Below are 56,763 nucleotides of genomic sequence, written 5' to 3' on the forward strand. Positions count from 1 at the left end.
CGGCAGGGCTTCGAGCAGGACCACGTTCAGCCCCATCTTCGACAGCACCGCCGCCGCCTCGAGCCCGATGTAGCCGCCGCCGATGACGACGATGTTCTTCGTCCCCGCATCGACCTCGGCCATCAGCGTGTCGCAGTCCTCGCGGGTGCGCACCGCGTGGACGCCCGCCAGATCGGCACCGCCGCACGACAGGCGCCGCGGATCGCCGCCGGTCGCCCAGACCAGCTTGCCGTAACCGAAGGTCGTGCCGTTCGAGAGCGTCAGTTCCTTCGCTTCGGCGTCCACCTTGGTGACTTCGGTGGAGAGCCTGAAGGTCACCTCCTTCTCGGCCCAGAACGTCGGCGGGCGAATGTAGAGACGATCGAAGGTCTTCTCCCGCGCGAAGTATTCCTTCGAAAGCGGCGGCCGCTCGTAAGGATGCTCCGGCTCGCGGCCGATGACGGTGATGGTTCCGGTGAACCCGTTCTGGCGCAGGGCGAGCGCACATTGTGCTCCCCCATGTCCCGCTCCCACGATGACGACGTCTGATTTTTCCATGGGATCAGTCCTGCAGGAAGGCGATCATGCCTGAGGCGAGTTCGGCGGGAGCCTCCAGCGGTGCAAGGTGTGCAGCCTCGAGCGACAGATGCGCAGCGCCGGGGATGCGGGCAAGCAAATATTCGCCATGCCCCTCGAACGGCGTCGAGGTATCGCGCGTGCCGGTTACCACCAGAGTGGGCGCGGCGATGCCGGAGATACGCTCGGCCAGATCCATGTCGCGGATCGCCGCCCCGCAGCCCGCGTAGCCTTGCGCGTTCATGCCGACCAACTGGCGGCGCACGGCCTCATTGATCGCGGGTTCGGCCGTGTCCGACAGAAAACGCCCCATCGCAAGGTCGGCGATGGCGGCCATCCCCTCACCGCGCACTTTCGCGATACGGTCGTTCCACGAAGCGCTGTCCATCGTGGCGGACGTGCAGATGGGGATGAGCTTTTCAATCCGCTCGGGCGCGGCGAGGGCCAGTTCCATCGCGATCATCCCTCCCAGCGACACGCCCGCGACACTGAAGCGTGCAAAACCTGCCGCGTCCGCAACTGCAAGCACATCGGCGGCCAGCATCGCCATCGAAAATTCACCCGGATCAGCAATTGACGCACCATGGCCGCGCGCGTCGATCCGCAGCAGCGCGAAGCGGTCGCGCAGGAACGGCAGCACCGCGTCCCACAAATCCATATCGGTGCCGATGGAGTTGAGCAGCACCAGCGCAGGCGCGTCGTCACGCCCGTCGCGCTTCCAGTAGAGGCTGGCGCCTGCAGCTTGAGTGAAAGGCATAGATCAGTCCTCAGGTGCGATGGTGACACGCAGGCCGTCGAGCGCCGGGGTCATGGCGATCAGGCAGGACAAGCGCGAGAAGTTGGTGCGATAGGCACCGATGGCGGTTTCGTCGCCCGAGCGGGTGACGGCGATCAGTCTTGGCACCTATCCATGTCCTGTGAAGCTGGCATCAGCCGATATCGCCACCAGCCACCGGCAGGACCGATCCGGTCACGTAGCTGGCCTCGTCCGAGGCGAGGAAGAGGATCGGCGCGATCTGTTCCTCCAGCGTGCCGTAGCGTTTCATGAACGCCGACGATGTGACTTGCTCCACCGCCTCGGCCATCCAGGCCTGCTCCTGCGCGTTGTCGCCCTCGGCATTGCGGGCGACGCGGCGCGCGGGCGCGCTGGTGCCGCCGGGCGCGGTCGCGACGACGCGGATGCCGGCTTCGGCATATTCCATGGCGAGCGCCTGCGTCATGCCGTTGATCCCGCCCTTCGCCGCCGAATAGGGCACCCGGCGAATACCACGCGTGGCGTTGGACGAGAGGTTGACGATCGTACCCGCGCCCTGCCCCAGCATGATGGGCAGCACCGCGTGGCAACAGTAGAGCGTCGGCATCAGCGAGCGGCGGATTTCCGCATCGATCTGCGCGGGCTCGAACTCGGCATAAGGACGCATGCGGATCGCGCCGCCGACGTTGTTGACGAGAATGTCGATGCGCCCGAACGCCGCTACGGCCGCCGCCATCGCCTCGGCTGCGCCCTCGTAGGTTTCAAGGTCGCATTGCACCGAGACGGCCTTGCCGCCGTCCGCGACGATGGCCTGCTCCACTTCGGTGACGAAGTCGGCCCGGTCGACGAGGACGACGCTTGCGCCCTCCGCCGCCGCGCGGGTGGCCACACCCGCCCCGATACCCTGTGCGGCACCTGTCACGACCATGACCTTGCCTGCGAACCGTCCTGCGAAGATCACTGCAACCTCCTCAGACGTGGTAGACGTCGATGACCTGATGAATATAGTCGTCCTTGAGGACGATCTTCTTCTTCAGGATCTTCGGGGCGTCTCCAGCCGCATCCAGCGTCAGGAAGGTGGTTCCGAAAAACTGCTGCGTCTGCTGGTAGCGGTGGCTGAGCGTGTGCCAGTTATAGCGCAGGTCGATCGCACCTTCGCGCGTCTCCAGCACCTCGACATTGGCGATGAAGTGCGAAGTGCGCGCTTCAGGCGTGCTGGCAGACGAACGCTCGGTGTTCAGGCGGTAAACCCGGTCCTCGAGCCCCTTGCGGTTGCCGTAGTAGATCAGCGAGATCTCGGTCTGCGGGTTCGTGGTCAGCGCATCGTCGTCGGTCCACGCGGGCATCCAGTACTCGGCGTCCTGCGAATAGCATTCCAGCCATTCGTCGAACTCGCGGTCGTCGAGCAGGCGCGCCTCGCGGTAGAGGAACGCGCAGATCTCGGCATAGGACAGCGCGGCGGCGGTGTTTTCCAGAACGAGGGTCATTCCGCAGCCTCCAGCATCGGTTCGGCGTCCTTCGCCATGCCGTCGAGCATGATCTGCGCCCAGAACTCGTGCTGGCGCACGAAGAGACCCTCGTCCTCGCTGCGCTCGCTGGAGAGCAGCGGGTTCATGCCCATGGCCTTCGCATTGGCATCGGGACCATGGACCCAGCGCGTGGCACCGCGGCTGAGGTCGTTCCACAGTTCGCCCGCACCTTCGTAGGCGGACTGGCAGCTGCGGAATTCCTCGAGGTCGTCGGGCGTGCCCATGCCGGTGACGTTGAAGAAATCCTCGTACTGGCGGATGCGGTGGGCACGATCTTCGGCACTCTCGCCCTTGGGCGCATAGCAGTAGATCGTGACCTCGGTGGTATGGACGTCGATCGGACGCACCACACGGATTTGGGTGGAGAACTGGTCCATCAGGAACACGTTGGGATAGAGCGCCAGATTGCGCGTCTGTTCGAGGATGAACTTCGCCTTGTCCTCGCCAAGCCGTGCGTCCAGCGCCGCCTTGTGGCTCCAGATCGGGCGGACTTCGGGGTTCAGCACCTGCGTCCAGAGCAGGATATGGCCATGCTCGAAGCCGTAGACGCCGCTTGCCGGGGCCTTGGACCAGCCATTGGCGTCGACCGCCTTGGTCCCGCCCTCCGCACGGCGGCCCATGGTGGACTGGTAGTTTTCGTGAACGGAGCTGACGTGGTAACCGTCGCAGCCGTTCTCCATCTGCATCTTCCAGTTGCCGTCGAAGGTGTAGGTGGAATTGCCGGTCAGCAGTTCCAGACCCTCGGGCGCCTGATCGACCATCTGGTCGATGATTACCCTGGCCTCGCCGAGATGCTCCGTGAGCGGCAGCACGTCATGGTTCAGCGAGGCAAAGATGAAGCCGCGATAGCTTTCGACGCGGGCGCGCGTCAGGTCGTGCGACCCTTCATGGTTGAAGCTGTCCGGATAGGCGCCGGTGCTGGCATCCTTGGCACGCATCAGCGAGCCGTCGGTCTTGAAGCTCCAGCCGTGGAAGGGGCACACGAAGAGCGGCTGGTTGCCCCGCTTGCGGCGGCACAGCTTGGCGCCGCGATGGGCGCAGGCGTTGACGACGCAGTTGAGGCCGCCATCCTTGGCACGGGTCAGGATCACCGGGGTCCGCCCGATCCAGGTCGTGAAGTAGTCGTTCTTCTTCTCGACCTGGCTCTCATGAGCGACGTAGACCCAGTTGCTCTCGAAGATGTACTTCATCTCGAGTTCGAACAGCGCCGGATCGGTGAAGACGTCGCGGCGGCAGCGGAACAGGCCGGTCTCGGGGTCGTCGACCACGGCGGTCGCAACGCGGCTCATCAGATGTTCGTGCATGATCCTGTCTCCCGTGTTCTGGTCGTCAGACGGTTTCGGCTTCCGGAAGCGCCGTCGCTTCGGCGCGGGTGCGCGCGGAGAAGCCCTCGTCGCCCGCGTCGTGGGCGCGCTGCATCTGGAAATCGAACTGGATGTAGGCGCTGTCGCCCTGACGGCTGGGCACCGGCAGCAACCCTGCGCGGGTGCCGAAGGCGAAGTCGTCCGCCGCGAAGGGATCGTCGCCGAAGTTGATCTGCGTCGTCAGCGTACGGTAGCCCGGCGCCTCGATGAAGAAGTGGACGTGTGCCGGACGGTTACCGTGGCGGCCGAGCGCCTGCATCAGCTTGTCCGTCGCGCCTCCGGGCGGCACCGAGTAACCGCTCGGCTGGTTCGAATGGAACGCATAGCGTCCGTCGTCGGCCAGCCTGATGCGGCGGCGGTTGTTGAACGGGGTCTGTTCACCAGTCGGGTCGAAGTGCGAATACCAGCCCTTCGAGTTCGCATGCCACACGTGGACGATGGCGTCTTTGACCGCCTCGCCCTCGGGTCCGGTCACGGTGCCGGTCATGTGCAGCACGGTGGTGCCCTCGTCGGGGTCGACGCTGAGGTTCACGTTGCCTTCCACCAGCGGTGCACCGGCTACATAGAGGGGACCTTCGATGGTGCGCGGAGTGCCGCCGGTCAGGCCCGCTTCGGCGTCCTTGGCGTCCATGTAGAGGTCGAGGAAGTGTTCGAGGCCGGTGCCGGGGACGATCAGGCCGATCTCGGCTGCGCTGTCCGACAGGTACTTCATCGCCAGCCAGAACTCGCTCTCCGAGACGTCATGCCTGACGATGAGTTCCATCACGCTTTCGGTAAGGTCGCGCACGATCGCCTTTAGGCGCGGGCTGCCGCCGCTCTCGTTCACGCCGGCGGCGCGGTCGAGCAACTGCTGGATCTCGGGGGTCTTTACGAAGCTGGTGTCCATTTCATTCTCTCCCGTTGTTCTTAGCCCACGATTCTGGGGCGGAGGCGATCAGCGATCGTCGTCATGGATGGAGGAAGGGTGCCGCGCGAGCGGCGTGATTTTCATTGTCATGAAGGGGTACAGCGGCAGCGCCATCAGCGTTTCGTGCAGCGCCGCGTTGCTCTCGACATCGAAGATCGAGACGTTCGAGTACAAGCCGACCTTGCGCCAGATGTGGCGCCATATTCCTGCGGTCTGGAGCTTCTGGAAGTACGCCTTTTCCTCGGCCTTGATCCGCGCCGCTTCGGCGGGGTCGAAGTCCAGGGGAATATTGACGTCCATTTCGACCATGAACAGCATCGGTGTCAGGCTCCTGCAGTGACGGCGTGGAGGGTGGGCGCGGTCCGGTCGCGCCGGAAGAAGGCGAGCTTGTCCTCGTCGAGGTTCACTCCAAGGCCCGGCCCGGGAGGGACCGCCAGCGAAAAGTCAGCGTAACGCAGCGGTTCGGAAAGGATTTCCTCGGTCTGGAGCAACGGACCGAACAGCTCTGTACCCCAGGCGAGTTCGGGAATTGTGGCGAATACGTGTGCCGACGCGGCGGTGCCGATCCCGCCTTCGAGCATGGTGCCGCCATAGAGGCCGATACCCGCAGCCGTACCGATCGCAGCGACTTCGGCCGTGGCGAACAGGCCGCCCGACTGCGCGATCTTGAGCGCGAAGACGCCCGCCGCCCCGGCCGACGCGATCCGCAGCGCGGACCGTGGGCCGTGCAGCGCCTCGTCCGCCATCAGCGGCACCGCCTGGGTCTGCGACAGGCGCGCCATCGCCGTCACGTCGTCGCCGGCGATCGGCTGCTCGACGAGGTCGCAGCCGACCTCCCGCAGCATCGCCATGCCCAGCTTGGCCTGCGCCTCGCTCCAGTTCTGGTTGACGTCAACACGCACGCTGGCGCGATCGCCGAGCGCCTTGCAGATGGCGCCAACGTGAGCGACGTCGTCACGAACGTCGCGCTTGCCGATCTTCAGCTTGAAGATGCGGTGGCGACGCGCCTCCAGCATGGCTTCGCCCTCGGCGATGTCGCGCGCAGTGTCGCCGCTGGCCAGGGTCCAGGCAACCGGCAGACTGTCACGCACCCGGCCACCACCGATCAGTTCCGAAGCAGGAATGCCGAGCCGCTTGCCCGCCATGTCGAGCAGCGCCGTTTCCACCGCGCACTTGGCGAAATGGTTGCCGCGCACGCACTTGGCAATCTTCCCCATGGTCGCGCCGACGAGGGCAAGGTCGCAAGTCTCGAGCACCGGCACGATGTAGGTGTCGATCGCGGACTTGATGCTCTCCGGGCTCTCCTCGCCGTAGCTGAGGCCGCCGATCGTGGTGCCTTCGCCGATGCCCTCGACGCCGTCCGCGTCGGTCAGGCGAACGATCACCATCGACTGGGCGTGCATGGTCGCCATGGCCAGTACGTGCGGCCGGATCGTCGGCACATCGACGATGAAGGTATCAGCTCGGCCTAACATAGCCATTGCAGCGACTCTCCCGAATGCTTAGCTTTCGAGCGAGAATTATGCCTGCCTTGCCGGGCATTCAAAGATCAATGCGGTCAAGAATTCATACCTTATAGGTATGCTATGCTCGGTGCAGCGTTTTGAGGAGGTTTCAGCTCTCATGATGGACATGCGCCTTCTGCGCTACTTCGTGGCTGTGGCAGAAGAAGGCAACTTCAACCGGGCTGCCGAACGGCTGCACATCGCACAGCCACCGTTGTCACGCGCGATCCAGCAACTGGAAGCCCACGTCGGCGCCCCGCTGCTCGACCGGTCGAGCCGCCCGCTGCGCCTGACTGCCGTGGGCCGCCTGCTGCATGCGCAGGCGCTGCAGATGCTGGCACGGATGGAAGACGTGGAAACCATGGTAAAGGCGGCTGCGACCAGTCGCCGTCGTCGCCTGATAATAGGCTTCGTTGCCTCCACCATCTATGCCCGTCTGCCCGAACTGATCCGCGAATTCCGCAAGGTCGCCCAGAATGTGGAACTGGTCATGGTCGAAGCGACGACGCTCGACCAGATCGCCGCCCTGAAGGACGGACGCATCGACGTCGGTTTCGGCCGCATCCGCTTCGAGGATCCGGCCGTCCGTCGCATCATCCTGCGCAACGAGAAGCTCATCGCCGCCTTCCCGATGGATCATCCGCTGGCGACCAGCGATGAGCCGATCTCACTGCGCGAACTCGCCGATGAACCCCAGATTCTCTATCCGCGCGCACCGCGCCCCAGCTATGCCGACCAGGTGATCTCACTCTTCCGCGATCATTCCATCGAACCGCGTGTGGTCCACGAGGCGCGCGAACTGCAGATCGCTATCGGCCTCGTCGCAGCCGAGGAAGGCATCGCGATCGTCCCGGAATCGGTCCGCCGCGCCCGCAGCCACGACGTCGCCTTCCGCGAACTCGTGGAGCCTGCGACCTCGCCCATCATCATGAGCCACCGCCCTGGCGACCACTCACCCGAACTGGCGCTCATGACGGCCGTGGTCGCCCGCAAGTATGCGGAGTGGGGCTATGACGTTCCCACAGCTTTGACCGAAGAACTCTGACGGCCCGCGAGCATGCAACCAAGTTGGCTCACAATGCATACATATGTGATGTCGGATTTTGCGGCGCGGGGTGCTAACCCACCCGCGCCCCCTGCTGCGAGACGAGAGCCATGAGCGAGACACGCGAACCCGAAAGCCGCCCCGAAGGCATCAGCGACTACACAGGACCGGCGGGCGGCTGGGGCGCGCTGCGAGCGGTAGCGCGCACAGTGCGCGAGCAGATGAAGGCCAGCCCCGACACGCGCGCGCTCCTGCAAATGAACCAGCCCGACGGGTTCGACTGCCCCGGCTGCGCCTGGCCCGATCCACGCCATACGTCATCGTTCGAGTTCTGCGAGAACGGCGCCAAGGCCGTCACTTGGGAAGCCACCGTCAAGCGCGTCGATCCCGACTTCTTCGCGCGCCACACCGCCACCGAACTGTGGTCCTGGAGCGATCACCAGTTGGAGGACGCGGGCCGCCTCACCGAACCGCTGCGCTACGATGCCGAGACCGACCACTATGTACCCATCACATGGGACGAAGCCTTCGCCCGCGCGGGTGCATCGATGCAGGCCCTCGCCCACGCCGACCAGGCCGAGTTCTACTGCTCCGGCCGCGCCTCCAACGAGGCCGCGTTCCTCTACCAGCTCTTAGCGCGCGAGTTCGGGACCAACAACTTCCCCGACTGCTCCAACATGTGCCACGAGGCGACCAGCACCGGCCTGCCCAAGTCGATCGGCATCGGCAAGGGCACGGTGACGCTGGAGGACTTCGACCTTGCCGACGCGATCTTCTGCATCGGCCACAACCCCGGCACCAACCACCCGCGCATGCTCGGCACGCTGGCCGCCGCATCGAAGCGCGGCGTGCCCATCGTCGTCGCCAACCCGATGCGCGAGCGCGGACTCGAACGCTTCAAGTCGCCGCAGCATCCCACCGAAATGCTCTCGACCCATTCCACCCCGCTCGCCTCTGCCTACCATCAGGTCCGCATCGGCGGCGACATGGCGATGCTCAAAGGCATGATGAAACTGGTGGTGGAGGCTGACGCCCTAGACCACGCTTTCATCGCCGATCACACCGAAGGGCTGGATGCGCTCAGGGCCGATCTCGATGCCACCAGTTGGAACTGGATCGAGGTCGCCTCGGGCCTGACGCGCGATGCCATCGAAAGCATGGCGCAAGTCTACATGAAGGCGGAGCGGGTGATCGTCTGCTACGGCATGGGGATCACCCAGCACAAGCACGGCACCCAGAACGTGCAGGCGATCGCCAACCTGCTCCTGCTTCGTGGGCAGTTCGGCAAGCAGGGCGCAGGCATCTGCCCCTTGCGCGGCCACAGCAACGTGCAGGGCGACCGCACCGTCGGCATTACCGAACTGCCGACCGAGGACATGCTGCAACGTCTCGACGCCGCTTTCGGCATCGCCGCGCCCCGCCATCACGGCCACAATGCAGTCGAAGCCCTTGCCGCCATGCGCTCCGGGCACTCGAAGGCGCTGATCTCGCTCGGCGGCAACCTCGCCGTCGCCATGCCCGATCCCGAGGCCTGCTTCGCTGCCGTGCGCGGGCTGGACCTTTCGGTCAATATCCTCACCAAGTTCAACCGCACTTGCCTGCTGACGGCGAAGGAGACTCTGGTGCTCCCCTGCCTCGGCCGCACCGAACTGGACGTGCAGGACGCCGGCCCGCAATGGGTGACGGTGGAGGACAGCATGTCGATGGTCCACGCCTCACGCGGCAAGCTCAAGGCGCCCGGCCCCGAGGTCCGCTCCGAGCCGGCGATCGTTGCCGGACTGGCGCAGGCGGCGATGCCGCACACCCGCATCGACTGGGCCGCGCTCGTCGCCGACTACGACCGCATCCGCGACGGCATCGAGGCCGTCTATCCCGACTTTCGCGACTTCAACATTCGCGTGCGTGAGCCGGGTGGATTCCGCCTCACCATCGGCCCTGCGACCCGCACGTGGAAGACACCGACCGGCAAGGCGCAGTTCATCGCGCACCCCCACGCCGAGGAACAGGTCGAGCGCTCGCTGCTGCTTACCACGATCCGCAGCCATGACCAGTACAACACCACCATCTACAGCCTCGACGATCGCTATCGCGGCGTCACCGGCCGCCGCGACGTGATCTTCGCCAACGAAGTGGACCTTGCCATGCTGGGTCTGGCCGAAGGCGACAAGGTGGACGTCACCACCCCGGCCGGGCGCACCTTGAAGGGCTTCACGCTGGTCCGCCATGCCATCGCGCGCGGCTCGCTGGCGGCTTACTATCCGGAGGCCAACTGCCTTGTGCCGCTGGACGACTATGACCCCGCGAGCGGCACCCCGGCCTACAAGTCGATCCCGGTCACCATCCGCGCTGCCGCCTGATCGCACGCATGAGAACGCCCCCGAGAGTGAGTGGTCTCTCCCGGGGGCGCAGGCCGCCGCGTCATCGGTGGGGGATGGAAGCGACGCAGCGGTGTTAGGCACGCCTTTCTGACGAAGGCTTATCTGCGGAACTTACTGGTCGCGGCTGGTGCTGGCACCGAGGCCGACCGAACCGTTCGCACCGCTCTTCGAAGCCGAACCGCTGCCCGAGCCGGTCACGTTGGCGCTGCGCTTGCCCGCCTGCGCGTTGGCAGAACCATTACCCGAACCCGAGGCTGAGCTGTTCGCCGCGCTGGACGCCGCATCGCGGGCCTGGCTGCCGACCGCCTGCGCCTTCTCTGCCGCGGCCGAGCGGGCTGCCTGAGCCGTCCCGGTCGCGGTGCCCGCAACCTGCGAAGTCACGCCCGAGGTATCAGGCAGGCTGCCCGAGCCGGCGAGGTTGCCCGCGCCCGAAGCCGAGCCGTTCGCGCCCGATCCCGTCAGTGAACCGGCGAGCGAACCCGTGGCCGAGCCCGTGCCGGTTGCCGAACCGCTACCCGCCGTCGAGCGGGCGGAGTCGACGAGGCCGCTGGCCTGCGAGCGGGCGCTATCGGCTGCACCGGTCACCGCCGAGGTATCCGGCGCCGAAACCGAGGGCTTGGTCACGGACTTCCTGGCGTGGCCGCTGGCATTGCCCGAGGCCCGCGACGAAACGCTGCGGCTGGCGCGCGAGGCGCTGATGTCGCCCGCACCGCCCATGGTCCCGTCGATCGAGCTGCCGACACCGCCGATGGTGCCGCCCAGCGAGCCGCCGAGGCCACCGCCGAGCGATCCGCCAAGGCCGCCACCGCCCAGCAGCTGGGCATTGGCCACGCCTGGCGCGGCGATCAGGGCAAGAGTTGCGATGGCGGTCGTGAGTGAGAGCTTGTTCATGGGATTTGCTCCTTCCTTGTTGTCGTTGGCCCCGTCCGGGGTGTCTGATGGAAGGAACGGATGGCCATTTCGCTTTCATCCATGGCCGATGAAATTATTTCAGATTTTTTTCTAAAGGCCCGATCGGCAGATGTTGCACAACACGCCGCGTCCGGTTCGGCGCTGCCCCTTGATGGCTTCGGAATCCACGGCTTTCATCGCCTCTGCGGCACTTGTGACGAGTGCCCGCCGCGCCGCGATACGCGACGCCACCAGCGGCGCAGCATAGGACGTTCCGCGCAGCGACTGACGCCCCTTGCCCGGGACAAGCGCCGACATGTCAGCTCCCGGCGCAGCATAATCGAGGTGCAAGGCACGCCCCGCCTCGATCAGCACACGTCCCGATCCGTCTACGCCGGTCACCGCGATCACGCCGGGATAGGACGCCGGAAAGGCAGGCGGAGCCGCTGCGCCATCGTTGCCGACAGCGGCCACCACCGTCATCCCCTTGCTCTGCGCCGAAGCCACCGCCCGCGCCAGCAGCGGGTTGGACGGACCGACCAGGCTGATCGACACCACCGGCACGCCCTGCACCTGCATCCACCCCAGCGCCCTGGCGATCGCCAGCGCATTGCCGCCTGCCGGGTCGGAGCCATAGACATCGGCGCCATAGATACGTGCAGTCCCCGCCCCCGTCAGGAGCGAGGCGATCGCGCTGGCATGGTCGCTGGTTTTCGGCGCCCCCGCCGCAAAGCCGCGCTGCGAGGCAAGCCGCGCCGAACCACCGATGCCGCCGTCGATGACCCCGACAGTGCCGCCGCGTGGAAGCGCTCCGGATGCCGCCTTGCCGTCGTTCGTGGGGGTGCCACCCGAAGGAAAATGCAACTGATCCGCGCTGATCTCCCGGCCGGGAAGGGCCTTGCGCAAATCCTCCACCGACTTGGCCACAGAGGCACCTGACGGCACCTGAAAGCGCGCAAAGCGGACATCGAGCCCCTCGAGCGTTCCCTGCTCGAGCACGCTGTACCCCTGCCGCCGCGCGGTATCGAGCGCCGCCTCGTCAGGGTCGAGCATCAGCACTTCGCCCCGCACGGCAGGCTGGTGCTGCTCATCCCACTCGACCCGGTCGCCGTGATCCGCGACCAGTCGCGTTAGCCGCCGTACCCGCTCGTTTGCCAGCGCACGGACGTCGCTCACGATCCGCCCGACGGGCTCTACCACCGGGCCCGCAAGATCACCGAGCGTGTCGCGCACGCGGCCCACGGTGCCGGGCACATCGATCGGCAACCCGCCGCCCAGTTGCGCCTCCGCCGGCACCGACGGCGCAGCGAGGAACAGGGCGGCGATGCCGGTCGATAGCAGCGTGCGGTGTCTCATCAGTCCATCCGATAGCAAAAATTTCATGGCTTTCAGGGATGAAACGCGGCAGTCGGTCCGTTTCATCCTGCGGACAAGACATTTCGATGAACGCATCGACGAGCCAAGACCGTTTCTGCGAAGAACTCACCGCCCTGCTGCCGCGCCTGCGGCGCTTCGCGCGGGGGCTCGCCCGTGATCCGGCCGACGCCGACGACTTGTGCCAGCAGACGGTCGAGCGCGCGCTCAAGTCCCGCCAGTCGTGGCAGGACGGCACACGCCTCGACGCTTGGGTTTACAGGATCATGCGCAACCAGTGGATCGACGAAGTACGGGCAAGGACGCGGCGCTCGCAGACTTTCACCCATGAAGAAGAAGGGGCCAACATCGGCGCCCCCGGCGATCTCGCGGCCGAGAACCTGGTCGAGTTGGGGAACGTCGGCAGGGCCTTGGCACGCCTCCCGGAAGAGCAGCGCGAGGCCGTCATACTCGTACTTGTCGAGGGCTTCGCCTACAAGGAAGCGGCGGAAATCATCGGCGTGCCCCAGGGTACGCTCACCTCGCGCCTCGGCCGAGGGCGTGAAGCACTGTTGCGCGAACTGGGAGAAATCGCATGACCGTGAGCGATGATGAATTCACTGCCTATGTCGATGGCGAACTCACCGGCGCAGAGGCGCAACGGGTGGCCGCCGCGATTGCCGGCGACCCCGCACTGGCGTCGCGGCTGGAGGCGCAGCAGCGCCTTCGCGCACTGTTGCGCGGCCACCTCGATCCCGTCGCGGTTGAGCCGGTGCCGGAAAGCCTGACACAGATGATCGCAGCCGCTGCGGCGGAGGATGCCGAGCGCGACATGACCGACACGAAGCAGCATGAACCGGCGCGCGTCCTCGATTTCGCCGCCGCACGCGCGCGTCGTGACGATCAGGTCCGCGCCGCCCGGCCTCCTCGCCTGACCCTGCCCCGCTGGTGGGGTACGGGAGCGGCCATCGCCGCCTCGCTCGTGCTCGGCCTGTTTTTCGGGATGCGCGTTGCCGACGACGGCGCCAGTGTCACCTCGGGCGGTGCTCTCGTTGCCTCGGGCATGCTGGCAAAGGGCCTCGACGAAAAGCTGGCCTCCGCCAACGAACCCGGCAAGCTACGCATCCTGACCAGCTTCCGCCGCGAGGACGGCAACTATTGCCGCGTCTACGATGCCGGGGCCAGTTCAGGTATCGCCTGCAAGGACGCCCAGGGCTGGATCCTGCAGCGCACCGTTGCGAACGGAGCGCCCGAACGCGGTGCGTACCGTCAGGCCGGATCCGCCGCAGGCGAACTCATGGCTGCGGCGCAAACCATGGCCATTGGCGAGCCGCTTGATGCCGCGCAGGAACGAGCAGCGCGCAGGGAAAAGTGGAACAAGTAACCCTCTCAAGCACACCGCCTGCGCCCCGGCTCTGGACGCAGGCCTGCTTCTTCTCCGAGAGACCACGACGGTCAGGATCACGCTATCGCCTGTCGCGCCGCTTTTCGGCGACGGCGCCTCACAAGATGGTTCCAACCGATAACGATCCCCGACAGCGACATGATGATCCCAAGTGCAGAGAGCAACCACATCAATGGCTCGCGCAGGAAACGGTTGGCGAGCAGGAATGGTAGATCGAAATCATGCAGCGCGTTGAAAAACCATCGGTAACTGCGTCCACTCGCGTTCTGCTGGCTCAACAGTGACCCTCCACGCGGGTCAATGGTCGTCCATGTCCGCTCCGCATCGCCGAAGATGACGCGAACAACCGGCAGGGTGCGTTCGTGCCGGTGGGAGTACCAGTAAAGGTCCGGCTTCTGCAGGACGACAACATTCCTGACCGGCGTACCCGGCATCAGGCGCCGGGCATTGGCGACCAGTTCGGCTTGCGTGAAACGCAATGCCCGGCCATCCGGGGTGGCGATCATCGAGTGCCCGGTCTTCACCGTCAGCGTGACCACCGGGCGGCCGCCGACCCAGGCCAGCCGCGCTTCCCGGGCCTGAGGTGCGCGGGCGGCAAGCCTGCCGCCATCCAGCACAGGAAAGTCCGCACTCGCGTGCGCCGCATAGAGGGCGGCACCCCCCGACGGCCCATTGCGCGCGAACCAGTCGAAAGGGCTGACCGAAAGCCATCCACTGAACATCCAGGTAATGGCGAAGATCCCTCCGGCCAGTCCGGTCAGATGGTGCCATTTCATCCAGCCTCGATAGAGTGTTATCGCCCCATTCCTGTAGCGCCGGCGCAGCCTGAGACGCAGGATACCGACCCACATGCCGGTAATACCGAGGACCACGGCCGGACCGGACGTCCACAGCACCACCTGTCGCCACAAAGATCCGTCGCGGCGGATGGCGGTGAGGTATAGCCAGTGCGGCACCGCGCCCACCCAGTTCCATGCCCTTTCACGGGCGTCCGTGTTCTGAACCGGCTCTCCGCTGGTGGAGGAGACGTAGATCTGGGTACCCCGAGCATCTCCCAGCGAGACCTTCCACAACGGTCTCGCCCACTTGAACCCTTGTGCGACGGTCCATTGATCGTCGTGAATACGCTCCACACGGGTGATCGGCGCGGCGCCCGCGAAGCGCCGCGCCGCCGCTATCGCAGAGGCAGCATCCGGTGCGGAAAGGCGCCGCCCGTCCAAAGCCGACAAGGCGATCCGCCGCTGCTTGTCCCGGATACGCCAAGCGGGCTCTCCCGCCGCCATATCGAGGCGAAGTTCCGCGGGAAACCCCTGCTGTCCGGCGCGGCGAAGCGCCTCGGTCGGACTGATCCTCACCCGGCTCCAGTCGATCGGAGCCAGCCCTGCAAGCCGCTCCTCCTCGGTCAGCGACGGGTAGGGCACGTACATCATGACCACGCCCGAAACGAACCACAGGAGAAACATCAGGCAGACCGCGATGCCCAGCCAGCGGTGAAGCCAGTACAGCCACCGCAGGCTGGCCTTGAGGCCCCTCTTTACCAAGGCGTGCGCCATCGCCCTTACAGGCTCATATCCAGGCGGACATCGAAGCGCCGGGGAGCACCGAGCAGCCATTGCGAAGAATTGCTGCCGATCGGGTAGATCTTGTCGAAGACATTGCTGATCCGCCCGTCGATCGCCAGCTTTTCGCTGATCGTCCAGCGCAAGCCGAGATCGACCACCTCGTAGCCCGGCACGCGCAAGGTGTTGGCGTTATCTGTCCATCGCGGCGCGACGAAGCGGGCGGAGACACGGGCCTGCAGCGGCTCCAGGAAGCGCCAGTTCGCCGAGATATTGGCAGTCTTAGTCGGTATCCCGGGCGGCGTGTTCCCGGCGCGGTCGATCACGACGCCGTTCACCACCTCGCCGAATTCCTTGAAACGGGCCTTGAGGATGGTGCCATTGGCCTCGATCCCGAAGGCGTCGGTCAATTGCACTGCCAACGTCGCCTCGACACCGCGTGAAGTCCGCTTGCCAACCTGCTGGGTAATAAGACGGTTCTCCGGGTCCGGGGTAAGAAGACGCCGCTTCTCGATGTCGAACAGCGCAATGGAGGCGGAGCCGCGCCCTTCAAGGAAGCGCTGCTTGACGCCGACTTCGAACTGGCGTGCGGGCGAAAGGCCAAAGTCCTTCTGCGCGTTCGAAGTCGTGATAAGCGCGCTGATCGGGTCGGTGCCGACTGTGAACGAGCCGTAAAGCGCAGTATCGACCGCAGGGTTCAGGACCAGCCCAAAGCGGCCCGAAGTACTGTGATACTTCCGCTTGAAGCCGTTCGCCGGCGTACGCGCGTCGATGCGCTCCAGATCGTACCAGTCCTGCCGGAAACCTCCGACCAGCGAGGCCCAGTCACGCAGTTGGAGTTGGTCTTCCATGAACACCGAATACTGCGTGGTCAGGGTGCGGAAACCGAGCGTGGTGGGCACCGGCGTGATGAAGCCGCCGGGTTCGAAGTCGAACGGATCGACCACGGAACTGCCGCCATAAGGCGAGTTGTTGATGTGGCGGAACTTGACCCGGTTGACGTCGAAGCCGACGAGCAGGCTGTTCTCCACACCCCCACCCAGCGGAGTACGCAAGGTGAGGTCGCCGCGATCGCCGATCTGGTCCTGACGGTGGACGATGTTCAGGTAGTCACTGCGCGTCACCAGCCCGGTCGTTGCGGAATAGCGATAACTTTCGGCGTTGAGCCAGTCGCGATCCGAACTAAGGTAATAAGCCACGTTGCGCAGCGAAATCGCATCCGATGCCTGCCACTCGGTCGTCAGACGTGTCCAGTTGTCCCGGAAATGATCCTCGCTGCCGGTGATGTTGAAGTTGATGAAACGGAAGCGCCTGTCGAACTTGCCGTTGTTCAGCGGACTGCCGAAATAGGGCAACATCTCGACGTCGCCGTAGTCGGAAGCCAGCGTGAAGCTCAACGTCGGGCTGGCGTCCCAGCGCAGCGCGCCGGAGATGGCGAGGTTGCGGTTGTCGCTGTTGCGGTCGGGCCAGCCATCCGAGCGTGTGAAGCTGGCTGCGACACGATAGGACAGACCTCCTCCCACGGGCCCGCCAGCATCACCCGCGATCTGCATCGCGTTGTCCGAGCCGTAGGCCACGCGGGCCTGCATGATGCTGCGGTCGGTCGACGGCTTCTTCATGATGACATTGACCGCGCCGCCGATCGCGCCCTCGCCTGATATGACCGAACTCGGGCCGCGCAGCACGTCGATGCGCTCCACCGTCCAGGGATCGACCGGGAAGGTCAGCGTCCCCGAGGCCACGAACAGGCGCGTGCCGTCCACCAGCAACTGCACCGACCCCTGCCCCGAGAAACCGCGCGCGGCCATCGCCGTATTCCCGTTGCCCGGAGAACCCTGGAAAGTCAGACCGGTAGCGCGGCTGACCGCTTCCTGGATGGAAAGGTCACCACGCGCCCGGATCGCATCACCGTCCAGCACCTCGATACTTGCCGGAGTTTCAAAAACCGTGAGGCCGAGGCGGCTGCCGCTGCTCTTCGTATCGAGGCTGGTTTCGGCCCGCAGGCCCGTTACCAGGATGGTGTCTGCCGGATCGGCCTCGTCTGCGCGCGCGGCCGAGGAAAACACGGATGAGGAAAGCGCTGCGAAAGCGGTCGCGGCGCACAGCGCATATTGGGAAATCGTCATGTGAGAAACAAACCCTGTCCGGCGTCATCGACGTCTGACGAGGGCGTCCGCGCGAACGGTCGGCCCACGCGACGACACGACGCCCCCGGCGCCGTCGCTTGGGTCGATGCGGCCCCCGCCGCACATGCGTCGCTCAGACGGATTTCACCGTGCCTCGGCCATCCCCTGGACCAAGGGCAAGAGCGACCGGACGCTGGCAGGTCTCCTGGCTTGCGGGTCATCGCACGATGCACGGCCTTCCCAGGCCTCGCAGGAGTTAGCGTCCGGCCCAGTGGCTGCGACAGGGCACTTTGGCCTGCCGCGATATGCATCGCGCTCACCGCTCACAGTTGCAGGGACAGCCTCGGATTCAGGGGCGCGAGCCCCCTCACCGCGTTCCCTTTTAAGCCCCCTTACGGGAGCACCAACGCGATCATGGCCTCCCGAACCTCGAGAGACGGGAGCCGCCCTACGCGAAGGAAGTGGCGCTGGCAAGCATCGCCGTACGACGCGTGCTTCCGCCCTTCCTTGTCCTTGCAAGGTCGCGCTACGCTCGTGCGATCTTTGGCACTCTTGCCGCAAGATCTCGTACACCGACTTGACCGATGCGGACAGGCGATGCAGCCATTGTTCAGGAGATGGACGGCGCGGCCGTAAGCTCCGATAACCGCGCCTTCCCTTGCGATGCCAAGGACCTGCTGATGCCATTGCCTGCCGATGTGGAATTTGCACGGCTCAACATCCCGCTTCTCCGGCATTTTCCGGAACTGGTCAGCTCGCTTGGCGGAAATCCCGGCGAACTGTTGCGGTTCGCCGGGATTTCCGCCCAGGATTTTCGCGACGACGCCGTTGCGCTCACATATCCCGAGGCGATCCGGCTCCTGACCGTTGCGGCGCACCGGCTGGACTGCCGCGATTTCGGAATGCGGCTGGCTCTGCGGCAACGCGGCGGAGCGATCTTCGGGCCGCTGGGCAATACGATGCGCAGTTCGAGGACGTTCGGCGATGCCCTGCGCTTTGCAAGCGAGCACATCAGCGCACACAGCCGCGCAGCGCGCGTATGGCTGCGGCCGCATGCTGCCGAGGGCACCATATTCGCCGGCCATGAACTGCTGTTCGAAAACAGTGCCGAGCGTATCCAGGCCATCGAGCAGATCCTTTTGATCGGTCATGTCGAGGCGATGGAGATGACCGGCGGCTATGCCCGCGCTCGCTGCGTGCATTTCCGACACGAGCCGCTCTCTCCGCTCGCCGACTATCGTCGCTATTTCGGCTGCGAGGTGCTTTTCGGGGAGCCGTCCGACGGGATCACGTTCTCGGACAGGGATCTCGCCAGTCCGATCCTCAGCCAGAACACCCAAGTCCATAGCGACCTGGCCGCCTACATTGAGAAGCACTTTCCCAAACGAAGTCTACCTTTTGACGCGGAAGTGCGCGGCCTTATCATTCGCAGGCTGGCGCAGGGGGACTGTGCCAGCGTTGAAGTCGCGCGTGCACTGAACATCCACCATCGTACCTTGCGCCGCCGGCTGAAGGAGGAGGGCACCAGCTTTCAGGACGTCAAGGACGGGGTGCGCCGCGATCTGACGCTCTACTACCTGCAACAGACCGACCTCGATTTCCGGGGGATCTCCGAAAAGCTCGGCTTCGCCGAACAAGCGGTGTTCTCCCGCCGCTGCCAACGATGGTTCGGCCAGTCTCCCACAAGTATGCGCAGCACACGCCGCCTCCAGGAAAAAGGCAGTATCTTGTCCTCATAGGCAAAAGCGATCCCACAGCGAACCAGCGGGCGCGGGGCGCACCCTGACCTTGGGCACCCGTCACGAGACGCTTGGCAAGCTCGCGGTCGTATGCGTCGTTCCGGATTTCACTTGAGAAATTCCCGTCAAGACATTGCCAGTGCTTCGAAACTCGTCTTCAGCGGTTTCTCGAACAGACACTCAGAAAGCCCGAACCACAGCCATCGACACGATCACCCCTTGCTTTTGGTTCCTTTCCTCGCTTCCGGTGTAGGCACCCGCACGGCTCGGTGAATAGAAGCGGCGCCACCGGGAACTATCCTGCCCGTTGATCGCCTTGGCCGTGAACGTCGTCTTGAACCCGGCCAGCACCGTGGTCTCGATATAGCCACCCCAGCGCGCATGGCTCCGCGCGCGCAGGACTTCGCCGGTGTAGAAGACGTCGGCTTCTTCGGGCGCGGTCCAGTTGACGCCCCATGACGACTTGAGGGCCGGCACGTCATGGCGGAACTCGGCAGTCACGCTTTGCCCAGCAATGTCGTCCATCGCCCGGTGCTTGCCGGTTATCGGATCGCTCAGCCGCGAACCACGCCAGGTGCCGTCAAGAGTCAGCCGCGCGCCGCGCAACACGGTGTCGAGAGGCAGTGTCCCCTGCACGCTCACACCCCATTGCCGCGCATCGCCGATGGTGCCAAGTGCCTGGTCTCCGCTATCGAGAACAAGATAGCCGAGCAATCCGGTGTGCCACTGGTGGTAGGCCTCCACCGCGATCGCCCCGCCCTTGCCCCAGCGGTGGTCGAGGCGGGCCAGGGCGCGCGTCACACGGGCGGGCCGCAGCCCCGAATTGCCGCCCAGCGGCCGCCCGTCGGCCTGGTTGACCGAAGCCGCGAAGTCGGCGAAATCGAGCTGGTCGACGGTCCTGCGCACCCCGAGCCGCAGCTGCGTGCTCCCCGACGGCGACCACACCAGTGCCGCCGAAGGCTTGAGGTAGGACAGGCTCTGCTCCTGCGCCGCCTCGCCCGAAACGCGGATGCGCGAGAATTCCACCGCCATGCCCGCCTCCAGCGCAAGCCTGGGGGCGAACTTCACGGTGATGTTGGCGAACGCCTCGCCACGCAGTTCCGAAACCCGGGTATCGGCATTGGCGAGCGCCACGGGCATAAGGCCGGAGCCGGTATCCTCGGCGTAGTCGAGCAGGCTCGACAGACGATTGTAGGCCACCTCGCCGCCGAACTCCGGCCGCACCGAATGGTCGCCTTCGCGCGTCACCGTCACGCGGGCGACGAACTCGCTCGGCGTCTCCCGCTGGGAGGAAAGGCCGCGATAATCGGCCTCGACATAGTCTTCGTCAGTGACGTAGCGCTCTACCCGGCCGAGACCGACCAACTTCGCGGTCCAGCCAGATCCCAGCCGCCGCGTCCAGTCGAGACCAAGCTCACCGCTGCGCCCGTTCTCGTCATAGGCGATGTCGCGGCGGCCATCCGGCGAGCCGTTCGCAGCACCCTTGAAGATGTCGATGCCCCGGTCAGACGAATAGCCGTCCTTGTTGAGCCGCAGGTTCACAGTCAACGTTCCGCCCGCGACCGCCCCCGAAGTGCTGAGCGCCAGACCGTACTCGGGGGCCTTGGCGCGGATGTGTTCACGCCGGGTGGAGGTCAGCGTCCCGGTCGCGTCGCGGTCGAGATACACGCCGTCGGTGGGATAGCGAGTGACCTCGCCTGACAATTCGATGCTGGTCTGCCAACCCGCGACGCGCCGCGCGAAGCTGACCCGGCCGGCGGGCGAGACAACACCATCAGCGGTGTGGGTCATCGTCAGCGCGGCGTTGCCCGATCCGCCCGCGTCGGTACGCAGGATCACGTTGGCGACCAACGTCTGGCCCTGCGCCTCGGCAGCGTCGGACCCACGCAGCAGTACCACCCGCTCGACACGCGATGCGGCGATGCGACGCAGAACTTCGGTGATGCCGCCTCCCTTCACGGTCGGCCTCTGGCCGTCGATGAGCACATTGCCTGCCGCATTGCCGAACCCGCGCACCGAAGTGCCCTCGCTCAGCAGGAAGCCGGGAGTGCGCTCCAGCATGTCGAGCGCGGTCTGTGGCTGGAACGGCTTGTAGAAGTCGGCCGGGTAGACCGGGTCGGGTCCGGCGGGGACGATGGCGGGCGGCTTTTCCTGTCCCTGCCGCCCGGTCGGGACCGATTCCTCGGTCGGAGAACTGGCGGCCGCGACTCCGGCAAGCATGAGCGAAAAGGCGTTCATCATGCCGGTGCCATCACCCATCCCAGAAGCGCGAGCGGCACGGACGCTCCGGCCAGCCACAAGCACGCACGCAGCACGCTGTGGGCATGGAACACGGCCATGGAGATGACCGCGAAGACCGCGAAGCTCGCAAGCGTCGCCGCAGTCACTGCCTCCACCCGCGTCATGCCGAGGCGAGACAGCAACAATGACGCGGCCACGGTGATTTGCGCCGTGAGGCCATAGGCGCCCAGGGTGCCGGCCAGAGTACGGACAGGTGTGCGAAAAGGCAGGCGCGCAAGCGCGCGCGTCGCCGCGGCAAGCCGCTGGCGACGCGCGACGCCGGTCGCGACGGGCGACGGGGGGACGGACTGACCCGCCGCGACGGTGTTCCTGGGCATTGGTGTTCCTTTCAGGCGAACAGGCGCAGAATGCGCTCGCGATTGGTCTGCGCGGCAAGCACCAGCATGGCGGCGAAGCTCAGCCAGCCGCACCAGGCGACGGTGCCATATGCCCAGCCGTGGCCCAGCCCCGCCGCCCCGAAAGCGAGCGCCAGCGCAGCGAACCCGCTCCAGCGCAGCACCCGGGACGTGCGCGGCGCCAACTTGCGCTTCAGCCAGTCCTGCTGGTGGCGCGCCATCGCCAGGAGCAGTAGTGCGAAGCCCGCAAGCGCAGGCATGGCAATCACGAGATGGGTCATGCGGTCGCTTCCTTCTGCATGCGCTGGCGGCGCGCCGGAGCCGCCTTGGGCCGGTGACGCAGGACTTTCCACGAGGTCCAGCCAAAGCCTGCCGCGAGCGCCGACATGGCCAGGTCGAACCCGACGAAAGCCCAGTCGCCCCGCCACAAGCTGCCACCCAGCCCGCGTGTGGTCGTCAGTGCATTGACCAAGGGAACCAGCGCGAAGACGACGGCACATGCGCCGAGCGCCTCGACCCAGGCGCGCTTGGCGGGCCGCGCCAGCGTCCAGACGAAGATCGCGCCCCAGGCGATGAACAGGCCGTTCACCTCCCACTCGGCACGCCCCGCAAGTGCAACCGGAAGCAGGCGATTGGCCAGAAAGTAGACGGTGATGCCGGCCGGTGCGCCTGCTATGAAGCCGATGTTCAGCCGCTCGACCAACCGGAACCCGAAATGCGGGCGCGCCGGGTCGGGCAGTTTGCCACGCCGTTTGACGCACCAGAGCGCAAGGCCCGTCCCCACCATCACGGTCCCACCAACGCCGGAGAGAAAGTAGAGCCAGCGCAGACCATATCCGGCGAACCAAGCGGTGTGGAGGTCGACCATGACCTCCTGCGTCTTTCGCGCACCGCCCGCAGGCCGCGCCGCGACCGGCAGTTCACCGCCCTGCGTCGCGCCGAGATGAACCGGATCGCGTCGTCCCTCGCTCCAGTCCGTGCGCTGGGGATAGACCTGCGCGGTCGCAGCGGCATCACCGGGATGGGCGATACTGATGTAGCTCGGCTGTCCGCCCTGCCACTTCGCCTGCGCGCGCTCGACCAGCCGTGCGAGCGGGACGGTCGGCGCAGGTTTGCCGCTCGCCTCGCTTTCCTCGGCGCGGGGAAAGGCTTCCGCATAGAAAGCCTCGCGGCTCGGATAGCTGGCCGTGATCGCCCAGGGCATCAGCGTGAACAGAAGCGTGACGAGGCCGGTATAGGTGATCATCACATGGAACGGCAGGGCCAGCACGGCGGTAGCGTTGTGTGCGTCGAGCCAACTGCGCTGACCCTTGCCGAAACGCATCTGAAAGAAGTCGGTGAAGATCTTCTTGTGCGTGACGACACCGGAAAGGATCGCCACCAGCATCGCCAGCGCCGCCACGCTGACCAGCATTCGCGCCCACATCACCGGCAGGTAGTGCAAGTCGAAGTGGAAACGGTAGAGGAAGAACCCGCCACGCGTATCACGCAAGGCGAGTTCGCGCCCGCTCGCAGGATCGAGGGTGACTTCCTCGCCCCCGCGACGGCCTCGCCGCGCCTCTCCGGGCATCTGCCACGAGACCGTCAGCCCGCTGCCGCCACGGGCGGCCGGCAGCGATACGCTCCAGCTGTCCGCCCCGGCCCCGCGCTTGCGCAGGACGCGGTCGGCGGCCTCAAGGGCGCCCGCGGTGACGCGGCTCTGCGCGGGCAGCTCCGGGCGCATCCAGGCGTCGATCTCATGCTGGAAGAATGCGGCCGTCCCGAACACGAAGATGACATAGAGTACCCAGCCGGGCAGTAGCCCGACCCAGGTGTGCAGCCAGGCCATCGACTGGCGGAAACCCTGCTTCACGATGCTGCTCCCCCGACGACCGGCTTAAAAGCCGTACTTCACGGCGAAGGCCACGCTGCGCGGAATGCCTAGGGAATAGGACGTCGCCCAGTAATTCTCGGCTGTGATGTTCGCCGCGTTCAGGTCGAAGCGCACCGGGTGGCCATCCACCTCCGCCTTGTAATGCAGGCCGAGGTCGAAGATCGTATAGCCGTTCATCTTCTGCAGGTTGGCGCTGTCCTTGTACATCTTGCCGGCGTGGTAGACGCCGCCGCTGACAGAGAAGCCGGGCAGCGCGGGCACGCTATATTCGAGGTACATCTTGGCGAGAGTGCTGCTCACGCCGGTGGGCCATTTCCCCAGCAGCGATGCGGTGCTGGTCTTCGTCACCTTCAGGTCCATCAGCGTGCCGCCGACCATGACGTTGAGGTTGTGCGTCACGTGTCCGGTGGCGCTCAGTTCGATACCCTGGTGCACCTCGACGCCGTCCTGGGTGCGGGTGATCTTGCCGCCCACCTGCTCGTCGAAGGAATTGGCCTTCTCGATACGATAGAGCGCGCCGGTGATCAGCAGGGCATCGATCGGCGCGTACTTGGCGCCGATCTCATACTGCTTGGAGACGTAGGGCTTCATGATCTCGCCCGGGTTGTTGTAGAGCGTGGAATCGTCGGGGACCGTCGAGCCCTGCTCCAATCCTTCCATATAGGTGGCGTAAGTCGTCACCCGCGCGGACGGCTTGAAGATCAGCGACACCGTGGGTGTCCATGCGCTTTCGTCGTAACTGGAAGTCGTTGCGCCGGTGGCTCCGTATGCCTTGGCCTCCACGGTGCTGTGATTGGCCCCGACCATGGCGCCCAGATGATCGGTGAACTGGATATCGTCGCCGACGACGATGTTGGTATTGCGCGCCCAGCTCGACTTGTAGAGAGCGCCCCACGAATACGTGTCCAGCGCCGAGGGCATGGCCCAGTTGTTGAGACCATCAGGGTCGCTGAAGACGGGCGAGTCACCGCCGCTGACGGTGTTGGTGACGTGGCGCTTGACGCTCAGGATATCGCCCGAGGCGCCGACGGTCAGGCGATGCCTGATCCCGAACGTCGCGAACTCGCTGTCCAGGTAGGCATAAGCGCCCTGCGCGTAGTTATACGAAGGCGCACTGCGCGAGGTCCAGCCCAGTTGCCAGCCTGCCTCCCCGTTTCCGCCGTCCTCGACGTAGAGCGGATAGATGTTGATCGAATCCTGCTCGTCACGCTTGTAGAGATAGGCTGCGCGCAGGCTGAAGGTATCGTCGATCTTCCACTTGACGTTGGCGCCCAGACGATCGGTCTTGGTCTGCAGATAAGTCCAGGACGGGGTCCAGGTCTTGTCGTTGGCCAGCGGCTCGATCCAGTGGTCGAGCGAGGCGCGACTGGTATCGCCATAAGCGTAAAAGCGGGAATCGATGCCGTCGATGCGGTAGTAGGTGTGTGCGGCCTCGGCCTGCACCAGCAAATTCGGCGCGACGTTCCAGTCGAGCGCGCCGCTGACCATCGTGCGCGCGACGTTCTGGTTCTTCTTCGCCGTCTCGCCGTCCTGGATGGACATGTTGAGACGATAGGCAAAGGTGCCGCCGGCATCGATCTTGCCGCCCATGTCGATATGCGCGAACCACTGGGTGTTGCCATAATTTCCGACGCGCACGTCGAGCAGAGGCGCGTAAGTCGGCCGCTTGAGCACGTAGTTGGTCACGCCGCCCGGATTTCCGACACCATACAGGAAGCCCGACAGGCCGTTCATGATCTCGACATTGGCCAGTTCCTCCGTCGAGATGCCGGTAAGGGTCGATGAGATGCGCAGACCATCGACGACGCCCTTCTGGGTCGAGAAGCCACGGATATTCACGTAGGGCGTTCCGTAGACGGTCGAGGGTGCCGAATTCTGGACCACCGGATTCATCTTGAAGATCTGGTCCATATCGCCCGCGATGACGCTCTCGATAAGGTCCTGCGACACCACGCTGATCGCGTAAGGCGTGTCGATCACCAGCTTGTTGCCCCAGGGGCCGGAGCCGGAAATCGCATCGATCTTTTCGTTGTGGCCGGTGACGAGGATTGTGTCGTCGCGACGTCCGGCCTCGCTCTCCTCTTCGGCGGCCACGCTGCCGACTCCATAGGCGGCGGGCGTCAACTCCAGCCTCAGCGGATCAAGGGTCATCGCCCCTCGTGTCGCGCGCGCGATAGTTAGCGCGCCTTCGCTTGACGAACGTGCGGCAAGGCCCGTGCCCGAAAGCAGGCGCGAAATGGCATCCCGGGGCGCGAAGCTTCCGCGCAGACCACCGGTTCGCAACCCCTGGGTCAGCGATGCCTCGTAAGTCAGTTGCACGCCGCTCTGTTCGGCAAAGCTGTTAAGCGCGTCTGACAGTGCACCGGCGGGGATATCGTAGGCGCGCAAAGTGCCCTCGTCCTGCGCCATCGCCAGTCCGGGCAGCGCGGCGCAACCGCCGATCACCGTCCCTGCCATCAAAGCAAAAGCCATGACCCGGCCGCGCTCGAACTTTATCGTCATCGAAACTTTCCCCACCTGGAATTCCATGCGCCCGACATTGCTGCTGCGACGCAATCGCAAAACCAAGACGCAGTCCGATCCCGAAACACGACCTTGCGGTGAGAATTTTTTATCGGCGCAGGATGATGAAGCGATCGGACAGCCGCACGGAGCGCAGCCCGTGGCTTTTCTCGATGCTGTCGATCGCCGCGAGTGGATGATCGAGATCGTAGACTCCGCTCACCCGCATGGCGGCCGCCGCACCGGCGACGGTGACGAAGCCGTGCCGATAGCGCCCGATCTCGGCCACCACTTCCCCGAGCGGGCGATCAACCACCATCAGTCGCCCACGCGTCCAGGCTATTGCTTCGCCCCGCGCGGGAAACGGCCCGGTCAATGTCGAATGCGTAAAGTCGGCGCCCTGACCTTCACCGACGACGGCGGCACGTCCCCCGCCCTCGACCCGGACGCTGTGTTTCGTCACGGTCACCGTGGCCCGCCCACCCTCGTCGCGCACGGCAAAGGCGGTGCCGAGAGCAGTGACGCTGCCGCCCTCCGCCTCGACGACAAAGGGGCGCGAGGGATCGGGCGCGACCTCGAACAAAGCCGCCCCCGCCAGCAGGTGCACACCCCGACGGCCTTTCGCGAAGTCGAGCGCGATCGCCGAGCCGCTGTCGAGTTGCACCACCGATCCGTCGGAAAGGGCGACATTGCGCCGCTCACCGATGCCGGTGATCTGGTCCGCGCGCAGCCGTGTCGGCCAGTCCTGCACACCGCCCAGAACGACGATCGCCAATGCGGCAGCGATCCCACCCATTGCCCCGCGCATGCCCCAGCCCCGGCGGAGCAGCCCGAGACGGCGGTTCGGATGACAGTTCGAACGGCTGCGAGTGGTGGTAGAGACCGGCCGCGTCCGGGGTAATTCCGGAATGGCCTGCAGGCCAGCCACCGCGTCTTCCTGCTCGTCCATCAGGCCCCAGATCTTCTCCAGCCGGGCCAGCGCTGCGCGGTGATCGGGGTCCGACTGCCAGAGCGCGAAGTCACGCTCTTCCTCGGGGCTCATCGCCTCCCCGTCACGCCGGACAATCCATGCGGCGGCCGCTTCGGCTATTTCGGGTAGAATGGGCTGTCTCATCGTCATGGCCACTGCTCCATCCCCACCGGGATCGCCCGCGAACCGCGCGAGGCGGCTGCCGTCAAAGGCCAAGACGCAAAGGGGCACCAAAACACGACCTCGTACCTGGAATTTTCTGCCTGGTTTGTCATCGGGCCCATCATTCGACGTCGTCGATCTCGCCGAGCCGGGCCGCGAGGGCCAGGAGGGCGAGCCGCAAATGCTTCTCGACCGCGCCGCGCGTGATGCCGAGTCTTTCGGCGATCTCGGCCTGGTGCAAGCCCTCTATCTTGCGCAGCGCGAAGACCTCGCGGCATCGGGGTGGCAGGCTCTCCACCAGTTCGAGCAGCAATCGCAACCGGTCACACCCCAGCACCGTGCGTTCGGCCGAAGGAGCGTCATCGGCGATGAGGTCGCCAAGATCCTCCTCGACCGTCCAGGCGGCCCACTTACCTCTTTCCCGCGCTCCATCGATCACCAGATTGCGCGCGATCCGGTAGAGGAAAGCGCGCACGTTGCTCACTTTACCCTCGCGCAACGCGGGGATCGCCCGCGCCCAGGTTTCCTGGACGATATCAGCGGCCAGAGGGTTGGAACCGACCAACGAGCGCACGTAGGCGCTGAGCGGATCGTGATGATGCGCCACCAACGCCGCGTCGCGGGCGCTCATCGCGATGCCATCCGTGCCGACACCAGGAACTCGACCGGGAGGGTGATTTCCAACTCGTCCGGCAATCCTTCCGGAATCGCGGGAAACGGAGCGGCGCGGCGAACGACGTCCAGCGCGGCGCGATCGAGGGTGCGCGAGCCGGCGGAGCGTGCCACCGATGCATCGAGCAGGCGCCCACTGCGTTCGATCCGGAACAGCACCACACCGGCACCCGAAGCACCGTCCCGTCCACGGGCGCGCTGCGCCTCGAGCCGCGCCATCACGGCGCGCCGGTAACCCTGCGTGGTCAACGCCAGCGCGTCGATGCGCCCGCCCTCCGCCGGTGCTGGCATTTCGGCGACGGTTTCGATCGCGATTGGAGTCGGCGGCGCCAGCATGATCGCGGGAGGCGGGCTGCTCTTCACCGGAACCGGTTCCGGCCGCGGCTTGGATGCCCGCGTACCGGGATCGGGACGGCGGCGCGGCTCGTCTACGGGACGGGGAAGAATGGTCACACTGATCAAGCGCGTCCCGCCAGTCCGGTCCGGCGCCCCCGGCCAGCCCAGCATCATCACCGCGCCAACCGCCAGATGCACCAGCAAGGTTGCTCCGACACCGAGCATGCGCAGCGGCCGGCCGCCGCCCAAACGATAGCCGCCCGGCAGCCGCTGCTGCACCGGCGCTTCGCTCGATGTCACCAGCGACACCGATGCGTGCGCCATCGGGACGGACGAGGCGGACATGGCCTCGCCACTACACTAATGCGAGTGAGTTGCAATATGCGCCACTCGTCAGCGAGGCTCTCGCATCGGACATAAAATGTTTCGATTATATTGCGCTTGCGACGCAATCGCATTAGAGGCCCGCCGCGCATCGGGAGTCGGGGGGCTCATCATCCGGTGCCGATCAGGGGAATAATAATGTCCTTCAAAAATCCGATCCCGGCCCGTCAGCGCGTGGCTTCGCTGCTCGTCATCGGCATGCTGACTACGACCACCGCCCATGCCGAGGAATCGGCCGAAAACCCCGACCCCGACGCTATCGTCGTGACCGGACAGACCGAGACCACCGGCCTCAGCCTTTCATCGCGCGAGACACCGCAGTCGGTCACCGTGCTCGACAGCGTCCGGATGGAGGAACAGGGTCTTTACGACATTTCCGAGGTGATGGAGCAGGTCGTCGGCATCCAGTCGAACCGCTCCAGCGCGCTCGGCACCGACGGTACCAACTACACCGCGCGCGGCTTCGCGGTGGAGAACTACCTCGTCGACGGCATCGCGCGGCCGACGGGGCTCTATGGCTTCAGCGAAGATACCGCCGACATGATCGCCTATGACCGGATCGAAGTGCTCCGTGGCTCGGCAGGCATGATGACCGGCACCGGTGAGCCCTCGGCCGCGATCAACATGATCCGCAAGCGCCCGCGCACGGAAATGCGCGCCACGGCGGCAGCCACGGTCGGCTCCTGGGACATGTATCGCCTCGAAGCGGACCTCAGCACGCCGCTCACCTCGGACGGCAGAGTGCGTGCCCGCGTCGCGGGAGCCTGGCAGGACAACGATACCTTCATCGACCGCGAGCACGTCAAGCGCCAGGCGCTCTACGGCGTGGTCGAAGCAGACCTGACGCCGGGTACGCTGCTCACCGCCGGGGTCGAGTATCAGAACTTCACCAACTCCGGAGCCTCGCGCGGGGGGATTCCGCTCTACTTCACCGACGGCACCGAGACCGATTTCGCGCGATCGACCAACGGCGGCGCCAAGTGGTCGCACTTCCGGCGCAAGAGCGTCAACATCTTCGCATCGCTCAAGCAGGATCTCGGCGAGCACTGGGAACTGCAGATCGACGGCGAGCATAAGTCCGGCTCCTACGATGAGACGATCGGCTATTTCTTCGGCAGCGCGATCAACAAGGACACCGGCCTGGGCGGCACGCTCTATTCCACCCGCTGGGCTTCGGACCTCACGCTTAACGCGGTCTACGCGAACCTGCGCGGCAGCTTCGAGGCGCTGGGGCAGGAGCAGCATATCGCCCTCACCCTCAACCACACCCAGTTCGACGACGACCAGACGCCCTACCCCGGCTGGTGGGACGGTCCCGAGTATATGAATACGTCCGTCAACGCCTTCGATCTGTTCGCTACCGGCGACGTGCCCAAGCCGGACCTCAGCCCCAGCGGCACCTTGTCCGGCAACCGCGTGCGAACCAGCGCGGCGGCAGGCGTAGCGCGGCTCAAGCCGATTGCGCCTCTCTCCATCGTCGTCGGCGGACGCTTCACCTGGTGGAAGCAGGAAAGCTATGCCGAGGACACTGCGGGCGCACGCACCTGGACCGCGGGCACGAATGAGAAGGGTGTGTTCACCCCTTACGCCGGCGCGGTGCTGGACATCACCAGGACCATTTCCGCCTATGTCAGCTACGCCAGCGTGTTCAAGCCGCAGACCTACCGTACCGTGGACGGGAACCTGCTCGGCCCGCTGGAGGGCAATACTTATGAAGCGGGCTTGAAGGCCGATTTCCTGAACGGCAAGCTGAGCGCCACCGCAGCGGTGTTCAAGATGCAGCAGGACAACTATGCCCTTGCCGATGGTTCCGGCATCTTCGCGCCGGACGGCAGCACCGCCTATCACGCCGTGTCGGGCCTGAGGTCCTCCGGCTTCGAAGTGGAGGTGAACGGTGAAATCCTGCCGGGCTGGCGCGTCGCGGGCGGCTTCGCCAATGCCCGCGCAGAGGATCGCGACGGCGCACGCCAGATGCCGCAGATCGCCAAGAACAGCTTCAAGATGTTCACCGCCTACAACCTGAGCGGAAAACTGGAAGGCCTGACGCTGGGCGGCAACCTCCGCTGGCAGGGCAAGGCCCGGACGGAATACGCCGGGCCTACGGGCGAATACTATACCCAAGGCAGTCTGGCGATCGTCGACCTCATGGCGAACTACCGCTTCTCGCCCAGACTTTCGCTGGCCGTCCATGTCGATAACGTCCTCGACAAGACCTACTACTCGGGCCTCTATGTCGGCAGTGCGCGCTACGGATCGCCCCGAGCCTTCAGCGTGACGCTGCGGGGCACACTGTAACTCCCCCTCGGAGTCCTGATCGATTGCGAAACGGCTGCTTCCTCAGGGAAGCAGCCGTAACCCGGTTCGCGTCGACAGACGGCCCTGACGGGATCACAGGGAATAGTTCAATCCGACAAGCAGACTGTGCGTGCGAAAAGACCCTTCGATCGCATTGGCGGTGGTCGTCTGCAGGAACACATCCGACACGTTGAGATAGCGATAGCGCAGCGTCGCATCGAGCCGGTCCGACAAGGCATAGCGCGCGCCGACCACGGCCTGCCAGGCGAAGCGCACCTTGTTCTCGTAGGCGAAGGTGCTGCTCTCGTCCGCCTCCAGCTTCCAGCGGTACTGGTTGATCCGCGCCACGCCAATGCCGCCGCCCGCCTCCAGCGACCAGCGCGAGCCGGTGGCGATATCGGCCAGACCGTTGAGCAGGATCGACTGAATGCGCGTAGTGCCGGAAGGATCGTCGTAAATCCCGGCAGTGCGGGAAACCGGATCGACCGCGATGCGCGTCGAATTCAGCGCAACCCGGTCGAGATCGAACTGCTGGCGCGCCAGTTCGAGTTCGGTGCGCAGGAAGCCGAAATCGTAGCCCAGCCTCCCGGCGAGTTCCCATCCGGTCTTGTACGAGGTCTTCAGGCCACCACGATCCACACCCAGCGCGGGGTTCACGCGGGCGCGGATGTCGAAGCTGCCGTCGTTGATCTTCGTGCCGCCCGCCGCCGCGCCGATGTAGAAGCCTCCCGTTCCGGAGCCTTCACTCCACCCGGCATCGCGCCGCTCGATCGGGCCGGTGGAGACCGTAAGGTTCAGGCTGAACGTGCGCGGGGCACCGGCCGACAAGGAGACACCGCCCGAGCCCGGCACCCAATACTGCTCGTTGGTGATGTTCTGGACGTTGCCGGAAACCGTCACCGAGCGCCCCTCGATCGGCAGTTCGTAGGAGATGCCCGCATCGCCGATGGTCACCGGCTTGTAGATGAAGGTATTCGTCACCTGCCCGTAAGCCTTGCCCGAATAGCGCACGCCGCCGAACGCCGAGAAGCCGGGCAGGAACGCGGGCGAATATTCGACGAAGCCCGAGGTCTGGAACGCGGTGGCGCCCGGCACCTTCTTGCCGACCAGCGCCGCGCTCGATGCCTTGGTCTGCACCGCGTCGAGATAGGCGGCGCCGAACTTCAGCAGCACTTCGGGCGTCGCCTGCCAGTGCGCATCGAACTCGATGCCCTGGAACCGCCGCTCGCCGTCGCGCACCCAGTAGCTTTCGATGTTGAGGAACTCGGACGGCACCTTGGTGCGGAACGCCGCGAGCGTCGCGCCCCAGGTGCCGCGATCGACCTTGATGCCCGCCTCGTACTGCGTGCTCTTGATCGGGCCGAAGCTCTCGCCATAGTTCAGCGCGTTGGCGGGGGCCTGCGTGCCGCGCTGCAGGGCCTGCACGTAGGAAACATAAGCTCGGACGCCATGTGCTACGTCGTAGCTGAGCGCGGCGACGGGAGTGAAGCTGTTCTCGCGGTAGTTCGTATCTGCCAGCACCGGCTCGTAATTGCGCTCGGTATAGAAGGTGTAGCGGCCGCCCAGCATCAGTTCGGCATTACCCAGCTTCAGCGTATCGCTGAGGAACAGGCCGCGCTGGCGGATTTCTTGATAGCGGAACCAGTCGGGCGGGCGCTGGAACTGGCGGCCCGTCACCACCTGCCCGTCGGCGCGGGTGTAGGAAGCGAAAGCCCAGTCGGGCACGTTGTTCGCGTAGATGTTGCCGGTCAGGTTGAAGTCGTACGACACCGTCGGCACGCGCGTAGCGGTGTACGGGTTGTAGTCGTAGTCGTAATCGACGTCCAAGTAATCGAACCCGGCGACCACGGCATGCTCGATCGCGCCGGTATGGAAAGTGCCGTCGATCGACAACTGCCCGACATGATACGTGAACTTGCGGTTCATCCCCAGCACGCCGACGCGATAATCGCCCGCATTGTTGGTGATCTGCGCGGTATTGCCGGTGAACCGCTCGTCCAGCGCCGAATAGCGCAGCGCAGCGGAAATCTTCCAGTCAGGCGCGATCTGGTAGTTCAGGCGGCCGGTCACCTGATTGATGTCGTTGAACTTGTGCGTCGATTTCGAGGCGAGGTTGAAGTCCGCCCCGCTCATCGTCGCCAGCGAGGTGACGCCGGTGGTGAAGCTGACGGTATTGGACTGCCCCGCCTGCCATGTGCGCTGGTAATAACCGTCGACGCTCCACGTCAGGTCGGGGGTGATCTCGCCCTGCAGCCACAGCTGCGCGAACGTATTCTTATTGTAGGCACCGTTGTAGAGCGTGCCCTGCTCCTCCACCGCGTTGAGGCGGAAAGCGGTGGAACCGGTCTCGGTCAGCGGCCCGCCGATATCGACGTGCGCGCGCCAGATGCTGGAACTGCGCAAGGATAACCCGGCGGTGGCGACCAGTTCGTCGGTCGGCTTCTTCGAGATGAAGTTCACCACGCCCGAAGGCGAGGCATAGCCATAGACGAAGCCGCCCGCGCCCTTCAGCACCTGGATCTGCTCGACCGCCTCGATCGGGTGGTCCTGGAACCAGTAGGGAAAGGCCAGACCATCGTACTTGTAGCCGTTGGTGAGGTCCACCGCCTGCCCGCGAATGCTGAAGGTATTGCCCGAAGCCAGCCCCGAATTGTTGGAGCGCACCGAAGGATCGTAATTGAACGCGGCGTCGATCGTCGTCGCGGCGATGCGGTTGATCTGGTCGGTATCGGCAGCGGAGACCGAAAACGGCGTCTCCAGAATGGTACGCGTGCCGAGCGGCCCGGCCTCCACCACTTCGCGCGAGCGCGTCCCTTCGACGAGGATTTCCGCCGCCGCATCGCTGCTGTCCGCGCCTTCCGCTTCGTCTGCCGCGAAGGCCGGCGTCGCCGTCCCCCCTACCGCCAGTGCGAGCATGAAGCCCAGAGCCTGCCTGCTGCTGCCCGATCCCAAGGCATGGCCCTTATGGCGTGCCAATTTGCGCATTGTTCACCCCTGTATATGCGTCGGGCGCACCGCTCCGGCCCCCCGGAACGGAAGCTGCGGGAGCGGCGAAATCCGGCCCGACCTGTCGTTTTTCGAAAAAGGATATCCCCGACGTCAGGGTGCATCCGGCGCGCACGCTGTCGCAGCGTGCAGGGCCTTTTCAGCGTGTCTCACCAGCATGGCATTCATATCGGCGTTTTGATGTCAAATAGCCGCCGAGGCCTGACCTGATGAGCGATGGGTATGGGCGGCCCGTCGATCAGACAAATTGGAAGTCTTGGGCCTCGCTTGAGAATTGGTCATACTGATCGCGTCCGTTTAGCGCCGCGAATAACGCTATGGGAAACCCTCGTTATTCGCGAGTGACCGCGTCGATTACGCTCGGCCCATCATCATCGACGAACGGGTACAATCTCATGAGCGAACGGCAGCTTCATCTTGGCGCGATACTTACCGGCGTGGGCAACGACCAGTACAACTGGCGCCATCCCGACGTGCCGGGCGATGCCAGCGTCGACATCGACTGGTACATCACCAACGCGAAACTCGCCGAGGACGCCAAGTTCGACCTGGTGTTCATCGTCGATTCCCCGTTCATCACCCCTGACACCTCGCCGCACTTCCTCAACCGACTGGAGCCGCTGACGCTGCTTTCCGCCGTCGCCGGGCACACCTCGCGCATCGGCCTCGTCGGCACGCTGACGACGAGCTACTGGGAGCCCTACAACGTGGCGCGCCAGTTCGGCTCGCTCGACCACATCAGCCGGGGCCGCGCGGGCTGGAACGTGGTGACCACCGGCCTCGAAGGCGCCGCGCGCAACTACGGCCGCGAGGAGCATTTCGACCACGCCGTGCGCTACGAACGCGCGCAGGAATTCGTCGAGGTCGTGCAGGGCCTATGGGACAGCTACGAAGACGACGCCTTCCCGCGCGACAAGCAGTCGGGCGTGTTCCTGCACAAGGACAAGCAGCACCGCCTCGACCACAAGGGACGCCATTTCGCGGTGGCCGGGCCGCTCGCGCTCACCCGCTCGCGGCAGGGCCAGCCGGTGATCTTCCAGGCCGGCGACAGCGACGAAGGCCGCAACCTGGGCGCCCACATCGCCGAAGCCACCTTCGCCGCCTCCCCCGATTTTGCCTCGGGCCAGCAGTACTACGCCGACCTCAAGGCCCGCGCCGCCGCGCTCGGCCGCGATCCCGACGCGATCAAGGTGCTCCCCGGCCTGTTCCCGCTGATCGCCGAAACCGACGAGGAAGCCCGCCGCATCGAGCGCGAGCGCGCGGAGAACCTCGATATCGACAAGCTGCTCGTCCAGCTCGGTCGCGCGTTCAACTACCACGATTTCAGCCAGTACGATCTGGACGCGCCGTTCCCCGATCTCACCGGCGTCACGCTCAACAGCTACAAGGGCGCGGCCGAGCGGATCATCCGCACCGCGCGCGAGGAGAAGCTGACCTTGCGGCAGGCGGCCCAGCGCGGCCAGAGCCCGGGCGGCAAGGGCTTCGTCGGTTCGCCCGAGACGATCGCGAACGAGATCGAGCGCTGGTTCACCGGCCGCGCGGCGGACGGCTTCAACGTCGTCGTCGGCACCCCGGACGAGTTCGCGCTGTTCCGTGAGCGGGTCGTGCCGATCCTGCAGAGCCGGGGCCTGTTCCGCACCGAATACGCGCATGACACCCTGCGCGGCCACCTCGGCCTGCCGGTCCCGGAGCACCGCCACGCCGCCCCGTCGCTGGCGGTGGCCGCAGAGTGACGGTACGTACCTGACAAGCGCATCCATGCCGGGTCCTCATCCCGTGAACGCACCCCTCAATGCCCTGCGCGCATTCGAGGCGGTCGCGCGCCATCGCAGCTTCCTGCTGGCCGCGCGCGAACTCGGGGTGACGCCGTCCGCCGTCGGCCAGCTCGTCGCGCGGCTTGAAAAAGACTTGGGGCTGGACCTTTTCGCAAGGCCGCGCACCGGCCCCGGCGGGCTGTCTCTCACCCCGCCGGCAGCCGGTGCGCTGCCGCATCTTCAGGCCGCATTCGCCAGCCTGTCGCTGGCGGTGCGGCACATGGAAGGCGACAGCGGGCCGGTCAGAAGTCGACCGTCGCCGAAAGCCAGAGACGGCGCCCCTCCTGGTTGATCGAGTAGGCGGGCGTGTAGACCGTCGCCACGCCGCTCTGGTACGGCACGTAGACCGCATAGTCGGTGTCGAGCACGTTGTAGACGGTCGCGGCAAGGCGGAAGGCCGGGGCGATCTGGTACGAGCCGCCAAGGTGGAACACTTCGTAGCTGCGGAAGTCGCCCACCGCCACCTGCTGCGCATTGGCGCCGCGATAGCGGCTGGAGCGCACCTCGGCCCGCGCCCAGAGGCTGGCGACGTCGCTGACCTTCCAGCGCAAGTTGCCGTTCAGCATGTGCTTTGGCATGCCGACCAGCGGGAGGCCCTTTTCCGACCCGCTGAGCTGCTCGGTCTCGGTATAAGTGTAGTTCAGCGCCAGCGTGAGCGCGGGTGTGAAGGCGAAGCGCGTCGCCACTTCGGCCCCGCGCGTGCGCGCCTTGTCGATGTTGATCGACTGGCCGAACAGGTCCACCGCCGGGAAGTTGCCGACGTCGAGGCAGCCCGGACGGTTGGGATTGCCCGCGAAGGAACAGTTCGGGATGCCCGGGCCGCTGGCGATCTTGTCGTCGAAGTCGTTGTTGAACAGCGTGACGTTGCCGCTGAAGAAGCCCTTGTTATCGAAGTAGATGCCCGCCTCGTAGGTGGTGCTCGTCTCCGGCGTCAGGCCCGGCGTGCCGATCAGCGGCACGCGGCCCTGGCTGCCGAAGCCGATGATGCCGCTGGCGATCTGTTCGACGCGCGGGGTCTTGAAGCCGCGGCTGACACCGCCCTTGAGGGTCAGTGCATCGGTCAGGTTCCACACCGCATAGGCGCGCGGCGACCACTTGTTGCCGAACGTCGAGTGATCGTCGTAGCGTATGCCGCCGGTGACGTTGAAGCCGTCGAACACGGTCAGCGTGGCTTCCGCAAAACCGGCCCACTGGGTGAACTTGAACGGCTCGGGCGCGACGCCGTCGATCATGCGTGCTTTCCAGTACTGGCCGCCAACGGTGAAGGCGAGCGGTCCTGCCTTGCCGGCGAAACGGCTGTCGATGATGTCGTTGCGCGCCTCCAGCGAACGGGCGCTGCCGGGCACCGCACCGGGGGTGCCGTTGGGGATCAGGCGGCCGATGGTCTCGGTGTCGTTGCGGGTCAGGGTGGTGTCGAGCTGGCCGAAATCACCCATCCGCCAGCTATGCGCGACGACGTAGTTGGTGCGGTTGAACTTCTGCTCGGGCGAGTAGCCGCCCGACCCCAGCGTGCCGAGCGGCCCCTCGGTGTTGTCGTAAGTCTGTTCGTTCCGGTCGAATTCCACCCACAGGTCATGATCGGCATGCGGCGTGATGCTGAGCCGCCCGCCATAGGTGTAGACATCCGAGCGGACCGGGTTGCGCCCCAGCGTCAGCGCCGGATCGCCGGGAATTGCGATGCTCGATCCTTCGCGGTGGAACACGCTGCCGCGCAGCGTCAGCCCGACGAGGTCCTTCACCACCGGCCCCTGTGCGAAGCCGTTGATCGACTGGATGTTGCCGAAGCGCTCATCCTCCTGGATCGTGGTTTCCGCCGTTGCGGTGCCGACCCAGCGGTTGCCGACCTTGCGCGTGATGATGTTGACGACGCCGCCCATCGCGTCCGACCCGTAAAGCGTGGACATCGGCCCGCGCACCACCTCGATCCGGTCGATGGCGGAATAAGGCGGCATGAAGCTGGTCGAAGTCTCGCCGAAGCCGTTGGGCGTGACGCCGCCCGGCGCGTTCTGGCGGCGGCCGTCGATCAGCACCAGCGTGTAGTCGCTGGGCATGCCGCGAATGGAGATGTTGAGGCCGCCGGTCTTGCCCGCCTCGCCGCCGACGTCGATGCCGGGGACGTCCTGCAGCGCCTCGGCCAGACTGCCGAAGCGCTTGTCCTGCAGATCGGCGCGGTCGATCACCGTGATGCTGGCGGGCGCCTCGATGATGTCCTGCGCATAGCCCGCCGCCGTGACCACGATCGGCGATCCGGTTTCGGCATCCGCCGCGTCGTCCGCACGGGCGGTCTGCGACCCGAGACACGCAAGCAGGACAAGGCTGCTCCCGGCAAGCTGACGATAACGATTACTGGCACGATTATTGGCACTGCGGGAAACGATGGACACGACTGAACCCCCTGCTGGTAATGCGACGTACTCGCATTAGCAGGGCCGGTTGATAAATTTGGCCGGGGTGTCAATCGCACGGCAGTCACGGCGCCGGTCGGGAAATGAAATATGACCTGCGAGCAACACCTTGTGAAATTAGATGCATATTCGTTGCGTCAATATTGCCGTTGAATTGCAGGACAGCGCCGCGAATAGTGTGGCAGAGCCATCTTCACCTCATTGTGCGAACAGCGCGCTGCGCCCTGCTGCTACCAACACGGTATCGGCCTGGGGCGAGTGAATCCGGCTGCACAATACGTCACGGTAATGCCTCTCGAGCGGGTTGTTACGGCTGATGCCCGGGTTGCCGGTCAGTTCCAGCCCCAGCGCCACCGCCTGGATCGCGTTCGCATTGGCGACATGCTTGATCAGGTTGGCCTCGGTGGCGGAGGGCAGCGCGCCTTCGTCGGCCGCCCGCGCCGCGCCTGCGATCAGGGCGCGGTTGGTGTAGAGCAGCGCCTCGATCTCGCCCAGCTTCTCCTGCACGCGCGGCAAGGTCGCCAGCGCAGCCCCGAGGTTCGCGGGCACCCGCGCGTCGAGATAGCCGACCAGCCAGTCCCGTGCGGCGCGGGCGACCCCGTCGTAGATCGTGGCGATCGCCAGCGCGTTCCACAGCGCCGGTCCTGCCGCAGGTTCCCACTCGGCCGGAAGCCTGACGTCGACCGCGTGTTCGGCCGGGATCGCCACGTCCTCGAAGACGACCTTGTGGCTGACCGTGGCGCGCATGCCGAGGTGGTCCCACTCGGGCACGATGGTGATGCCGGGCGTCGCCGGGTCCACAAGGAAGCTTCCGACGCGCGGGACTACCTCGTCGGTGCGCGCCCAGACGACGAACCAGTCGAGTCCGGTGGAGCCGGTGGAATAGATCTTCTCGCCGCTGATGCGCCAGCCTTGCGGGGTGCGGGTGGCGGTGGTCTTCGGCAGGCCGCCGCGTACCGGGGTGCCGAGTTCCGGCTCGACGCGGAACGTGCCGATCAGCCCGCGCCCCGCCACCGCCTCGCGCGCCAGTCGTTCGTAGAGAGGACGCGGCCAGCGGGCGGCCTTCTCGGCGGCGTGGAAGGCGTAGGTCATGAACAGGATGAGCGCGGTGGACGGCTCGCCCTGCGCTACCGCGCCCAGCACCCGCAGCGTGTCGGCATAGCCCGCGCCCGCGCCGCCCAGCTTTGGATCGACCGTCAGTCCGATGAGGCCCGCCTCAGCCAGAATGTCGAAGTTGGCGCGCGGGAACGTGGCGGCGCGGTCGTGGTCCTGCGCGCTGACTGCCAGCTTGCGGGTGATTTCCTGCAAGGTGGCGGCATCGGGAAGGCGCAGCGAAGCGGGTTCAAGTATACGGGTCGCCATCGTCGAAGCTCCGAAAGCACAAGTTGTCTCGCGAAACCTGTGTTCACTGCCGCCGCGTTCGACAAACGAGTTCGGCGCGATCTGGCTTGAGAGTTTGTGGACTGCGCCTGACGCCCGGGCATCTGTTGAGATAGCTCAATAGTCACATTGCCATTGCCGGATAGTCTTGCACGATCGCGGCGCTAGGCTTGGTGAGCAGGATCGATCCTTGCCGGGGCACTTCGCGTGAAAGCCCCCGGCGTACGGGTCTCCATTCCCTTCCAAGCAAGCGAGCCCGCATGACTTTCACGCCGTCCGACGACGATATCGCCGAACCCGAAGCCCCGCCGCCGCGTCCGCTCATCAACCGGCGCAGCGTGCTGGCGGGCGGCGTGGTCGCAGCGGCCGGGGCGGCCGGGCTTTATGCCGCCGCGCGTCCATCGCCACTGCCGCGCAATGCGAAAGGGCAGCGCAAGATCACGCTGGCCTGGAATGCCAATGCGATCTGCCTCGCCCCCGCACTGCTGGCCAAGGAACAGGGCATCTACGAGCGCTTCGGCCTCGACGTGGAGCTGATGAACTTCGCCGGGTCCACCGACCAGCTGCTGGAGGCGATCTCCACCGGCAAGGCCGACGCCGGGGTCGGCATGATCCTGCGCTGGATCAAGCCGCTGGAGCAGGGCTTCGACGTGCGGCTGATCGCGGGCACCCACGGCGGCTGCATTCGCGTGCTCGGCTCGCGAAGGGCGGGGATCACCGATGCGGTGGAGAGCCTGCGCGGCAAGGCGATCGGCCTTTCGGAAATCACCGGCGCCGGGCGCAATGCGCTGGCGGTGCTGCTGAAGGCCAACGGCCTCGACCCGAACCGCGACGTCGAATGGAAGGCATTCCCCGCGCCGCTCCTCGCCGCCGCCGTCGAGAAGGGCGAGATCCAGGCTTTCGTCGATTCCGACCCGATCGCCTACGTGCTGCAGAAGAATTCGGGCGGCGATCTGGTGGAGGTGCTCTCCAACCTCTCGGCTCCCTGGCAGGACCGCGTGTGCTGCGTGCTCGGCGCCAGCGGCGACCTGCTGCGCCGCGACCGCGCCAGCGGCGTCGCGCTGGCGCAGGCGCTGACGACGGCGGCCTCGATCTGCTCGCAGCAGCCCGAGGCGGTGGCGCGCGCCTTCGCGCCTTATGCCAAGGCCAGCGTCGAGGATCTGGTCGCGGTGCTGAAGATGCAGACCCACGATCACCACCCTGTCGGCCGCGACCTGCACAACGAGGTCGCGCTCTATGCCGGGGAGCTGCGCGACGTCGGAGTGATGAAGCCGACCACCGATCCGCAAAGTTTCGCCAGCCGCACCGTCGAACAGCTTTTCGCATGAAGGACACGCCATGAGCAGCAGCGCCCTCGCCTTATCGTCTGATCGCTTCGCCGGACGCAGTGAAGAGGTCGTCGAACCGGCTTCCCCGCGCGCTCCGGTGTGGCGAGGCGGCATTGTCGCGGCGCTGGCATGGGCCGCCGCCGCCGGGGTCACCTGGACGTGGCCGGATATCACGCCATGGTCCCGTTCGGGGCTTCTGGGTGCCGTTGAGTGCACGTTGGGTGCCGCCCTGTTCCTCCTAGCATTCGCCGGAAATCGCGGCCGACTGGCGGCCCTCCGGCCGTGGGATCGCTGGCTCGGCGCGGGTGCGGTGCTGCTTACACTGTGGCAGATTCTGACCGCAAAGACCGCAATTCTGCCGCTTCCGTTCTTCCCGCCGCCCCAGTCGATCCTCGAAGTCTACACCGACGACAGCGCCCGATTGCTCGAAAGCGCGGCCCGTTCACTGCTCCTGCTGCTGCCCGGCTATGCGATCGGCGGGGCGGTCGGTTTCGCCAACGGCGTCGCCATCGGCTGGTGGAAACAGGCGAGCTACTGGGGCCACCCGATCCTGCGTTTCGTCGGCCCGCTGCCCGCCACCGCATGGCTGCCGCTGGCGTTCTTCGTGTTCCCCGGATCGCAGAGCGCGAGCACCTTCCTGATCGCGCTGGCGACCGCCTTTCCGGTCGCGGTGCTGACGTCCTCAGGCGTCAAGGGCGTCAATGCGGCGTACTATGACATCGCCCGGACCCTGGGCGCGAGCGAGCGGTTCCTGATCCTCAAAGTGGCGATCCCGGCCGCGCTCCCGGACGTTTTCGTTGGCCTTTTCATGGGCCTCGGCGCATCGTTCGCAGTGCTGATCGTGGCCGAGATGATGGGCGTCAAGGCCGGGCTCGGCTGGTATCTGCAGTGGGCGCAAGGGTGGGCGGCCTATGCCAACCTCTACGGCGCGCTGATCGTGATGGCGCTGTTGTTCTCCAGCCTCATCGCCCTCCTCTTCACCGTTCGCGACCGCGTGCTCGCCTGGCAGAAGGCAATCGTTCGATGGTAACTCTGGTCCATTCCCCCGCGACCACCGGCCTGTCCGTACAGGTGCGCGGCGTTCACCACGCTTTCGACACGCCCGGCGGCCCGCTGCCGGTGCTGGACGACGTCACCCTCGACATTGAGCCGGGCGAATTCGTCGCCCTGCTCGGCCCCAGCGGCTGCGGAAAATCCACGCTTCTGCGCCTGCTGGCGGGGCTGGAGGCGCCCTCCGAGGGCAAGCTGGGCGCCGACAAGGTCCGCATCGTCGGCCCCGATCCGTCGCGGCTGCTCGTGTTCCAGGACCCGACGCTATATCCATGGCGCAGCGTGCGCGGCAATGTCGCGCTGGGCCTCGAGGCGCAGGGCGTGGACCCGCAGCAAGCCGCCGCGCGGACCGACCGGACCTTGCGCCTCGTCGGCCTCGGAGGCTTCGAGCAGGCCCTGCCGAGCGAGCTTTCCGGCGGCATGGCGCAGCGCGCGGCGCTCGCCCGCGTGCTGGTGAACGACCCGCGCCTGCTGCTGCTGGACGAGCCTTTCGGCAAGCTGGATTCGCTGACCCGCATGACCCTGCAGACCGAAATCCTGCGCCTGTGGCGCGATGCCGGGTTCACCGTGCTGCTGGTCACCCACGATGTCGAGGAAGCCCTGCTGCTGGCCCAGCGGATCGTCGTGTTCAGCCCCCGCCCCGCCCGGATCGTGCGCGAGGTGGCGGTCGAGGAGCCCTATCCCCGTCGCCGCGACAATCCAGCCCTGCAATCCTTGCGCCGGGACATTCTCGCCTCGCTCGGACACGCCCACGAGCTTTGAGAAGCCCCGGAGCCAAATGCTTCATGGGTGCTGCGACACGGCTTCGCCCTGCCTGACGATTTCATCGACAAGCGCGGCCGCGTGGCGGCTGAGCGCGGTAAAGTCGGCCGCACAAAGCACCAGATGGCGGCGTGCCCAACGATCCGCCAGCGGCACGATCGTCAACCCGCCGGAACGAACACGTTCGGCTGCCGCGAGCGGTAGAATGCCTATTCCGACGCCGGCTTCCACAAGCCGGGCCACGCTCTCGAAGCTGCGCAAGCGCACCCGGTAGCCAATCCTGCGGCCAAGTTTCGCGGCCTGATCCGCCAGATGCGAATGCAACGCCCCGGCGCTCAGGCCAACGAAAGGCTGGTCTAGCAGTTCGGCAAAACGCATCGACGAACTGCTCGCAAGGGGATGCTGGGATGGAAAAAGGACGACCAGCCTGTCCTCTGCGACCGTCACCGTCTCCAACCCAGCCGTATCGGCCGAGTTCGCGATCAGCCCGAATTCGGCCCTCCCTTCCGCGACGGCAGCAACGATATCTGCACTCGTACGCTCCTCGATGTCGACATCCACGTCGGGATGCGCAATCAGGAACACCCGCACGGCGGCGGGAAGCAGTTCGACAAGCGCAGCCGTATTCGAAAGCATGCGGATGTGCCCCTTGAGGCCCGATGCGAAAACGCCGAGATCACCCCGCATGCGCTCGATCTGCGCCGTCACGATGCGGGCATGCGCCAACAAAGTGCGTCCCGCAGGTGTGGGCACCACACCACGCCGGCCGCGCTCCAACAGCGAGGTTCCGAGCACGGCCTCCATGCCGCTGATCCGCGCGCTCGCCGAAGCCAGCGCCATGTGCGCAAGATTGGCGCCACCGGAGATGCTGCCTGCCTCCACTACGGCGATGAAGAGGCGAAGGTCGGTAAGGTCGAAACGCATGTGCCTTCGTTAACAGCGAAGGCTGGCATCGCATATCCCGCATTGTCGCATGCTGCGGGACGGACCACAGGTCGGGCAGCAACGTCACACAGGACAGGAAAGAGAACCACCATGCAAAGCGAGCACAACGCGATCGTCGACCGGCAGTTCGGCGGACAGGCGCAGGCCTACGTCTCCAGCACCGCACACTCCAGCGGCCCTGACCTTGAGCGACTGGCGCATGTCTCGCAAGCCTGGTCGGCCGCAAAGGTCCTTGATCTCGGCTGCGGGGGCGGTCACGTCTCCTATACGATTGCACCAAACGTCGGCGAGGTCATCGCCTGCGACCTTTCCCCGTCGATGCTCGATGCGGTGACTGGCGAAGCGCGGCGGCGCGGTATCGTCAACATTAGTACCCGGCAGGCCGCAGCGGAATCGCTGCCTTTCGCCGACGGCGAATTCGACGCCGCGGCCTGCCGCATGAGCGCGCATCACTGGCAGGACCTCGACGCCGGTTTGCGCGAAGCGCGGCGCGTTCTGAAAGCCGGGGCGCCCGCGATCTTCATCGACGTAGTTTCCCCCGGCCATCCGATGCTCGACACGCACCTGCAGGCGGTGGAACTGCTGCGCGACCGCAGCCATGTTCGCGACTACCGGATCGAGGAATGGTCGGCCGCACTGAGCCGCGCCGGGTTCGATACCCTCCGCGTTTCCACGCATTCCCTGCCGATGGAGTTCGCCGCATGGGTCGAGCGGATGAAGACCCCGGCGCCCCTCGTCACCGCGATCCGGGCGCTGCAGACCGAAGCATCGGAAGCGGTGCGCGATGCCTTCGCCATCCGGGAGGACGGCAGCTTCACCATCCGCATCGCGACTTTCGAACTGACGGCGGCATAGCGCCCAGCCTCCGTGGTTCTAGCCGTAGGCTTTCACGAAAAACGCGGCAGTCACGCAGACCGCCAGGATCAGCGTCAAGGCCCGCACGACGCCGGAAGGCAGACGAACCCCCAGCAACGCGCCCAGATAGCCGCCTGCCGCCGCGGCTGGGGCGAGGATCAGAACCTCGCGCCAGCCAACCACGCCCATGGCTGCGAACAGCAGGACGGCAGATGTGTTCGCCGCCGTGACCAGCACGGTGCGCGGCCCTTGCAGGCGCTTGAGGTCATCGGGCGTCACAAAGCTCCAGAACGCCATCATCATGATGCCCACGGCGCCGCCGAAATAGCCGCCGTAGATGCCGAGGATGAACTGCCCGGTCAGGATCAGGCCGCGACCCGCGCCGCTCCAGCCGTGGATCGCGGACATGATGCGCCGCCCGAAGGCCAGCGCCATGGTCGCGGCGAGCAAAAGCCATGGCAGTGCCTGGAGAAACAGCGCCTGCGGCGTCACCAGCAGCAGCACCCCTCCCGCCAGCCCGCCAACGACCGATACCGCCGCCATCCAGCGCAGCGAGACGCCCGCGATCGGCCCCAGCCCGTCCCGATAGACCCAGGCACTGACCGCCCCGCCCGGATAGAGCGCCAGGCTGCTGGAGGCATTCGCCGTCACGGGCGGCACACCCGCCGCCATCAACGCCGGCAGGGAAACGAACGAACCGCCGCCCGCCAGCGCGTTCATCGCCCCCGCCAGCAGGCCCGATCCGATGAGGAGAAAATCTGCGGTCATGGCACGGCTATGAGGATGCCGGGCGCCCCGCACAATCCGGATGATGCGAAGCCGTGCCTTCGTCCTGAACGAAGGCTAATGCGAAAAAGGGGCTTCAGATTGCGACAGCAGGCGAGATACCGCCGACACGGTTGCGCTGGGTGGCTACGACGACGCGGTCGCGGCCGCCTTCCTTCGCACGAAGAAGCGCTGCGTCGGCAGTGGTGATCAATGCCTGGATCGGTCCATGATGGGGATAGACGGCCAGCCCCAGCGAGACGGTGACCTGTCCGAGAGGCTGCCCCTCCTGCGTGAGATCGAGGCCCGCCACCCGCTCGCGGATACGCTCGGCCCGCTCCAGCGCCAGTGCCTCGTCAGCCCCCGGCATCAGCATGAGGAATTCCTCGCCGCCATAGCGAAGCGCCAGATCGTCATCTCGCGCACCACCGGCGAAGACAGCCGCGACGGTGCGGATGACGAAGTCCCCGGCATCGTGACCGAAGCGGTCGTTGAGGCCCTTGAAGTGGTCGATGTCCATCATCAGGCAGGCGATCGGCGTACCTGCCGCATCGGCGGTGGCGACCAGCCGGCGTAGGGCATCGTCCAGTTCATGCCGGTTGCGCAAACCCGTCAGCGGGTCGAACAGCGCCTTTTGGTGGAGCACGTCTCGAAGGTTCAGGTTGGCAAGCGCGAGCCCGACGGTCTCGGACATCAGTTCGATGTAGACGCCGGTGGAATCGTCCGGCCCATGGTCGGCCGCCAGGTTCTCCAGCACCAGCAGGCCGATCGTTTCGCCCTGCGCGGTCAGCGGCACGCAGATGGTCGCCCGCGCCGCAGACGGAACAACGTGGCGGCAAGGCACGTCGAGCATCTCGCCGCCGGGCGCATGGATTTGACCGCGCCGCAGCGCCCAGCAATCGTCCGGGCCGAACGCCGCGTCGGTGCCCTGCGGCCCGCGCTCCCCCACCCCTTGATCTTTGACTCCTTGATCTTTGGCCCCGCGCCACTCGGCGGCACAGACCATCAGCTTCATGCGGTTGTCCAGCGTATAGAGCCGTCCCGCCAGCGTCGGCGCGATCTTGGGGGCGAACAGGCGCACCACGGCGAAGAGGTCGGAAACGCTCTCGCACCCCTGCAAGCGCTGTGTCATGCGCGCCAGCAGGTCCCGCACGGCCCAGTCGGCATCGCGCTCGCGCTCCAGCCGCTGGCGCTCCAGCCCGTTCTCCCGGAAGATGCGGATCGCCTGCGCCATGTCGCCGATCTCGTCGACTTGCGAGAACGCCGGGGTTTCCACGGTGTAGTCCTGGTCGGCAAGGCGGTTGACCACGTCGCTCAGCGTCATGACCGGACGCAGGATGCGTCGCTTCAGGATGAAGCCCAAAACCAGCAGGAACAGAGCGGCCGTGATCGCGACCATGGCCTCGGACACCGAGCGCAGCCGCTGCGAGGCCTGGCTCGCCTGTTCGATCGCATTGTCCGATCGCTGGTCGAGCATGTAGCGGAAGCGGCCGATCAGGAAGCGCACACGCTCCAGTTCGCGCTCGTACTCCGGTCCGAAGACGATCGCCCGCGCAGTGGCGCTCTCGCCGCGACGGCTGGCGGCGATCGCGGCCTGCTGCTCGTCCTCCAGCGTCGTAGCCCAGCGGAGACCCTCCGCCAACGAGCGCAGTTCCTGTTCGCTGGCGCCGCCGTCCTTCAGCCTCGCGAGGCGCTGTTCAACCGAGCCGAGCGAGGCCCGCGTGCGCTCGTAGGCGATGGCATGGCTGGGGTCGTCGGTCACCGTCGCGAGGCGAGCCTGATCGGTCAGTTCGGCAAGGTCGTTCTCGACCTCGAAGGTCAACTGGTCGAACAGGTCGCGCTGACGCACCGCCGCGCGCTCGACCTTGTCGGCGCTGGAAGCCAGAACCATCGTGATGCCCGCCACGATGGTAAGGCAGACGGTCGCGCCATAGGCCCAGTTGGTGATCGTCGCAATGCGCATGAACGGAAGCTAGACCATTGTGGTTACTTTTTGGTGCATCCCCCAACAAGGCGACCTCTAGCCAAATCCCGAATAGCGGGTAATCAGCGATCCGGTCTGAGCCATGTCTCGCATCACCGAAGGAAAGCGCGCAACCATGCCTTACGAACTATTGATCGATGGCGCACTGATCGACGGTGCATCCAGCATCGAGGTCGTGAACCCGGCAAGCGGCCGCGCCTTCGCGTCCGCCCCCCGCGCGGACGAGGGACAGGCGTTGCAGGCGATCGCCGCCGCGAAGCGCGCGTTTCCGGGCTGGGCCGCACTGGGGTTCGCCGAAAGAAGCCGCTGCCTCCACGAACTTGCCGATGCGATCAGGCTGCGGGTCGACGACTTCGCGCGGCTGCTCACCCAGGAACAGGGAAAGCCGCTGAAGGAGGCAAGGCAGGAGGTTCTCGGCGCCGTCGCCGCGCTGACGTACTACGCGCCGCTCACCCTCGAGCCGCGTGTCCTGCGCGAGACGCCGACGGAACGCATCATCGAGCAGCGTTATCCGCTGGGCGTGGTAGCCGCGATCACGCCGTGGAACTACCCCTTGCTGCTGCTGATGGTGAAGCTCGCCCCGGCCCTCATCACCGGCAATACCGTTATCGCCAAGCCGGCGCCGACCACGCCGCTCACCACCTTGCTGCTGGGCGAGGTCGCCGTCGGCATTCTTCCGCCCGGCGTCTTCCAGACGCTGGTCGACCAGAACGACCTTGGCGCCCTGCTCAGCCGGCATCCCGACGTTGCGCATATCAGCTTCACCGGCTCCACGCCCACCGGCAGGAAAGTGCTGGGCAGCGCAGCCGATACGCTCAAGCGGTTCACACTGGAACTGGGCGGCAATGACGCGGCGATCATTCTCGACGATGCGGACATCGCCAAGGTCGCACCTCGGATATTCGGCGGCGCGACCACCAATGCGGGGCAGATCTGCCTTGCCGTGAAGCGGGTCTACGTCCCCAATTCGATGATCGATGCGCTATGCGCCGAGCTTGTCAGGCTCGCCGGAGAGGCCGTCGTCGGCGATGGGCTCGAACAGGGCACAACGATCGGGCCGATCCAGAACCGTGCCCAGTTCGAGAAGGTGCTGGGCTTCATCGAGGACGCACGAGCGCAGGGCACCATCGTCGCCGGTGGGAAAGCGCTTGCAGGCGACGGCTACTTCATCGCGCCGACCATCGTGCGCGACCTGCCCGACGATGCCCGCCTCGTGCGCGAGGAGCAGTTCGGCCCGGTGCTCCCGGTGCTGGGTTATGACGACCTGGAAGATGCGATCGGGCGGGCTAACGACAGCGAGTACGGCCTCGGCGGGACGGTGTGGACCTCTAACATCGATCGCGGCATCGCGGTCGCTTCACGCATCGAAAGCGGAACGGTGTGGGTCAACAAGCACCTGGAACTGCCCTTCGACGTGCCCTTCGGCGGCGCAAAACAGTCCGGGATCGGTCGTCAGCAGGGCATCGAGGGCATGGAGGACTTCACCCAGCCCAGGATCGTCAACGTCGCACTTGGCTGAGCCCTGATCGATCGTCGGCGGTCCCGTGCGACTTGCGCATGAGGTAGACGTCCATGATCCAGCCATGCTCCCGTCGCAGCGCCGAACGCAGATCGATGATCGTCTCCGCCACTTCGGCAAGGCGCCCGGCGACGAGTGCTTCGCCGGGCATGCCGAGGTAGGCGCCCCACCAGATGTCGATGCCTTGCGCATCCAGCGCCTCGAAGGCACCGCCCTCGTCCAGCATGACCACCACCGTTCCCGCGCCGGGCGGCCAGCCATGCATGCGCAGCAGCCGTCCGGTCGTGATCGTCACCGCGTCCGCCAGCCGGTTGAGCGGGATCGCATGTGCGGCGGTCAGCGCATGGAGGCTGGAGATGCCGGGCACCACGCGCACCTCGATGGCCATCCCGCCTCCGATCAGTTGCCCAGCGATCCGCAAGGTGCTGTCATAGAGCGAGGGGTCGCCCCAGACCAGCAGGGCAAGCCTGCCTCCTTCGGGCAGGTGCTTGGCGATCTGCGCGGCCCATGCGGCGGCGATCGCGCCGTGCCAGGACTGCACGCCATCGATGTAGTCGCCCCCGGCATCGCGGGTCGGGAGGTCGAACTCGACCACGCGCACCGGCTGCGTCAGCACGGCGTCGCAGATGGTCCGGCGTACGTCGAGCAACCCCGACTTGGCGCTGCCCTTGCGCGGCAGCAGGATCAGGTCGGCCTGGTTCATCGCGCGCATCGCCTGGACGGTCAGGTGATCGGGATTGCCCGTGCCGATGCCGATGAGATCGAGATGGATCACTTGGCAGATCCGGCGTAGCGGGAGTCTGCGGTCTGCGGCCGGAAGCGGCGGTCGTAGCCGCGGGCGTAGAGGCTGCTTTCCCCGAAGTCCTCGGCAGCGAGCACCCGGCCGACGAGGATCAGCGCGGTGCGCTCCATGCTCCCGGCAACGGCGTCTTCGATCGTATCCAGCGTGGCGCGCACGATGCGCTGGTCGGGCCAGCTCGCCCGCCATACGACCGCGACCGGGCAATCGGCGCCGTAGACCGGGGCAAGGTCGGCCACGACCCTTTCGAGGTTGTGGATCGACAGGTGGATCGCCAGCGTCGCTCCCGTCGCGGCAAAATTGGTCAGGCTTTCGGCGGGCGGCATCGTGCTCGCGCGGCCGGGCGTGCGGGTCAGCACCAGCGACTGCGCCAGCGCGGGCAGAGTGAGTTCGGCCTCCAGCGCGGCGGCAGCGGCCGCGAAGGCCGGAACGCCCGGGGTGACGGTGAAGGGAATGTCCAGCGCGCGCAGGCGGCGCAGTTGCTCACCCATCGCCGACCAGACCGACACGTCGCCCGAATGGAGCCGCGCGACGTCCTGCCCGGCGGCATGGGCCTCGGCGATCTCGGCGATGATGGCATCGAGGTCCATCGGCGCGGTGTTGACGATGCGCGCGCCGGGCGGGCAGTGGTCCAGCACCTCTGCGGGCACCAGCGACCCGGCATAGAGGCACACCGGGCTCGCCGCGATCAGATCGCGGCCGCGCAGGGTCAGAAGGTCGGGCGCGCCGGGGCCGGCGCCGATGAAGTGAACGGTCATGCGGAAACTCCCAGGGCTATGGCGCAAGTCGCCATGCGGTCGCGTGAAATGTGGCGGGGGCCTGCGAGCGTGGCGGCATCGTCGTCGAAAGCGGCAAGTGCACTGGCCTCGGCGACGCTACCGACGCCTCTTGCAGCTTGCGCGGCGGTGGAGGCGGTGCACGTAGACACTTGCGCCAGCCGGCCGGGCGGTACGGCGATCAGGGGCAGGTCCAGCAGGTTCGCCAGTTCGGCGAGCAGTTCCGCCTTGTCGGCCGGAGCGGCCAGATGCGTGACGGGCGGCGCCCCCTCGCGCGCCAGCTGATACGCGGAAATCAGCGAAAACACGCTGGCGTCCTTGCGAAAACCGAAGCCCGCCACGATCACAGCACTACGCTCCACTGCACCACCGGATAGCGCGAACGCCAGCCGCGCCGGGTGCCGAGCGGTGCCGCATCCGCAAGTTCGATGCGCATCAGCGTGCCGCCTTGCTCGCCCTGCCAGCGGGCGAGCAAGGCTTCGGACTCCAGCGTCACAGCATTGGCTACCAGCCGGGTGCCTGTGGGAAGCCGCTGCCACAAGGCGTCGAGAAATCCGTCAGATAGTCCTCCACCGATGAACACGGCATCCGGCGGGCGGCCGTCAGGCAAGACCTGAGGCGCGCGGCCGAGGACGAGTTCCAGCCGGTCCACGCCCAGCGCCAGCGCGTTCGCCCTCGCCCGACCGGCGCGGCTCGGATCGGCCTCGACGGCGCAGGCGGTGTTGGCCGGATGCGCCAGCAACCATTCGATCGAGACCGAGCCCGAGCCGCCCCCGATGTCCCACAAGCGCTCGCCGGGACGCGGCGCGAGGGCGCTGAGCGTCAGGGCCCGCAGCGGGCTCTTGGTGATCTGGCCGTCGTGATCGAACAGATCGTCAGGCAAGCCGCTGGTCGCGGGCAAGGCGTCACCCACGCCGGCGACCTCGATCCCCACCGCTACCGGATGCCGGATATCGTCGAAGCCCAGCGCCTGTGCTTCGACGCTGCGCACCCGTTCGCGCGGCCCGCCCAATGCTTCCAGCACATGCAGCGTAGAAGCGCCGAAACCACGCTCGACCAGATACGCGGCCAGCCCAGCCACCGCTTCGCCATCACGCACGAGCACCAGTATGTGCCGCCCTTTGGCAAGGTGAGGCCGCAGGCGCTGCACCGGCGCGGCGTGAAGACCAAGGCAGGTGCAGTCCTGCAGCGCCCAGCCCAGCCGCGCCGCCGCCAGCCCGAACGTGGAAGGCGCCGGGTGCGCGATCCATTCGCCCGGAGCAAGATCGCGAGTCACACTGCTCCCCGCGCCGAACCAGAACGGATCGCCGGAGACCAGCACTACCACCTTGCGCCCGCGCTCCGCCAGCAGCAGCGGGATGCCGTCGGCGAAGGGAACTGGCCATTCGCGGCTCGGCGCACTAAGCCCCGGCAGCAGCGCGAGGTGGCGGGCGGCGCCCATCACCAGTTGCGCCTGTTCCAGTGCCGCGCGGTTTGCCGCGCTCAGTCCGTCCGCCGCATCCTCGCCGATGCCCACGATCGTCAACCAGGGGGAAGCGATGCTGTCAGCCATGCCGAACATCCTGCTGCTGGGCGGAACCACCGAAGCGAGCGCGCTTGCCCGCCTGCTGGCGGCGTCCGGCATGACCGCAATGCTCAGCTATGCCGGACGCACCGAAAACCCGCGCCCGCAGCCGATCCCCACGCGCATCGGCGGCTTCGGCGGCGTGTCCGGGCTCGCCGCCTACTTGCGCGCAAACTGCGTTACTCATCTGGTGGACGCCACCCATCCCTTCGCCGCAACGATGAGCGCGAACGCGGTGGAAGCGGCCCGCATCGCAGGCGTAACTCTCTTCGCGCTCACCCGTCCGGCATGGGAACCGGTAGCCGGAGACGACTGGCGCCCTGCTCCCGACATCGCCGCTGCCGTCGATGCCCTTGGCGGCCCGCCGCGCCGGATCATGCTTGCACTGGGCCGCATGCATGTGGAGGCTTTCGCCGCCCGCCCGCAGCATCACTACCTGCTGCGCTTCGTCGATGCGCCGGACCAGCCGTCCGCCTTGCCCCATCACACGCTGGTCATCGATCGCGGCCCCTTCAGCGTCGAAGACGACACCCGGCTGCTGCGCGACCATGCGATCGACCTCGTGGTCTGCAAGAACGCGGGCGGCAGCGGCGCCAAGGCGAAACTTGTCGCCGCGCGCGATCTCGGCCTGCCGGTGCTGATGATCGAGCGCCCGGCGCTCCCGACCCGCACCGAGTTCCATCGGCCCGAGGACGTACTCGACTGGATCGCTCACGCCGCATCCCCGGAAACCGAGCGCGGGGTGTAAAGGGTCGGTCCTCCCGGCCGCTCGATCACCCGCGTCCGGCTCGATCCGACGATCACCACGGTGCGCATGTCAGCCATTTCCGCACTCGCCTGTCCGAGCGGCACGATCCTCAGGCTTTCCTCCGGGGTCGATACCGCGCGGGCGAACAGGACCAGCCGCTCGTCGCCGCAGGCATCGCGCAGCACTTCCAGCACTCTGGCGAACCCTTCGGGCCGCGCCCTGGATCGCGGGTTGTAGAACGCCATGGCGAAGTCCGCCTCCGCCGCCAGCTGCAGGCGCTTCTCGATGACGTTCCACGGCTTAAGGTTGTCGGACAGGTTGATCGCGCAGAAATCATGCCCGAGCGGCGCGCCTGCCCGTGCCGCGGCGGCGAGCATGGCGGTAATCCCCGGCAGCACGCGTATGTCGAGACCGCGCCATGAAACCGGCCCTGCCTCCAGCGTCTCGAACAGCGCGGAGGCCATCGCGAAGACTCCGGGATCGCCCGATGACACGACGACCACCCTGCGCCCCTGCGCCGCAAGGTCGAGCGCCAAGGCCGCCCGGTCCAGTTCCACGCGGTTGTCGGAAGGATGCAGCGTCAGCCCCGGCCGAGGCGCCACGCGCGCAACATAGGGAATGTAGCCGACCACGTCGGTCGCCTCGGCCAGCGCAGCGGTGACTTCGGGCGTGACGAGTGCCTCGCTGCCCGGCCCCAGCCCGGCAACCGCAACCCATCCTGTGGTCATGGCCCCGCTCACGGTCGACGCCCCTGTCCGTGAATGAGCAGGATCGAGAAGTAGGGCGCGACCTGCTCGGCATCGACCAGCCGGGTCACCTTCTGGCCCGGCATGGCGGCGTGCTCGACCAGCCATGCGGCATCCTCGCGCCCGGCTGCGGCCACGGCGCGGCGCAGCTTGGGCAGGTTGCGGCCGATCTTCATGACCACCAGCGCGTCGGTATCGCGGATGCGCCGCGCCAGCTCCGCTTCGGGCAGAGTGGCCATCGCCACCGTCAGCACGTCATCCCCCCACGTGATCGGCAGGCCGGTGGCGTTCCATGCACCCGCCATGCCGGTGATGCCGGGCACGACCTCCACAGGCGCTTGGCCCGCAAGGCGGCTGTGGAGGTGCATGAACGACCCGTAGAAGAACGGATCACCCTCGCACAGCACCACCACATCCTCGCCGGTGCGGGTGGCGTCCAGCAGCCGCTCGGTGCATCCGGCGTAGAACTCGGAGAGGCAGGCGTTGTAGCCCGGATCGGACAGCGGGATTTCGGTGGTCACCGGATATTCCATCGCGATCTCGACCGCATCGGCGCGCAGCAGGTCCTGCGCGATGCGCCGGGCGTGGCCGGCGCGGCCCTTCTTGCGGAAATAGGCGATCTGCCGCGTGCCGCGCACCAGCCGGTCCGCACGCACGCTCATGAGGTCGGCTGCGCCGGGGCCAAGGCCGACGCCATGGATCGTGCCATGATCCGGCGCGCTCATTCGGCGCGGCTCGCAAGGGCGTTGATGGCCGCCACCGTGATGGCACTGCCGCCGAGGCGCCCCTCGACGATGCAGCAGGGGACCGGCGCCGCCTCCCACAGCGCGTCCTTGGACTCGGCCGCTCCCACAAAGCCCACCGGACAGCCGATGATCGCCGCCGGGCGCGGGCAGGCCGGGTCCTGCAGCATGTCGAGGAGGTGGAACAGCGCCGTGGGGGCGTTGCCGATCGCCACCACCGCACCTGCCAGATGCGGCCGCCACAGCTCCAGCGCGGCGGCGGAGCGGGTATTGCCCATGGTACGGGCGAGGTCCGGTACCTGGCTGTCGTTGAGGGTGCAGATCACCCGGTTGTCTGCGGGCAGGCGCGCGCGGGTCACGCCCTCGGACACCATGCGCGCATCGCACAGGATCGGCGCACCGGCGACCAGCGCATCGCGCGCTGCCGCCGCGAAACCGTGCGAGAAGCGGATATGCGCTTCGAGGCCCACCATGCCCGCCGCATGGATCATGCGCACCGCGACCGGCTCCTCCTCGGCCCCGAAGCGCACGAGATCGGCCTCGGCGCGGATGATAGCGAAGGACTGGCGATAGATCGCGGCGCCGTCCTTCTCGTAGGCATGCGGCATCAGGAAGCTCCAAGGCGGGCGAGAATGTCGGCGCTGTCCAGCCCTCGGCACAGCGGCTGCGCATCGGCGCGGGCCCCGAAGACAAGGTCGTAGCGTCCGCCGCGGCCGGTCACGGTCACGTCGGCGGGCAGCGAAGAGGCGCAGCCCTTGGCGCACCCGGACACATGCAGACGGCCCGGCACGAGGGGGGCAAGCCGCCGGGCCAGATCGCGGGTTTCCACGCTGGCCTGCGGGCAAGCGGGGGCACCGGGGCAGGCATCCACCCGCAGCAGCGGATCGGCGGGATCGGTCACGAGACCGGGAACATCGGTCGAGCAGCCCCCTTCGACGAGCAGCACGCGCCAGGGCGTCAGGCGCACTCCGGTGACGCCGGGGCTTCGCATCAGGTCCAGCAATGTCTTCGCCTCGATGCGCCCGAACGGCAAACCACAGGCGATCCCGTCCCGCCACCGGCCGGGCGCGATGGGCGGCTGAGGCGGGGCGGGCCGGGCACCATCGCGGGCCCAGGCGGGCAGCGGAGCGTGGTGCCGGGCCATCCGCCGCGCCTTCGCGCCGCCGCTTTCGACGAACCACCGCGCGAGCGCCAGCAAGGCATCGACCTCGCCGCCGACCGTCAGCTTCACGCCCTCGGCCCGCCCGTCGGCGCGCAGCATCAGCGGGCCATCGAGCGTGCGTTCGATCCGGAAATCTCCCGGTTCGCGCGCCAGTACCGGCACCTCGCCCGCATCGATGACAAAGCCGACCTTGCCCGGCAGCTGCGGAAATCCCGCCAACCGGTCGCGCAGCTCGTCGGCGATGCGCGCGGTGTCGTCGCCCGCACGCCAGTCCGGTGCAGCGAGGATGTTGCGGTGGCTCTCCCGCTCGCCGTCACCATCGACGAGACCGAGCGCGCACAGATGCTCCAGCAGGACCGGCCAGTGCGGCTCGCCCACCCCGCGAATCTGGAAGTTGGCACGCCGCGTCAGGTCGATCAGGCCATTGCCATAGGCCAGCGCGGCCTCGCCCAAGGCAACCGCCTGGGCGGAGCTCATCCGGCCGAGGTGCGGCTTGACCCGCACCAGCAGTCCATCTCCGGCCATCATCGGACGCCAGGCGTCGGGGCACCAGCCCCGTATCACGCCCTCTTCCTGCAGGCTCACAGCCATCCCACCCCGCGCGCCGGGCCGAACCTGAGGATGGGGCTTACCGGCCACGGCCGACCGACGCGGGCCGACGGGCGGGCGCAACAGGCGCCCGGCGACACGCGCGCGTGCAGCCCCAGCCGCACCGCTTCGTCGCCCAGACGGAAGAACAACCGTGCCGTGACCATCCCCTGGACCAAGGCAAGAGCGACCAGTGCGCCGGCAGGTCTCCTGGCTCGCGGGTCACAGCTTGATGCACGCCTTCCCGGACCTTTAAGGCCCAGTGGCTGCCCCTCGAAAGGGCGAGTGCATCGCGCTACCCGCTTACAGTTGCAGGGACAGCCGCGGATTTGGGAGCAAGCCCCCGCACCGCATTCCCGATTAAGCCCCGTCAGGGGCACCGGCGCGATCATGTTCGAAGAACGGAGTTTCCCCACCCTTCGAGCGCTGCGCCTTACAGCGACTTTGCAGGAGGGTAAACTCCTGTTCGCCAGGATTGATCGTCATCGAATCAGTCGATTGCGATCGGTGCCCGCAGCGACTATATCCACTGCACCCCTGACGGAGTGTGTAATCATGAACTTGTCCCTGACCGCATCGCCTACCCGCCTTGCCGCCAAGGAAACCTGTGTTCATGCCTGCCTCCATTTCCATTTCCAAACTCACCTGGCCCGCGCCTGACGGCCGCCGCGTTCTTGATGACCTGACCCTCGATTTCAGCAAGGAACGCGCCGGCCTTGTCGGACGCAACGGCATTGGCAAATCGACGCTGCTGAGCCTCATCTGCGGCGACCTGTCGCCGTCCAGAGGAACCGTTCGCGTTCAGGGCACAGTGGGATTGCTACGGCAGGCTGTACAGGCATCGGCCGACGGCACCGTGGCGCATCTGCTCGGAATCGCCGATG

At 66.4% G+C, this 56,763-nt stretch carries 50 protein-coding genes and 2 riboswitches (1 of these 52 only partly in view); of the genes, 15 read left to right on the forward strand and 35 right to left on the reverse strand.

What is annotated here, in order from left to right; all coding sequences use genetic code 11:
• The 9 genes from PKE80_RS08795 to PKE80_RS08835 form a co-directional block, all read right to left on the reverse strand.
• Positions 1-537, reverse strand: a 537-nt coding sequence (locus PKE80_RS08795) for an NAD(P)/FAD-dependent oxidoreductase (RefSeq protein ID WP_271182158.1), incomplete at its 3' end; no start/stop codon positions are given.
• Between the two features lie 4 nt (positions 538-541).
• Positions 542-1,312, reverse strand: coding sequence for an alpha/beta fold hydrolase (locus tag PKE80_RS08800; protein WP_271182159.1), 771 nt, complete (start codon positions 1,310-1,312; stop codon positions 542-544).
• 3 nt (positions 1,313-1,315) lie between these two features.
• Positions 1,316-1,459 (reverse strand): hypothetical protein, encoded by a 144-nt coding sequence (locus PKE80_RS08805; protein ID WP_271182160.1) that lies wholly within the window; start codon positions 1,457-1,459, stop codon positions 1,316-1,318.
• Positions 1,460-1,484: 25 nt separating this feature from the next.
• Positions 1,485-2,270, reverse strand: coding sequence for a benzoate diol dehydrogenase BenD (gene benD / locus PKE80_RS08810; protein ID WP_271182161.1), 786 nt, complete (start codon positions 2,268-2,270; stop codon positions 1,485-1,487).
• Positions 2,271-2,280: 10 nt separating this feature from the next.
• A complete protein-coding gene (gene benB, locus PKE80_RS08815) occupies positions 2,281-2,796 on the reverse strand; it encodes a benzoate 1,2-dioxygenase small subunit (RefSeq protein ID WP_271182162.1) in 516 nt (171 codons plus the stop codon).
• The gene (locus PKE80_RS08820; RefSeq protein WP_271182163.1) at positions 2,793-4,142 is read right to left on the reverse strand and encodes an SRPBCC family protein; all 1,350 of its coding nucleotides are present in this window, start codon (positions 4,140-4,142) and stop codon (positions 2,793-2,795) included. Before PKE80_RS08820 ends, benB begins: the two co-directional genes overlap by 4 nt.
• Positions 4,143-4,167: 25 nt before the next feature.
• Positions 4,168-5,088 carry a dioxygenase family protein gene (locus PKE80_RS08825; RefSeq protein ID WP_271182164.1) on the reverse strand — a complete coding sequence of 307 codons (921 nt, stop codon included), beginning with the start codon at positions 5,086-5,088 and terminating at the stop codon, positions 4,168-4,170.
• Positions 5,089-5,136: 48 nt separating this feature from the next.
• A complete protein-coding gene (gene catC, locus PKE80_RS08830; RefSeq protein ID WP_271182165.1) occupies positions 5,137-5,427 on the reverse strand; it encodes a muconolactone Delta-isomerase in 291 nt (96 codons plus the stop codon).
• Between the two features lie 5 nt (positions 5,428-5,432).
• Positions 5,433-6,590: a muconate/chloromuconate family cycloisomerase gene (locus tag PKE80_RS08835; protein ID WP_271182166.1), complete on the reverse strand. Its 1,158-nt coding sequence runs from the start codon at positions 6,588-6,590 to the stop codon at positions 5,433-5,435.
• Between the two features lie 145 nt (positions 6,591-6,735).
• On the opposite strand from PKE80_RS08835, the gene PKE80_RS08840 reads away from it, so the two are divergent.
• Positions 6,736-7,659 carry a LysR family transcriptional regulator gene (locus PKE80_RS08840; RefSeq protein ID WP_271182228.1) on the forward strand — a complete coding sequence of 308 codons (924 nt, stop codon included), beginning with the start codon at positions 6,736-6,738 and terminating at the stop codon, positions 7,657-7,659.
• Positions 7,660-7,769: 110 nt separating this feature from the next.
• Positions 7,770-10,016, forward strand: a complete 2,247-nt coding sequence (locus PKE80_RS08845) for an FdhF/YdeP family oxidoreductase (RefSeq protein WP_271182167.1) — start codon at positions 7,770-7,772, stop codon at positions 10,014-10,016.
• Positions 10,017-10,148: 132 nt separating this feature from the next.
• On the opposite strand, the gene PKE80_RS08850 is transcribed toward PKE80_RS08845, so the two are convergent.
• On the reverse strand, positions 10,149-10,928 hold the full coding sequence (locus PKE80_RS08850) for a hypothetical protein (protein WP_271182168.1): 780 nt from the start codon (positions 10,926-10,928) through the stop codon (positions 10,149-10,151).
• Positions 10,929-11,039: 111 nt separating this feature from the next.
• Positions 11,040-12,284 (reverse strand): S8 family serine peptidase, encoded by a 1,245-nt coding sequence (locus PKE80_RS08855; protein WP_271182169.1) that lies wholly within the window; start codon positions 12,282-12,284, stop codon positions 11,040-11,042.
• An 86-nt stretch (positions 12,285-12,370) separates the two neighbouring features.
• Here PKE80_RS08855 and PKE80_RS08860 point away from each other — a divergent pair, with 86 nt between their 5' ends.
• Both PKE80_RS08860 and PKE80_RS08865 read left to right on the forward strand, forming a co-directional pair.
• The gene (locus PKE80_RS08860; RefSeq protein ID WP_271182170.1) at positions 12,371-12,880 is read left to right on the forward strand and encodes a sigma-70 family RNA polymerase sigma factor; all 510 of its coding nucleotides are present in this window, start codon (positions 12,371-12,373) and stop codon (positions 12,878-12,880) included.
• A complete protein-coding gene (locus PKE80_RS08865) occupies positions 12,877-13,665 on the forward strand; it encodes an anti-sigma factor family protein (protein ID WP_271182171.1) in 789 nt (262 codons plus the stop codon). Before PKE80_RS08860 ends, PKE80_RS08865 begins: the two co-directional genes overlap by 4 nt.
• A gap of 77 nt (positions 13,666-13,742) precedes the next feature.
• Here the strand turns inward: PKE80_RS08865 and PKE80_RS08870 are convergent, their stop codons facing one another.
• Both PKE80_RS08870 and PKE80_RS08875 read right to left on the reverse strand, forming a co-directional pair.
• Positions 13,743-15,239, reverse strand: a complete 1,497-nt coding sequence (locus PKE80_RS08870; protein WP_271182172.1) for a PepSY-associated transmembrane domain-containing protein — start codon at positions 15,237-15,239, stop codon at positions 13,743-13,745.
• Between the two features lie 5 nt (positions 15,240-15,244).
• Positions 15,245-17,371 carry a TonB-dependent receptor gene (locus PKE80_RS08875; RefSeq protein WP_271182173.1) on the reverse strand — a complete coding sequence of 709 codons (2,127 nt, stop codon included), beginning with the start codon at positions 17,369-17,371 and terminating at the stop codon, positions 15,245-15,247.
• Positions 17,372-17,549: 178 nt separating this feature from the next.
• Positions 17,550-17,792: riboswitch (cobalamin riboswitch) on the reverse strand.
• Positions 17,793-17,955: 163 nt separating this feature from the next.
• Here PKE80_RS08875 and PKE80_RS08880 point away from each other — a divergent pair.
• Positions 17,956-19,110, forward strand: coding sequence for an AraC family transcriptional regulator (locus PKE80_RS08880; RefSeq protein ID WP_271182174.1), 1,155 nt, complete (start codon positions 17,956-17,958; stop codon positions 19,108-19,110).
• 180 nt (positions 19,111-19,290) lie between these two features.
• On the opposite strand, the gene PKE80_RS08885 is transcribed toward PKE80_RS08880, so the two are convergent.
• The 8 genes from PKE80_RS08885 to PKE80_RS08920 all read right to left on the reverse strand — a co-directional run bounded on the left by PKE80_RS08885 (position 19,291) and on the right by PKE80_RS08920 (position 28,606).
• Positions 19,291-21,369, reverse strand: a complete 2,079-nt coding sequence (locus tag PKE80_RS08885) for a TonB-dependent receptor domain-containing protein (RefSeq protein WP_271182175.1) — start codon at positions 21,367-21,369, stop codon at positions 19,291-19,293.
• Entirely contained in the window at positions 21,348-21,728 is a 381-nt protein-coding gene (locus PKE80_RS08890) for a hypothetical protein (protein ID WP_271182176.1), read from the reverse strand. The genes PKE80_RS08885 and PKE80_RS08890 overlap by 22 nt, the downstream gene beginning before the upstream one ends.
• A gap of 11 nt (positions 21,729-21,739) precedes the next feature.
• Positions 21,740-22,027: a DUF3325 domain-containing protein gene (locus PKE80_RS08895; RefSeq protein WP_271182177.1), complete on the reverse strand. Its 288-nt coding sequence runs from the start codon at positions 22,025-22,027 to the stop codon at positions 21,740-21,742.
• A complete protein-coding gene (locus PKE80_RS08900; RefSeq protein WP_271182178.1) occupies positions 22,024-23,598 on the reverse strand; it encodes a PepSY-associated TM helix domain-containing protein in 1,575 nt (524 codons plus the stop codon). Before PKE80_RS08900 ends, PKE80_RS08895 begins: the two co-directional genes overlap by 4 nt.
• 24 nt (positions 23,599-23,622) lie before the next feature.
• Positions 23,623-26,121: a TonB-dependent siderophore receptor gene (locus PKE80_RS08905; RefSeq protein WP_271182179.1), complete on the reverse strand. Its 2,499-nt coding sequence runs from the start codon at positions 26,119-26,121 to the stop codon at positions 23,623-23,625.
• A 109-nt stretch (positions 26,122-26,230) separates the two neighbouring features.
• A complete protein-coding gene (locus PKE80_RS08910) occupies positions 26,231-27,241 on the reverse strand; it encodes a FecR family protein (RefSeq protein WP_271182180.1) in 1,011 nt (336 codons plus the stop codon).
• 133 nt (positions 27,242-27,374) lie between these two features.
• Positions 27,375-27,884, reverse strand: coding sequence for an RNA polymerase sigma factor (locus PKE80_RS08915; protein ID WP_271182181.1), 510 nt, complete (start codon positions 27,882-27,884; stop codon positions 27,375-27,377).
• A complete protein-coding gene (locus PKE80_RS08920; RefSeq protein WP_271182182.1) occupies positions 27,881-28,606 on the reverse strand; it encodes an energy transducer TonB family protein in 726 nt (241 codons plus the stop codon). Before PKE80_RS08920 ends, PKE80_RS08915 begins: the two co-directional genes overlap by 4 nt.
• Positions 28,607-28,783: 177 nt before the next feature.
• Between PKE80_RS08920 and PKE80_RS08925 the strand changes: the two genes are divergently transcribed.
• A complete protein-coding gene (locus PKE80_RS08925) occupies positions 28,784-30,940 on the forward strand; it encodes a TonB-dependent siderophore receptor (protein ID WP_271182183.1) in 2,157 nt (718 codons plus the stop codon).
• Between the two features lie 93 nt (positions 30,941-31,033).
• Here PKE80_RS08925 and PKE80_RS08930 read toward each other — a convergent pair whose 3' ends face one another.
• Positions 31,034-33,925, reverse strand: coding sequence for a TonB-dependent siderophore receptor (locus PKE80_RS08930; protein WP_271182184.1), 2,892 nt, complete (start codon positions 33,923-33,925; stop codon positions 31,034-31,036).
• A gap of 416 nt (positions 33,926-34,341) precedes the next feature.
• Between PKE80_RS08930 and PKE80_RS08935 the strand changes: the two genes are divergently transcribed.
• Both PKE80_RS08935 and PKE80_RS08940 read left to right on the forward strand, forming a co-directional pair.
• Entirely contained in the window at positions 34,342-35,679 is a 1,338-nt protein-coding gene (locus PKE80_RS08935; protein WP_271182185.1) for an LLM class flavin-dependent oxidoreductase, read from the forward strand.
• Between the two features lie 43 nt (positions 35,680-35,722).
• Positions 35,723-36,052: a LysR family transcriptional regulator gene (locus PKE80_RS08940; RefSeq protein ID WP_271182186.1), complete on the forward strand. Its 330-nt coding sequence runs from the start codon at positions 35,723-35,725 to the stop codon at positions 36,050-36,052.
• On the opposite strand, the gene PKE80_RS08945 is transcribed toward PKE80_RS08940, so the two are convergent.
• A complete protein-coding gene (locus PKE80_RS08945; RefSeq protein ID WP_271182187.1) occupies positions 36,003-38,144 on the reverse strand; it encodes a TonB-dependent receptor domain-containing protein in 2,142 nt (713 codons plus the stop codon). The two genes, PKE80_RS08940 and PKE80_RS08945, sit on opposite strands and share 50 nt — an antisense overlap.
• 219 nt (positions 38,145-38,363) lie before the next feature.
• The gene (locus tag PKE80_RS08950) at positions 38,364-39,527 is read right to left on the reverse strand and encodes an acyl-CoA dehydrogenase family protein (protein WP_271182188.1); all 1,164 of its coding nucleotides are present in this window, start codon (positions 39,525-39,527) and stop codon (positions 38,364-38,366) included.
• A gap of 278 nt (positions 39,528-39,805) precedes the next feature.
• On the opposite strand from PKE80_RS08950, the gene PKE80_RS08955 reads away from it, so the two are divergent.
• The 3 genes from PKE80_RS08955 to PKE80_RS08965 are packed head-to-tail and all read left to right on the forward strand — an operon-like array spanning position 39,806 to position 42,685.
• On the forward strand, positions 39,806-40,873 hold the full coding sequence (locus PKE80_RS08955) for an ABC transporter substrate-binding protein (RefSeq protein WP_271182189.1): 1,068 nt from the start codon (positions 39,806-39,808) through the stop codon (positions 40,871-40,873).
• Between the two features lie 10 nt (positions 40,874-40,883).
• On the forward strand, positions 40,884-41,903 hold the full coding sequence (locus tag PKE80_RS08960; RefSeq protein WP_271182190.1) for an ABC transporter permease: 1,020 nt from the start codon (positions 40,884-40,886) through the stop codon (positions 41,901-41,903).
• Positions 41,897-42,685: an ABC transporter ATP-binding protein gene (locus PKE80_RS08965; RefSeq protein ID WP_271182191.1), complete on the forward strand. Its 789-nt coding sequence runs from the start codon at positions 41,897-41,899 to the stop codon at positions 42,683-42,685. Before PKE80_RS08960 ends, PKE80_RS08965 begins: the two co-directional genes overlap by 7 nt.
• A 21-nt stretch (positions 42,686-42,706) precedes the next feature.
• Here PKE80_RS08965 and PKE80_RS08970 read toward each other — a convergent pair whose 3' ends face one another.
• Complete coding sequence (locus PKE80_RS08970; RefSeq protein WP_271182192.1) at positions 42,707-43,609, reverse strand: LysR family transcriptional regulator; 903 nt, start codon at positions 43,607-43,609, stop codon at positions 42,707-42,709.
• Between the two features lie 111 nt (positions 43,610-43,720).
• On the opposite strand from PKE80_RS08970, the gene PKE80_RS08975 reads away from it, so the two are divergent.
• The gene (locus PKE80_RS08975) at positions 43,721-44,485 is read left to right on the forward strand and encodes a class I SAM-dependent methyltransferase (RefSeq protein ID WP_271182193.1); all 765 of its coding nucleotides are present in this window, start codon (positions 43,721-43,723) and stop codon (positions 44,483-44,485) included.
• An 18-nt stretch (positions 44,486-44,503) separates the two neighbouring features.
• On the opposite strand, the gene PKE80_RS08980 is transcribed toward PKE80_RS08975, so the two are convergent.
• Entirely contained in the window at positions 44,504-45,253 is a 750-nt protein-coding gene (locus tag PKE80_RS08980; protein WP_271182194.1) for a sulfite exporter TauE/SafE family protein, read from the reverse strand.
• Positions 45,254-45,347: 94 nt separating this feature from the next.
• Entirely contained in the window at positions 45,348-47,213 is a 1,866-nt protein-coding gene (locus PKE80_RS08985; protein ID WP_271182195.1) for a diguanylate cyclase, read from the reverse strand.
• Positions 47,214-47,349: 136 nt separating this feature from the next.
• Between PKE80_RS08985 and PKE80_RS08990 the strand changes: the two genes are divergently transcribed.
• Positions 47,350-48,753, forward strand: coding sequence for an aldehyde dehydrogenase family protein (locus tag PKE80_RS08990; protein WP_271182196.1), 1,404 nt, complete (start codon positions 47,350-47,352; stop codon positions 48,751-48,753).
• Here PKE80_RS08990 and cobF read toward each other — a convergent pair.
• The 4 genes from cobF to cbiE are packed head-to-tail and all read right to left on the reverse strand — an operon-like array spanning position 48,734 to position 51,880.
• Positions 48,734-49,528 (reverse strand): precorrin-6A synthase (deacetylating), encoded by a 795-nt coding sequence (cobF, locus tag PKE80_RS08995; RefSeq protein WP_271182197.1) that lies wholly within the window; start codon positions 49,526-49,528, stop codon positions 48,734-48,736. The genes PKE80_RS08990 and cobF overlap by 20 nt on opposite strands.
• Entirely contained in the window at positions 49,525-50,310 is a 786-nt protein-coding gene (gene cobM / locus PKE80_RS09000; protein ID WP_271182198.1) for a precorrin-4 C(11)-methyltransferase, read from the reverse strand. The genes cobF and cobM overlap by 4 nt, the downstream gene beginning before the upstream one ends.
• Positions 50,307-50,690: a cobalamin biosynthesis protein gene (locus PKE80_RS09005; RefSeq protein ID WP_271182199.1), complete on the reverse strand. Its 384-nt coding sequence runs from the start codon at positions 50,688-50,690 to the stop codon at positions 50,307-50,309. The genes cobM and PKE80_RS09005 overlap by 4 nt, the downstream gene beginning before the upstream one ends.
• The gene (gene cbiE, locus PKE80_RS09010) at positions 50,672-51,880 is read right to left on the reverse strand and encodes a precorrin-6y C5,15-methyltransferase (decarboxylating) subunit CbiE (protein WP_271182200.1); all 1,209 of its coding nucleotides are present in this window, start codon (positions 51,878-51,880) and stop codon (positions 50,672-50,674) included. Before cbiE ends, PKE80_RS09005 begins: the two co-directional genes overlap by 19 nt.
• On the opposite strand from cbiE, the gene PKE80_RS09015 reads away from it, so the two are divergent.
• Positions 51,879-52,640 carry a cobalt-precorrin-6A reductase gene (locus PKE80_RS09015; RefSeq protein ID WP_271182229.1) on the forward strand — a complete coding sequence of 254 codons (762 nt, stop codon included), beginning with the start codon at positions 51,879-51,881 and terminating at the stop codon, positions 52,638-52,640. The two genes, cbiE and PKE80_RS09015, sit on opposite strands and share 2 nt — an antisense overlap.
• On the opposite strand, the gene cobJ is transcribed toward PKE80_RS09015, so the two are convergent.
• The 4 genes from cobJ to PKE80_RS09035 are packed head-to-tail and all read right to left on the reverse strand — an operon-like array spanning position 52,604 to position 55,882.
• Positions 52,604-53,368, reverse strand: a complete 765-nt coding sequence (gene cobJ / locus PKE80_RS09020) for a precorrin-3B C(17)-methyltransferase (RefSeq protein WP_271182201.1) — start codon at positions 53,366-53,368, stop codon at positions 52,604-52,606. The two genes, PKE80_RS09015 and cobJ, sit on opposite strands and share 37 nt — an antisense overlap.
• 8 nt (positions 53,369-53,376) lie before the next feature.
• A complete protein-coding gene (gene cobI / locus PKE80_RS09025; RefSeq protein ID WP_271182202.1) occupies positions 53,377-54,111 on the reverse strand; it encodes a precorrin-2 C(20)-methyltransferase in 735 nt (244 codons plus the stop codon).
• Positions 54,108-54,737, reverse strand: a complete 630-nt coding sequence (locus PKE80_RS09030; protein ID WP_271182203.1) for a precorrin-8X methylmutase — start codon at positions 54,735-54,737, stop codon at positions 54,108-54,110. Before PKE80_RS09030 ends, cobI begins: the two co-directional genes overlap by 4 nt.
• A complete protein-coding gene (locus PKE80_RS09035) occupies positions 54,737-55,882 on the reverse strand; it encodes a ferredoxin-like domain-containing protein (protein WP_370424491.1) in 1,146 nt (381 codons plus the stop codon). Before PKE80_RS09035 ends, PKE80_RS09030 begins: the two co-directional genes overlap by 1 nt.
• A 180-nt stretch (positions 55,883-56,062) precedes the next feature.
• Positions 56,063-56,278: riboswitch (cobalamin riboswitch) on the reverse strand.
• 214 nt (positions 56,279-56,492) lie between these two features.
• Between PKE80_RS09035 and PKE80_RS09040 the strand changes: the two genes are divergently transcribed.
• Positions 56,493-56,763 carry the start of an ABC-F family ATP-binding cassette domain-containing protein gene (locus PKE80_RS09040; RefSeq protein ID WP_271182204.1) on the forward strand. 1,334 nt of this gene lie beyond the right edge of the window, so only the first 271 of its 1,605 coding nucleotides appear in the window; it begins with the start codon at positions 56,493-56,495; its stop codon lies off the right edge, out of view.

This window comes from Novosphingobium resinovorum (assembly GCF_027922145.1).
GTDB lineage: Bacteria > Pseudomonadota > Alphaproteobacteria > Sphingomonadales > Sphingomonadaceae > Novosphingobium > Novosphingobium resinovorum.

What these genes read in the sequence shown, in the direction of transcription:
- PKE80_RS08800 (WP_271182159.1), bottom strand. Translation starts at nt 1,312, where the DNA reads ATGCCTTTCACTCAAGCTGCAGGCGCCAGCCTCTACTGGAAGCGCGAC.
- benB (WP_271182162.1), bottom strand. Translation starts at nt 2,796, where the DNA reads ATGACCCTCGTTCTGGAAAACACCGCCGCCGCGCTGTCCTATGCCGAG.
- PKE80_RS08820 (WP_271182163.1), bottom strand. Translation starts at nt 4,142, where the DNA reads ATGCACGAACATCTGATGAGCCGCGTTGCGACCGCCGTGGTCGACGAC.
- PKE80_RS08825 (WP_271182164.1), bottom strand. Translation starts at nt 5,088, where the DNA reads ATGGACACCAGCTTCGTAAAGACCCCCGAGATCCAGCAGTTGCTCGAC.
- catC (WP_271182165.1), bottom strand. Translation starts at nt 5,427, where the DNA reads ATGCTGTTCATGGTCGAAATGGACGTCAATATTCCCCTGGACTTCGAC.
- PKE80_RS08835 (WP_271182166.1), bottom strand. Translation starts at nt 6,590, where the DNA reads ATGGCTATGTTAGGCCGAGCTGATACCTTCATCGTCGATGTGCCGACG.
- PKE80_RS08840 (WP_271182228.1), top strand. Translation starts at nt 6,736, where the DNA reads ATGGACATGCGCCTTCTGCGCTACTTCGTGGCTGTGGCAGAAGAAGGC.
- PKE80_RS08845 (WP_271182167.1), top strand. Translation starts at nt 7,770, where the DNA reads ATGAGCGAGACACGCGAACCCGAAAGCCGCCCCGAAGGCATCAGCGAC.
- PKE80_RS08850 (WP_271182168.1), bottom strand. Translation starts at nt 10,928, where the DNA reads ATGAACAAGCTCTCACTCACGACCGCCATCGCAACTCTTGCCCTGATC.
- PKE80_RS08855 (WP_271182169.1), bottom strand. Translation starts at nt 12,284, where the DNA reads ATGAGACACCGCACGCTGCTATCGACCGGCATCGCCGCCCTGTTCCTC.
- PKE80_RS08860 (WP_271182170.1), top strand. Translation starts at nt 12,371, where the DNA reads ATGAACGCATCGACGAGCCAAGACCGTTTCTGCGAAGAACTCACCGCC.
- PKE80_RS08865 (WP_271182171.1), top strand. Translation starts at nt 12,877, where the DNA reads ATGACCGTGAGCGATGATGAATTCACTGCCTATGTCGATGGCGAACTC.
- PKE80_RS08870 (WP_271182172.1), bottom strand. Translation starts at nt 15,239, where the DNA reads ATGGCGCACGCCTTGGTAAAGAGGGGCCTCAAGGCCAGCCTGCGGTGG.
- PKE80_RS08875 (WP_271182173.1), bottom strand. Translation starts at nt 17,371, where the DNA reads ATGACGATTTCCCAATATGCGCTGTGCGCCGCGACCGCTTTCGCAGCG.
- PKE80_RS08880 (WP_271182174.1), top strand. Translation starts at nt 17,956, where the DNA reads ATGCGGACAGGCGATGCAGCCATTGTTCAGGAGATGGACGGCGCGGCC.
- PKE80_RS08885 (WP_271182175.1), bottom strand. Translation starts at nt 21,369, where the DNA reads ATGGGTGATGGCACCGGCATGATGAACGCCTTTTCGCTCATGCTTGCC.
- PKE80_RS08890 (WP_271182176.1), bottom strand. Translation starts at nt 21,728, where the DNA reads ATGCCCAGGAACACCGTCGCGGCGGGTCAGTCCGTCCCCCCGTCGCCC.
- PKE80_RS08895 (WP_271182177.1), bottom strand. Translation starts at nt 22,027, where the DNA reads ATGACCCATCTCGTGATTGCCATGCCTGCGCTTGCGGGCTTCGCACTA.
- PKE80_RS08905 (WP_271182179.1), bottom strand. Translation starts at nt 26,121, where the DNA reads ATGACGATAAAGTTCGAGCGCGGCCGGGTCATGGCTTTTGCTTTGATG.
- PKE80_RS08910 (WP_271182180.1), bottom strand. Translation starts at nt 27,241, where the DNA reads ATGACGATGAGACAGCCCATTCTACCCGAAATAGCCGAAGCGGCCGCC.
- PKE80_RS08915 (WP_271182181.1), bottom strand. Translation starts at nt 27,884, where the DNA reads ATGAGCGCCCGCGACGCGGCGTTGGTGGCGCATCATCACGATCCGCTC.
- PKE80_RS08920 (WP_271182182.1), bottom strand. Translation starts at nt 28,606, where the DNA reads ATGTCCGCCTCGTCCGTCCCGATGGCGCACGCATCGGTGTCGCTGGTG.
- PKE80_RS08925 (WP_271182183.1), top strand. Translation starts at nt 28,784, where the DNA reads ATGTCCTTCAAAAATCCGATCCCGGCCCGTCAGCGCGTGGCTTCGCTG.
- PKE80_RS08930 (WP_271182184.1), bottom strand. Translation starts at nt 33,925, where the DNA reads ATGCGCAAATTGGCACGCCATAAGGGCCATGCCTTGGGATCGGGCAGC.
- PKE80_RS08935 (WP_271182185.1), top strand. Translation starts at nt 34,342, where the DNA reads ATGAGCGAACGGCAGCTTCATCTTGGCGCGATACTTACCGGCGTGGGC.
- PKE80_RS08950 (WP_271182188.1), bottom strand. Translation starts at nt 39,527, where the DNA reads ATGGCGACCCGTATACTTGAACCCGCTTCGCTGCGCCTTCCCGATGCC.
- PKE80_RS08955 (WP_271182189.1), top strand. Translation starts at nt 39,806, where the DNA reads ATGACTTTCACGCCGTCCGACGACGATATCGCCGAACCCGAAGCCCCG.
- PKE80_RS08960 (WP_271182190.1), top strand. Translation starts at nt 40,884, where the DNA reads ATGAGCAGCAGCGCCCTCGCCTTATCGTCTGATCGCTTCGCCGGACGC.
- PKE80_RS08965 (WP_271182191.1), top strand. Translation starts at nt 41,897, where the DNA reads ATGGTAACTCTGGTCCATTCCCCCGCGACCACCGGCCTGTCCGTACAG.
- PKE80_RS08970 (WP_271182192.1), bottom strand. Translation starts at nt 43,609, where the DNA reads ATGCGTTTCGACCTTACCGACCTTCGCCTCTTCATCGCCGTAGTGGAG.
- PKE80_RS08975 (WP_271182193.1), top strand. Translation starts at nt 43,721, where the DNA reads ATGCAAAGCGAGCACAACGCGATCGTCGACCGGCAGTTCGGCGGACAG.
- PKE80_RS08980 (WP_271182194.1), bottom strand. Translation starts at nt 45,253, where the DNA reads ATGACCGCAGATTTTCTCCTCATCGGATCGGGCCTGCTGGCGGGGGCG.
- PKE80_RS08985 (WP_271182195.1), bottom strand. Translation starts at nt 47,213, where the DNA reads ATGCGCATTGCGACGATCACCAACTGGGCCTATGGCGCGACCGTCTGC.
- PKE80_RS08990 (WP_271182196.1), top strand. Translation starts at nt 47,350, where the DNA reads ATGCCTTACGAACTATTGATCGATGGCGCACTGATCGACGGTGCATCC.
- cobM (WP_271182198.1), bottom strand. Translation starts at nt 50,310, where the DNA reads ATGACCGTTCACTTCATCGGCGCCGGCCCCGGCGCGCCCGACCTTCTG.
- PKE80_RS09015 (WP_271182229.1), top strand. Translation starts at nt 51,879, where the DNA reads ATGCCGAACATCCTGCTGCTGGGCGGAACCACCGAAGCGAGCGCGCTT.
- cbiE (WP_271182200.1), bottom strand. Translation starts at nt 51,880, where the DNA reads ATGGCTGACAGCATCGCTTCCCCCTGGTTGACGATCGTGGGCATCGGC.
- cobJ (WP_271182201.1), bottom strand. Translation starts at nt 53,368, where the DNA reads ATGACCACAGGATGGGTTGCGGTTGCCGGGCTGGGGCCGGGCAGCGAG.
- cobI (WP_271182202.1), bottom strand. Translation starts at nt 54,111, where the DNA reads ATGAGCGCGCCGGATCATGGCACGATCCATGGCGTCGGCCTTGGCCCC.
- PKE80_RS09030 (WP_271182203.1), bottom strand. Translation starts at nt 54,737, where the DNA reads ATGCCGCATGCCTACGAGAAGGACGGCGCCGCGATCTATCGCCAGTCC.
- PKE80_RS09035 (WP_370424491.1), bottom strand. Translation starts at nt 55,882, where the DNA reads ATGGCTGTGAGCCTGCAGGAAGAGGGCGTGATACGGGGCTGGTGCCCC.